This window comes from Pseudomonas sp. FSL R10-2964 (assembly GCF_009600035.1).
GTDB classification, from domain to species: domain Bacteria; phylum Pseudomonadota; class Gammaproteobacteria; order Pseudomonadales; family Pseudomonadaceae; genus Aquipseudomonas; species Aquipseudomonas bubulae.
On sequence record NZ_WIWH01000017.1, the window covers coordinates 56,587 to 108,908 of the forward strand.

General features: G+C 57.3%; 45 protein-coding genes and 1 pseudogene (1 of these 46 running past the window's edge). 15 read left to right on the top strand and 31 right to left on the bottom strand.

Features of this window, described 5'->3' with window-relative positions; all coding sequences use genetic code 11:
• The 10 genes from GHN92_RS11680 to GHN92_RS11725 all read right to left on the bottom strand — a co-directional run.
• On the bottom strand, positions 1-459 hold the start of the coding sequence (locus GHN92_RS11680; protein ID WP_153380198.1) for a hypothetical protein. 537 nt of this gene lie to the left of the window's left edge; 459 of the gene's 996 nt are visible here — the first part of the coding sequence; the start codon lies at positions 457-459; its stop codon lies off the left edge, out of view.
• Between the two features lie 4 nt (positions 460-463).
• Positions 464-2,038 carry an acyl-CoA ligase (AMP-forming), exosortase A system-associated gene (locus tag GHN92_RS11685; protein WP_153380200.1) on the bottom strand — a complete coding sequence of 525 codons (1,575 nt, stop codon included), beginning with the start codon at positions 2,036-2,038 and terminating at the stop codon, positions 464-466.
• Between the two features lie 10 nt (positions 2,039-2,048).
• Complete coding sequence (locus tag GHN92_RS11690; protein ID WP_153380202.1) at positions 2,049-3,224, bottom strand: PLP-dependent decarboxylase; 1,176 nt, start codon at positions 3,222-3,224, stop codon at positions 2,049-2,051.
• 1 nt (position 3,225) lies between these two features.
• Positions 3,226-4,203 (bottom strand): 3-oxoacyl-ACP synthase, encoded by a 978-nt coding sequence (locus tag GHN92_RS11695; RefSeq protein WP_165484547.1) that lies wholly within the window; start codon positions 4,201-4,203, stop codon positions 3,226-3,228.
• Positions 4,204-4,216: 13 nt separating this feature from the next.
• Positions 4,217-5,206: a ferritin-like domain-containing protein gene (locus GHN92_RS11700; RefSeq protein WP_094999484.1), complete on the bottom strand. Its 990-nt coding sequence runs from the start codon at positions 5,204-5,206 to the stop codon at positions 4,217-4,219.
• A gap of 2 nt (positions 5,207-5,208) precedes the next feature.
• Entirely contained in the window at positions 5,209-5,781 is a 573-nt protein-coding gene (locus GHN92_RS11705; RefSeq protein WP_094999483.1) for a hypothetical protein, read from the bottom strand.
• The gene (locus tag GHN92_RS24030; RefSeq protein WP_204936315.1) at positions 5,778-6,656 is read right to left on the bottom strand and encodes a hypothetical protein; all 879 of its coding nucleotides are present in this window, start codon (positions 6,654-6,656) and stop codon (positions 5,778-5,780) included. The genes GHN92_RS11705 and GHN92_RS24030 overlap by 4 nt, the downstream gene beginning before the upstream one ends.
• 31 nt (positions 6,657-6,687) lie before the next feature.
• Complete coding sequence (locus GHN92_RS11715; RefSeq protein WP_094999482.1) at positions 6,688-6,933, bottom strand: acyl carrier protein; 246 nt, start codon at positions 6,931-6,933, stop codon at positions 6,688-6,690.
• Positions 6,934-6,960: 27 nt separating this feature from the next.
• A complete protein-coding gene (locus GHN92_RS11720; RefSeq protein WP_153380204.1) occupies positions 6,961-7,890 on the bottom strand; it encodes a hypothetical protein in 930 nt (309 codons plus the stop codon).
• Between the two features lie 229 nt (positions 7,891-8,119).
• Positions 8,120-9,847, bottom strand: coding sequence for an AMP-binding protein (locus tag GHN92_RS11725; protein WP_153380206.1), 1,728 nt, complete (start codon positions 9,845-9,847; stop codon positions 8,120-8,122).
• Positions 9,848-10,518: 671 nt separating this feature from the next.
• On the opposite strand from GHN92_RS11725, the gene GHN92_RS11730 reads away from it, so the two are divergent.
• The 3 genes from GHN92_RS11730 (at position 10,519) to GHN92_RS11740 (ending at position 14,584) form a co-directional block, all read left to right on the top strand.
• Positions 10,519-12,633, top strand: a complete 2,115-nt coding sequence (locus GHN92_RS11730) for a mechanosensitive ion channel family protein (protein ID WP_094999479.1) — start codon at positions 10,519-10,521, stop codon at positions 12,631-12,633.
• A gap of 144 nt (positions 12,634-12,777) precedes the next feature.
• On the top strand, positions 12,778-13,662 hold the full coding sequence (locus GHN92_RS11735; protein WP_094999478.1) for a sugar nucleotide-binding protein: 885 nt from the start codon (positions 12,778-12,780) through the stop codon (positions 13,660-13,662).
• A complete protein-coding gene (locus GHN92_RS11740; protein ID WP_153380208.1) occupies positions 13,655-14,584 on the top strand; it encodes an NAD-dependent epimerase/dehydratase family protein in 930 nt (309 codons plus the stop codon). The genes GHN92_RS11735 and GHN92_RS11740 overlap by 8 nt, the downstream gene beginning before the upstream one ends.
• 59 nt (positions 14,585-14,643) lie before the next feature.
• Here GHN92_RS11740 and GHN92_RS11745 read toward each other — a convergent pair whose 3' ends face one another.
• The 5 genes from GHN92_RS11745 to GHN92_RS11765 all read right to left on the bottom strand — a co-directional run bounded on the left by GHN92_RS11745 (position 14,644) and on the right by GHN92_RS11765 (position 18,710).
• Positions 14,644-15,342, bottom strand: a complete 699-nt coding sequence (locus tag GHN92_RS11745) for an OmpW family protein (RefSeq protein ID WP_094999476.1) — start codon at positions 15,340-15,342, stop codon at positions 14,644-14,646.
• A 240-nt stretch (positions 15,343-15,582) separates the two neighbouring features.
• Positions 15,583-16,092, bottom strand: a complete 510-nt coding sequence (locus GHN92_RS11750; RefSeq protein ID WP_370688634.1) for a DUF3299 domain-containing protein — start codon at positions 16,090-16,092, stop codon at positions 15,583-15,585.
• Between the two features lie 25 nt (positions 16,093-16,117).
• Positions 16,118-17,383 carry an ABC transporter permease gene (locus GHN92_RS11755; RefSeq protein WP_095019069.1) on the bottom strand — a complete coding sequence of 422 codons (1,266 nt, stop codon included), beginning with the start codon at positions 17,381-17,383 and terminating at the stop codon, positions 16,118-16,120.
• A gap of 1 nt (position 17,384) precedes the next feature.
• The gene (locus GHN92_RS11760; protein WP_094999473.1) at positions 17,385-18,095 is read right to left on the bottom strand and encodes an ABC transporter ATP-binding protein; all 711 of its coding nucleotides are present in this window, start codon (positions 18,093-18,095) and stop codon (positions 17,385-17,387) included.
• 51 nt (positions 18,096-18,146) lie between these two features.
• A complete protein-coding gene (locus tag GHN92_RS11765) occupies positions 18,147-18,710 on the bottom strand; it encodes a DUF2796 domain-containing protein (protein ID WP_153380210.1) in 564 nt (187 codons plus the stop codon).
• Between the two features lie 133 nt (positions 18,711-18,843).
• On the opposite strand from GHN92_RS11765, the gene GHN92_RS11770 reads away from it, so the two are divergent.
• Complete coding sequence (locus GHN92_RS11770) at positions 18,844-19,191, top strand: hypothetical protein (RefSeq protein WP_094999471.1); 348 nt, start codon at positions 18,844-18,846, stop codon at positions 19,189-19,191.
• Positions 19,192-19,355: 164 nt separating this feature from the next.
• On the opposite strand, the gene trxA is transcribed toward GHN92_RS11770, so the two are convergent.
• From trxA to GHN92_RS11785, 3 genes are read right to left on the bottom strand one after another with little or no spacing between them, the layout of a single operon-like run.
• Entirely contained in the window at positions 19,356-20,231 is an 876-nt protein-coding gene (gene trxA, locus GHN92_RS11775; protein ID WP_094999470.1) for a thioredoxin, read from the bottom strand.
• 31 nt (positions 20,232-20,262) lie between these two features.
• The gene (locus GHN92_RS11780) at positions 20,263-20,952 is read right to left on the bottom strand and encodes a methyltransferase (protein WP_153380212.1); all 690 of its coding nucleotides are present in this window, start codon (positions 20,950-20,952) and stop codon (positions 20,263-20,265) included.
• The gene (locus tag GHN92_RS11785; RefSeq protein ID WP_094999468.1) at positions 20,949-21,398 is read right to left on the bottom strand and encodes a hypothetical protein; all 450 of its coding nucleotides are present in this window, start codon (positions 21,396-21,398) and stop codon (positions 20,949-20,951) included. Before GHN92_RS11785 ends, GHN92_RS11780 begins: the two co-directional genes overlap by 4 nt.
• A gap of 139 nt (positions 21,399-21,537) precedes the next feature.
• On the opposite strand from GHN92_RS11785, the gene nrdR reads away from it, so the two are divergent.
• From nrdR to GHN92_RS11835, 10 genes are all read left to right on the top strand, one after another.
• Positions 21,538-22,002, top strand: a complete 465-nt coding sequence (gene nrdR / locus GHN92_RS11790) for a transcriptional regulator NrdR (RefSeq protein ID WP_029611200.1) — start codon at positions 21,538-21,540, stop codon at positions 22,000-22,002.
• Positions 21,999-23,132: a bifunctional diaminohydroxyphosphoribosylaminopyrimidine deaminase/5-amino-6-(5-phosphoribosylamino)uracil reductase RibD gene (gene ribD, locus GHN92_RS11795; RefSeq protein WP_178102621.1), complete on the top strand. Its 1,134-nt coding sequence runs from the start codon at positions 21,999-22,001 to the stop codon at positions 23,130-23,132. The genes nrdR and ribD overlap by 4 nt, the downstream gene beginning before the upstream one ends.
• A gap of 46 nt (positions 23,133-23,178) precedes the next feature.
• Positions 23,179-23,841, top strand: a complete 663-nt coding sequence (locus GHN92_RS11800) for a riboflavin synthase (protein WP_086795767.1) — start codon at positions 23,179-23,181, stop codon at positions 23,839-23,841.
• Positions 23,842-23,857: 16 nt separating this feature from the next.
• Positions 23,858-24,949: a bifunctional 3,4-dihydroxy-2-butanone-4-phosphate synthase/GTP cyclohydrolase II gene (gene ribBA / locus GHN92_RS11805; RefSeq protein ID WP_094999467.1), complete on the top strand. Its 1,092-nt coding sequence runs from the start codon at positions 23,858-23,860 to the stop codon at positions 24,947-24,949.
• Between the two features lie 90 nt (positions 24,950-25,039).
• Entirely contained in the window at positions 25,040-25,516 is a 477-nt protein-coding gene (gene ribE / locus GHN92_RS11810) for a 6,7-dimethyl-8-ribityllumazine synthase (RefSeq protein ID WP_003444275.1), read from the top strand.
• The gene (gene nusB, locus GHN92_RS11815; protein WP_094999466.1) at positions 25,513-26,013 is read left to right on the top strand and encodes a transcription antitermination factor NusB; all 501 of its coding nucleotides are present in this window, start codon (positions 25,513-25,515) and stop codon (positions 26,011-26,013) included. The genes ribE and nusB overlap by 4 nt, the downstream gene beginning before the upstream one ends.
• Positions 26,014-26,028: 15 nt before the next feature.
• The gene (gene thiL / locus GHN92_RS11820; protein WP_153380214.1) at positions 26,029-26,988 is read left to right on the top strand and encodes a thiamine-phosphate kinase; all 960 of its coding nucleotides are present in this window, start codon (positions 26,029-26,031) and stop codon (positions 26,986-26,988) included.
• Positions 26,989-27,211: 223 nt separating this feature from the next.
• Positions 27,212-27,829 carry a GTP cyclohydrolase II gene (ribA, locus tag GHN92_RS11825; RefSeq protein WP_165446501.1) on the top strand — a complete coding sequence of 206 codons (618 nt, stop codon included), beginning with the start codon at positions 27,212-27,214 and terminating at the stop codon, positions 27,827-27,829.
• Positions 27,826-28,245, top strand: a complete 420-nt coding sequence (locus GHN92_RS11830; protein WP_094999463.1) for an MFS transporter — start codon at positions 27,826-27,828, stop codon at positions 28,243-28,245. Before ribA ends, GHN92_RS11830 begins: the two co-directional genes overlap by 4 nt.
• A complete protein-coding gene (locus GHN92_RS11835) occupies positions 28,245-29,036 on the top strand; it encodes a cobalamin-binding protein (RefSeq protein WP_153380216.1) in 792 nt (263 codons plus the stop codon). Before GHN92_RS11830 ends, GHN92_RS11835 begins: the two co-directional genes overlap by 1 nt.
• An 88-nt stretch (positions 29,037-29,124) precedes the next feature.
• Here the strand turns inward: GHN92_RS11835 and GHN92_RS11840 are convergent, their stop codons facing one another.
• The 4 genes from GHN92_RS11840 to GHN92_RS11855 all read right to left on the bottom strand — a co-directional run bounded on the left by GHN92_RS11840 (position 29,125) and on the right by GHN92_RS11855 (position 34,353).
• Entirely contained in the window at positions 29,125-31,008 is a 1,884-nt protein-coding gene (locus GHN92_RS11840) for a TonB-dependent receptor domain-containing protein (protein ID WP_153380218.1), read from the bottom strand.
• 187 nt (positions 31,009-31,195) lie between these two features.
• A complete protein-coding gene (gene dxs / locus GHN92_RS11845) occupies positions 31,196-33,094 on the bottom strand; it encodes a 1-deoxy-D-xylulose-5-phosphate synthase (protein WP_094999460.1) in 1,899 nt (632 codons plus the stop codon).
• A 132-nt stretch (positions 33,095-33,226) separates the two neighbouring features.
• Positions 33,227-34,114 (bottom strand): (2E,6E)-farnesyl diphosphate synthase, encoded by an 888-nt coding sequence (gene ispA, locus GHN92_RS11850; protein ID WP_153327130.1) that lies wholly within the window; start codon positions 34,112-34,114, stop codon positions 33,227-33,229.
• Positions 34,111-34,353 carry an exodeoxyribonuclease VII small subunit gene (locus GHN92_RS11855; RefSeq protein WP_019824297.1) on the bottom strand — a complete coding sequence of 81 codons (243 nt, stop codon included), beginning with the start codon at positions 34,351-34,353 and terminating at the stop codon, positions 34,111-34,113. The genes ispA and GHN92_RS11855 overlap by 4 nt, the downstream gene beginning before the upstream one ends.
• Positions 34,354-34,843: 490 nt before the next feature.
• Here GHN92_RS11855 and GHN92_RS11860 point away from each other — a divergent pair, with 490 nt between their 5' ends.
• The gene (locus GHN92_RS11860; RefSeq protein WP_094999458.1) at positions 34,844-35,926 is read left to right on the top strand and encodes a YhcG family protein; all 1,083 of its coding nucleotides are present in this window, start codon (positions 34,844-34,846) and stop codon (positions 35,924-35,926) included.
• A gap of 124 nt (positions 35,927-36,050) precedes the next feature.
• On the opposite strand, the gene GHN92_RS11865 is transcribed toward GHN92_RS11860, so the two are convergent.
• The 9 genes and pseudogenes from GHN92_RS11865 to GHN92_RS11905 all read right to left on the bottom strand — a co-directional run bounded on the left by GHN92_RS11865 (position 36,051) and on the right by GHN92_RS11905 (position 52,179).
• Entirely contained in the window at positions 36,051-37,811 is a 1,761-nt protein-coding gene (locus tag GHN92_RS11865; RefSeq protein WP_153380220.1) for an ATP-binding protein, read from the bottom strand.
• Positions 37,808-38,854 carry an SIR2 family protein gene (locus GHN92_RS11870; protein ID WP_153380222.1) on the bottom strand — a complete coding sequence of 349 codons (1,047 nt, stop codon included), beginning with the start codon at positions 38,852-38,854 and terminating at the stop codon, positions 37,808-37,810. Before GHN92_RS11870 ends, GHN92_RS11865 begins: the two co-directional genes overlap by 4 nt.
• 309 nt (positions 38,855-39,163) lie before the next feature.
• Positions 39,164-42,442: a DEAD/DEAH box helicase family protein gene (locus tag GHN92_RS11875; protein ID WP_153380224.1), complete on the bottom strand. Its 3,279-nt coding sequence runs from the start codon at positions 42,440-42,442 to the stop codon at positions 39,164-39,166.
• 1 nt (position 42,443) lies between these two features.
• Positions 42,444-45,788, bottom strand: coding sequence for a DNA methyltransferase (locus GHN92_RS11880; RefSeq protein ID WP_153380226.1), 3,345 nt, complete (start codon positions 45,786-45,788; stop codon positions 42,444-42,446).
• A 20-nt stretch (positions 45,789-45,808) separates the two neighbouring features.
• Positions 45,809-46,930, bottom strand: coding sequence for a protein adenylyltransferase Fic (gene fic, locus GHN92_RS11885; protein ID WP_153380228.1), 1,122 nt, complete (start codon positions 46,928-46,930; stop codon positions 45,809-45,811).
• Positions 46,931-47,107: 177 nt separating this feature from the next.
• Positions 47,108-50,008: an SNF2-related protein gene (locus tag GHN92_RS11890; RefSeq protein ID WP_153380230.1), complete on the bottom strand. Its 2,901-nt coding sequence runs from the start codon at positions 50,006-50,008 to the stop codon at positions 47,108-47,110.
• Positions 50,009-50,134: 126 nt separating this feature from the next.
• Positions 50,135-50,376: pseudogene (locus tag GHN92_RS11895) on the bottom strand (hypothetical protein).
• A 205-nt stretch (positions 50,377-50,581) separates the two neighbouring features.
• The gene (locus tag GHN92_RS11900; protein WP_153380232.1) at positions 50,582-51,079 is read right to left on the bottom strand and encodes a JAB domain-containing protein; all 498 of its coding nucleotides are present in this window, start codon (positions 51,077-51,079) and stop codon (positions 50,582-50,584) included.
• A 131-nt stretch (positions 51,080-51,210) separates the two neighbouring features.
• The gene (locus GHN92_RS11905; RefSeq protein ID WP_153380234.1) at positions 51,211-52,179 is read right to left on the bottom strand and encodes a DUF932 domain-containing protein; all 969 of its coding nucleotides are present in this window, start codon (positions 52,177-52,179) and stop codon (positions 51,211-51,213) included.
• Between the last annotated feature and the right edge of the window lie 143 nt (positions 52,180-52,322).

Sequence of the window (52,322 nt, forward strand, 5' to 3'; positions counted from 1 at the left end):
GAGACTGACCAGCGCTTCGATCATGGTCAGTGCGTTGAACACGCCGCAAGTACCCGATTGGCCGATGGCGAACGGCAACGCGTTGGGCAAGCCCAGTGCATGCTGGATACGGCCTGCGACCGACTCATTAATGCGTTGGTTAAGGGCGCTATTGGTCACCACAATATGGGTCACCTGTGCCAGCGTTTCTGCCGGAACCTGTTGACGCAATCGCGTGACCGCTTCCAGTGCCAGGTCGGCGCAGCTTTGCAAGGGTGGCGCTACCGGCAGGGCGATGCTCGCCGTGGGAAGCAGTCGACGCTCTTCTTCGGCGTCGATCCTGCCTTTGCCACGAGGCATGGAAAAGACCGCCGACTTGTACAACAGATGGCCATAGCCGATGTTTTTTTCCTGAGCTTGTACCGCCCGGAAAGGGGTCGTATCGGGGACGTGAGAAGCGATAGCGCGGATTCGAAGCATGAGGCTATTCCGTGACCGTAAGTGAGGTGGAGAAAAACTCGGAAAACTGCTGCTTCAGCTGCTTTCGGTCGATCTTGCCGTTCGGATTGCGCGGTAAAGGCGAGTCATGGAAGGACACATGCAACGGCACCATATAGGTCGGCAGTTTGTCCCGGCACAGCTTGATCAGTGCCTGGGCGCTGGTTTGTATCTGCGGATGGGCGAACAGGCTGATGATGATGGCTTCGCCCTGTTGCGGATGCGGTACACCAAACGCTGCCGCCTCGGTCACGTCATCCACGGCAAAGAGGATTTCTTCGACTTCGGTGGGGCTGACGCGATAACCGGAGGTCTTGATCATGTCGTCGCTGCGCGCAACGAAATACAGATAATCGTCGCTGTCGCGGTAGACGATATCGCCCGACCAGACCGCTGTTTCGGTACGCGAAATCTGCTGGTCCGGGTGTAACCAGGGACGAAAGCGTTGAGCGGTCAGTTCTGGATCATTCCAGTACCCGAGCGTGACGAACGCCCCGCGGTGCACCAATTCACCGTGCTCTCCAGCGGCACATTCGCTGCCGTCCTGGCGCATCACGCGAATATCAGCATTGGGGACCGCCTTGCCGATGGAGTCGGGCCGTGTGACGGCCGCTTCCGGCGCCAGGTAGGTGGAGCGGAAAGCCTCGGTCAAGCCGTACATCAGGTAGGGCAGCGCATTGGGAAATGCGGTTTTGAGTTTTTCCAGCAAAGGCGGTGGCATATGCCCGCCGGTATTGGCGAAGCAGCGAATGCGAGCGCCGGCAGGCTGCGGCCATTGCACTGACGCCAGTTGCATCCACAGTGGCGGCACGCCGGTAATCACGGTGACGCCATGGGCTTCACAGAACGTCGGGACTTCACCCGCTTGCAGGAAATCCAGCGGGGCGTAGCAAGCACCGCTGACCAGCGCCGTGGTCAGCTGACTGAACCCGGCATCGAAGCTCAGCGGCAATACGCCCAGGATGACGTCATCGGCCCGCAAGCGCAGATAGTGAGCGACGCTATAGGCGCCAGACACCAGGTTACGTTGCGACAGCACCACGCCTTTGGGCCGTCCCGTAGAGCCGGAGGTGTACAAAATGGCCGCAGGATCACTGTCTGTGACGGCGGCGTATGCGTTGACAAACGCCGCATCGGTCAGCGTGTTCAGGGTCTCGGACTGTAGTTTTTCCAGTTGCCAGGTATCGAGTTCGATGTCATTCAACGCCGCCTCGATGCGTCTTAGGCGTGCCCCCGTACTGATGAGCAAGCGAGCACCGCTGTCCAGCAGGATATGGCGAACCTGTTGCTCTTTGAGCTGAGGGTTGATGGGCACCAGGATCGCACCCCGGGCATTGATTGCCAGGAACATGACGACGGTTTCGTACTGCTTGCCCGTATAGACCGCAACGCGTTCGCCCGCTTGCACGCCGCTATCGGCCAGCCTCTTTGCCGCCAGGCGCACGTCCTCCAGCAATTGGGAATAAGTCGCCATCTTTGCGCCTTGCGCGAACGCACGGCGGTCGCCATGGTGTTGGGCGCTGTCTTTCAACAGGTCGTACAAACTGATGTGGGCGGTCATGGTGACGTCCCTAGGATTGGTGGATATAGGTGTGTGCCGGGCTCTGCGAGAGGAAAGCGCTGACGCTGTACGTCTGGTTGTAGGCGCCGCAGTTGTCGAAGATCACCAGATCGCCCACGCTCGGCGGGGCCGACAGTTCATGACTCCAGCCGATCACGTCGGCGCGGCTGCAGGTGCTGCCAACAAACTGGATCGGCAACGGGGGCGCGTCACCCGGTGCCTGTTGACGCCGCAGCAGGCGCGGCTGCGCGTAGTTCTTCAACATGGCCTCAGTTTTGGCCAGCAGGAAGTTGTGGCTCAGGCCACCGTCGCAGACGGCAACGTAGCGCTCACCCAAGGCTTTGACTGAACGTACGCGGGTCACGAAAGTGCCTGCGCCAGCGAAGACACCGCGCCCGGACTCGTGGACGACCTTGAAGTCTTTTTGCAGCGGCGCAATGCGCTGGCGATAAGCGTCAAACGTCTGCGCCTGGTTGTTGAAGTGCTCGGAGAAACCGCCGCCGACGTTAAGAAACTCAACCGGCATGCCGGTGAGGCGTGCTACTTGTGGCGCGAATGCAGCGAGCGCATGGGCAAGGGCGGCGGCATCGGCACCCTTGTCATCGATGTGAAAGCTATTGGAGCCCGCAAACGTATGGAGGCCGATGATTGGCACGTTGGCCTGGGCCAATGCAACCGTCGTCAGCAAGGCGTCTTGGCGACTCATGCCGAAGTGGTCCGCCGGGTGTTTGCCCGAGCTGACCAGTTGGCCCGCGTTCAAGCGCAAAACCGTTTGCGGCGCGGTCTGTTTGCCGATGACGCGAATCAGTCTCTGCGCCTGCTCCAGGCTGTCGATGATGAACGTGCAGCGTGAGGCCAGGGCCGCGCGCATGAAATCTTCATCCATTGACGGATTGTTCACGTATTTGGGGGTGTTGATGCGACCCGCCACAATATCGAGTTCGCCCAGGCTGGCCAGCTCCACACCGTCGACGAAGGCATGGCCGCAGCGGATCAACAAATCCAGGTTTGGATTGGCCTTGAGCGACACAATCAACGGTGTACTCAGACGCTCGCGTAAATCAGCGTAACGCGCCTGTACGACAGTGGGGTCCAGTACGTAGCAAGGCGTTTTCAGATTCAGCAGCCATTGGTCGGTCGTTGCGTCGTCGCTTCTGACAGGCGCGCAGGCGGTGGTCATGGTCATGTCAATTCACCGGATGAAGGGTCAATGCCGAAAATGAACCGTTGTCCGATTCCGTTATGTTCATCAGGTGCGCCCCGGCATCGACCTTGCTCAAGCCAATATCGGCCAGGTTGATCGCCAGGTCCGAGCCAAAGGAGTGGCCTTTGTTCAGAATGTTGTCGGAGTAGAGCGTGGAGGAGGGAATGGCCATTGCGCCACAGAAGGCTTTCCAGCCAGAGTGGTTGGAGTTGTAAGGCAAAATGCAGGAAAAATCGCTAAGCGCCATGCCACAGTCGGCCACGGCTTCCTTCATGACTTTGCGGGTGTAGTGCCACTCCAGATTGAACATTTCCTTTTTCACCGCGTTGTTGGTCACGGAGCCCAGATACCAGCTGCCGTAATTGCGTACGGCCGTTGCACCGACCCGGTTACGCCGGCTGTTACGGGTCACCAGCAAGCACCCTGCGCCATCACTTAAGATGCTTGCCTGCAACACCCGGAAACGCTCGATAAAGACGCGGTCGGACGACACGATCAGCACCGAGTGCAATTGGCTATGGACATTCATCAAGGCCTTGGCCATCTGAATGGCGACGCTGATCGACGAGCAATTGAGCTGTGCGATCGAGCCGGCCCAGACAGGCTTTATGCCGAATGCCGTGGCCACTTCCATGGGCAGGCTGCGTGGCGCCGGCGGTACGCTGAATAGCCCGGTATGAACATGGATGACCGCACCGATGTCGCTGCCCTTGAAGCCTTGCTCCTCTTGCAGGCGAGCGACAGCGCGCTTGGCCAGTTCGACCTCGTCGATGTCCGGTGACACATGGAAATAACGGCAACCCGCATTGCGGATCATGTCAAAGCGCTCGGCGGGCAACTTATGGTGCTGAGCCCAGTCATTGAGGTCCTGGCGTTCGCCGGGTAACTCGTAAGCGGCGGCTTCAATACCGATCGTGAAGGGGGCGGGGCTGTTTGTTGCCGCAGTAGTTGGGGGCGTCATGACTGTATTCCTGTTAAGCCGGCATTGGCATGGCGGCGTAGTCCAGCACTCTGAGCTTTTCAAAGGCATCGCTTACACGGGGCGTCAGCAAACCCATTTCGCGGATGGTCGGCACCAGCCGCCGGAAAATGGAACGGCGCATGGAGTTGGCCACTTCAGAACTCCTGACCAGGTGGCTGCACTCTTTTTTGGATAAGCCCATCGGCTCCCATATGTCGTCGGCGCACAGGTGTTCGTACAAGGTATAAGCACCTTCAACCACAAACTCTTCGCGCTCCTTGCGTTCAGTTCCGCTCATTTCCTTGTACACACTGCCCAGCGTGATGCGGCCAATGGCGAAATGGCGCGCCTCATCGCGCTGAATGCGCGTCATCAGGTCTTTGATAAAAGGGTCTTTGGTGTAGGCGACCATGCTTTGAAACAGTGACAGCGCAATGCCCTCCACCAGCACTTGCATGCCGAGGTTGGTCATGTCGAGTTTGCTGGTGGTAATGGTGTCTTCCAGCAGGCCTTTGAGCGCCTTGCTCATGGGGTAGCTGATGGGCAGCTTGTTATTCACCAGGCGCCCGAATGCTTCAATATGACGGGCTTCATCGATGATTTGCCCGGCAGCACAGAGGCGAGCCGAGAGGCTTTCTTCTGCCACCGCCAGTTTCGATGCGCAAATCAGGGCAGCCTGTTCACCGTGCAGTACCTGTGACAGGGTCCAGCCTTGCGAGTGATGGCGAATTTCGGCGCGGTTTTTTTCATTCATTTTGTTCCAGACATCGGTGCCGTAGATCAGCAGTGTGCCGTCCGGCATGCCCAGTGGATTGTCCGGGTTGAGCTCGTAGCTCCAATCGATGTCGGTATTGACATCCCACTGGTTGGCCTTGGTTTTCTGATACAGCGCATTCAAGCTGTCATTGCTGAAATCGTAGGTCTGAGACATGTAAGCCTCGACCGAGAAATTCCACTTGATCGGCTCGCCATCATCCAATGTCGGTTTGTGCTCTGTTTGCATGATCACACCTGTACGTGCGTGCATTTCGGTTGAGAGGTGGTGAACGGCTCATGCACAGGAGATGTGTGCACCTGTGCCGCGAAGTAGTCCAGGTCGGGTAAGAACCACTCGGTGATGGCTGGTGTTTGCGCGGTATTCCAGGCTGCGATGTGCAGGAGGTTATCGCCGCCGTCCCACAGGTCGCGGCGAATCTGTTCGGCGCTGATCCAGACCACCGGCGTCTGTAGCTGGCGCGCCCAGAACAAGGCTTCGTTCCATAAATGGGCGCCCATCGTCACGCGTGGATCGAGCAGATTTTTTGGCAACGCAAGGTCGATGGAAGGCATGCGTACCTGCGCCAGGAGAAGCGTCTGCTCACCGCAGCTGTCCCAAATGTACTGGGCCAGCGTGGACAGCAGGGTGTAGTACTGCTGGTTGTTGACCAGCACAGGCGCGGGATTGTCGTGTGCGTACACACTTCGGCGTGCATAGTCTTGCGTTTCGAGCAGTGGCAGGTTGCGAGCCGAACAAGGGATCGCCAGGTTGTAATCGGGGTTACGCTGCAACAGCAGGGAACAGGTTTGCGCGCTCTTCACATTTCACCTTCCAATGCATAGTGCAGATCAGGCGCGAGGGTTATCTGGGCAATCGAAAAATAGCCGTTCATTGCCAGCGAAGAAACGATGCAATCGCTACCCGTGTGCGCGGAACCCGCGCCCAGCTCCCCCAATAGCGAAAGCCAGGGGTCGCTGCCGAATGAATGGCCAAATCGTTGATAATGGTCGGCGTGCACAGAAGAAGTGTCGAAGCACTTGAACAGCGCGCGGCGCGACATCTCTGGAAAAAACGGTACTGCAATGCCTAGACCTGGCCGGCTTTCGGTGAAACTGCGCAGGTTGCGTCCTAATTGCAGCAGCGCATTAGCCTGGCTTGAAGTGCCGATGACCAGCATGTTTTTGGCCTCTGGAATCACGTCAATCACTAACGTACAGATGCCAAAACCGGAATTCCCCCAGCGGTTGTTGCCTAACCAGTAAGTAAAATTGTGGATATCGGTATCGACAATCTGCAGTAACAGCCTGCGACGACCGCTGAACTGAGCCTTCCCCTGGATATATCGCAGGATGAAACCCCAGCCCGTGCATTCATAGGCGTTGGTGACCCAGTCAGGACGGCGCCCATACTGGGTGGCTATCGCCTCCTGGAAATAGCCTGCATGTGGCGAACCGTCTGCCAAAAATTGTGACAGCACGGTAGAGCTCACCACGTAATCGTCGATAGGGCCTGCGTCGCTTGCATAGCGGCAAGCCTCATCGCCTACCCGCTGCCCCAATGCCAACGCTGCATCCTCCAGGCTGACCTGGTGCGATACAAAGGGCGTTTCTGTGCGTCGGTAAGCTAGCGTATGGACCCTGAAAGCCGGAACGGTGCCAAGCGACGGCGTTGATGCAAAGGGCTGCGAGTTCGACATGTTGAGCTTCTGGTATGAGGGTGGCTGGCGATCAGGCGACTTGTTGCTGCTGCAACTGCGAGTCGATTTGCTCCAGAGTGGTGTACTGCGTGATATTGAGTTGTTCAGGGTCAATCGATCCGTAGAGCTGTTCGCAATAGACGATCAGCTCAACCACGTTGAGTGAATCGATACCCAGTTCGCCCAAACCGACATGGGTATCGACGGATTCGATATTGAGAATCTTGGCGGCTTCTTTCTTCAGAAGTTCCAGCGTGTTGAGGGTTTCAGTCGTCATTGGTGCATCTCCTGGGGTTAAAGCGGATTAAAGTGAGTCGGATACGGGCTTGGTTACGCGCATGCTTGCGCGCAATTCGTGATAACAGCGGTAAGAGCTGCCTTCCATTTTGGTAAACGCCAACAGGTCACGCTGGTCGAGAAAACTCGGTACGGCAGAGCGGCTGACCAGATGCAAAAGCAGTTCATTGGAGGCGAATTTCAGTGCCAGCACGCGGTGCACGTCTTCGCTCTCATAGCGGTCGGACAGCGTCTTGGTACGGGCGGCGGCAGCGATGAAGTCGCGTGACGCGCGTTCGTCGGGTGTCAGTTCGAGGCGGCCCTGACTTGCCAGCCAGTCAACATGGGCCATCAGTGCGCGCACCAGGAAAGGCCGTACCGTCGTCAGGTATTTATTGAGTACCGCAGGGCCGCCCACTTTCAGACGATCTTCCTGGGAAACCTGCACCGTGCCCTTGACGTTCCCCAACTGCACGACATCGCCGAGAAAGGGCTCGCCGCAGAGGGTTCGCTTGAGGGTCTTGTATTGCTCGGGCCAGACCAGGAAGGCTGAAGGGAAAAACGAGCCCGGCGTGCGGGCGGCAACGATTGCCATGCCATCAAGGTTGGCGTACATGCCCCATACCTTGTCGATATGCAGCTTGAAACCATCCCCTTCAGGCTGGGCGACAGTGCGCCAGCTAGTGAGGGTAGGGCCGCCGGCATCACTCATCAGAAAACGCAGGGCGCTGCCCGCATCAATGCTGGCGCGCGCCCGTTCGTATTGATCCGGCGTCAGGAACAGCGAAAACAAATGGGCGAAGTTCTGCATGAACGATCGGTAGTGCAACGCCAGACCGTCTTGCTGAATGCGCTCCAGAATATGTTCCAAGTCATGGCTCGGCTGCGACAGGGCCACCGAGGGGCGGTTTAATTGCTCGGCAGGCTCATAGTCTTGCGGTGTCTGCGAAATCAACATATCTGAATCCATCAGTCGCACTGAAGCGCGCGAAATAATATGGATCAAGTGAGCAGGCAGTTCGCCGTATGTCGATAAGCGATGAAGAACCGGTTGTGCACACACATTCAATAATGAATGGCGTGACGAAGCCGTATCCCCACCTTGCGTCAAAGTGTGCATAGTGTGTGATCCGGTATTTGAAAGTTGCAGTGCTTCAGTGTGTCGATGTTATTGGCGTGGTTGTAGATTAACTAACAAGCTGTTCGCGATCGGCCTTGTCTTTGTTGTCCAGTACGGTTTGCAGATAAATAGTTCGGCATTCCAGGCGCTTGAGTTTGTTGCTGGTCGTACGTGGCAAACTTCCGGGTAGCACGAATGTAATGGCGTGGGCACCAAATCCGAACTTCTCACGCAATTGGTTTTGAAGTTGGGTGCGCAGTTCGATAGGGTTATGCTTCGTTTCAAGCTCGATCAGAATCGCCAGGCTCTCGGTTCTCTGTATCTCGTCGTAGATACCGAAGGCCGCTATTGCATTACCCCCGCTGGCCAATAAAGGGTGTGAGGCTATGACGTCTTCAATTTCATGGGGGAAATAATTACTGCCGCGGATAATGATGAGTTCTTTCTTGCGGCCGAGTACAAACAAGTGCTCATCCACTCGATAACCTATATCCCCGGTCGCAAACCAGTCGCCGCTCTGGTAGTGCTCGGTCTGGCCTTCGGCGGGTAAATAGCCGGACATGACCGAAGAACCACGTATGAAAATTTCGCCCACTTCGCGGTCCTTGGCATCGGAACTGTCCAAAGCCCTTACCGCCACTTGCATCCCGTCAATCGGCCGGCCCATCGACAGTACGGTTTCTACCCGCCGACTGTTATCGTCGGCGCGGCGTGCCTGCCAATGATCGATTACCGCGCCGGAGTCGATACGGTCAGGAATCACGTAGGAGAGCGCCTGCTTGTCGTAATCAAAGGTCGTGTTATGCATGGTCACTGCCAGCGTCGATTCCGCCATGCCGTAGCAGGGTTGCAGCGCAGAACGTGAAAGGCCGTGGGGCGAGAATGTCTGTGCAAATTCCCTCAGGCAGGCTTCATCGACCCTTTCGGCGCCGACAAAGATATTGCGCAACTTGCTCAGATCCACCTCTTTCATTGACGCTTCGCGGTAACGGCGAATGCAATACTGCAGGGCGAAAGTCGGCGCCGCCGTGGTGGTTGCGCCAAAGCTGGACATGCGCTTGAGCCAGCCAAGCGGGTTGCGAATAAAACTGGCCGGCTGCATCAATAGCAGCGGTGCCTGGTAATACAGGTTCGACAGTAGCGTCACCAGGCCCATGTCGTGATGCAGCGGCAGCCAGGACGCAGAGGCGTCGCCGCGTTCGACACTGTAGCCAACAACACCGCCGATACCGCGCACATTGGCGATGACATTGCGATGGCTCAGGATGGCGGCCTTGGGGCGACCGGTCGAGCCCGAGGTCAGTTGCACATGATGGCCGCTGTCAGCCTGGCAGCGTTCCACGCGCACTGGAAACCCTGCGCTGGCAGCGAGGCTCACCTCTGCGCTCGTGACCACGCGTACAGGCAGGTTGGAAAGCAAGCGCTGGAGTGCCGGTGTATTGCTTTCGGATGCGATCAGCAGGCGCGGTGCAAACAACTGACAGGCCACATATATCTGATTGCGCGGTGAGTCTGCCATCAATCTTCCAGGCAGCGCGACGGTGCAAGGCAAGGCGCCAATCAACACGCATCCAGTCAGCAGTAACAAGTGATCGATCGATGCCGGCAGGGCAAGAATAACCAGGTCATTACGAACAACCCCCAGTTCAGTCAGGGCTGAAGAGACCGCCAATGCTTGTTGTGCCAACGCTGCATAGGAAATGCTTTTTTCTTCCCCGTTCTCTTCTATAACAGTAATTTGCCGCAGTGCACTTTGCTGTGGATTATCCAAGGCAGACAAAATAGCATCGATCATTGTTTCCAATTTCCGATCTCCGGGAAGTCAATCAAACAAGTCTGTCAAATATTACAAATTCAATACAACGCTCTAGTGAGCATACAAACCTGTAGTGCCCGGTCTGGCGGACTTTATGGGATGGAACAGTGTTTGTAAATCGGTCGGGTGAAAGTTTCATAATCTTTCATGTTCGTTTGTAGTCGGCGCTATTGCCCGGTTCTAAAGCAAGTTTATAGTTGTTTAAGTGTCTAAACACTTGTTACTCGGCGTCGGATGTTTTGTATTTAAGTCGTGCGCGCAGTCGTTTACTTTTGTAGTACGTGTCGACTCTTTAGTTGTGGGAGTGTCTCGAATAAGTCGTTGGTAGTGCGGGGTAAACGTGGTCTTCAAGATCACGTATTTCGGCGCTTCCGGCGTATTCTTATAACGGGCGTACTCGTCGTCCAATGAGTACTTTCTCTCCCGGTTTGGTGTTTGCTGCAGTTACGATGCCTGATCTTCGGGTTACACATTTTGTCTAGTGGTGTATTGAATGGCGGCAGTTTCAGGCAAGCCTCAACCGATTATTTCCCGCGCCTGACGTGTCATTGACTACGCTGTACCTGATCGAAATTACAGACGCGCCCTGTCTCGAACCTAATCCCTTCGATACGGTTGGCCTATCAAGGATGTGCAGGAGGCCCCCGGGTTTGTACAAATTCAAAACAGCGTTTCTGCTTCTTGTCCTGTTGTGCTCGGGCAATGGCATGCTTTTGGCCGCCCCTACGCTGGCCTCTGTGATCAAGGCCGAGGAATCCGATGGCAAGCCTCCCGTGCTGGTGGATGGCGGGCTGCTGGGTGCCTTGGGTGCGGGGATGGACGAGGTTCAAGGTCAGCTCGGCCTGAGTATGCAGTTGCTGGACGCCTGGCGTTTACGCACCGAGCGGGCGGCAGGTGAAGTAGGACAACTGGTCGAGCAGGCATCCACACATCCTTCATGGAGTGGTGTAGGCGACTTTTTCTTGCTGACGGTTATCTGGTCCGGCGTTTTTTTCGGGTTGATGCTCGCAGGAAGATTGCTGGCGCGTTATTTGTGTACCACGCGTTCGATGGTTGACCGGCCACGCATCCAGACGCTGGTGGGTTATGTGGTGCCCTACATGTTGCCTGCGCTGGTCTCGTTGATGCTGGCCCTGTACGCCAGCCGCATGCTGCAAGACACCTTGGGTCGCTCGTTCGGCCTGACCCTGACCTATGCCGGCAGCGCCGGGGTGTTCTGTGTGGCGCTGGTGCTGTCACTGAGTACCTTGTTTGAAACGGGCCACAAGCGCCGCGCGGTGCAGATTATTCGTCAGTACTCGAAACGGGCGCTGTTCTTGATCGGCTTTTTTTCGGCACTGAGCGACGCAATGAGCAGCCCGCAAATTGCGCGGCAAATCGGCGGCAATATCGCCAGTTGTCTGTCGGTATTCGCCGGCCTGCTGGCGTGCGCCATTTTGGGCTGGCTGGTGGTACGGCTGCGGCGGCCCGTGGCTCACCTGATCCGCAATCGGGCCCTGGCACAACGGCTCGGGCAGCCAGCCTTGCAAGAGTCGTTGCGCATTTTTTCGGTACTCTGGTACTGGCCCGTGCTGCTGATGTTGCTGGTGAGCGCGCGCAATTTACTGGGCGTGGGTGAGGGCAGTGAACGTGCCTTGCGCAGTGCATTGCTGACATCAGGCCTGCTGATCGGCACGGTATTTCTGAGCACGATTCTGCACCATTCGTTTCGGGCGCGAACCCAGCATACAGGGGCCTATAAAGAGCGTTTTATCGGTGTGGTTTACGCATTGCTGCGCATTGCCCTGGCCGTGACCTTTATTGAGTTGCTGGCTAAGATCTGGGGTTTCTCGTTGTTGGCCTTTGCTTCCGACAGCAATACCGGCAAGGTCATCAGTGATTCCCTGGGCCATATCCTGTTGATCCTTCTGGTGACCTGGTTGACCTGGGTGGTCCTCGACACGGCCATTCAACAAGCGCTGGAACCGGCCACCAACCGGCGCGGGAGCCATGAGCCCAGTACGCGAATCAAGACCATCCTGCCGCTGGCGCGCAATGCTATCAAAGTGATTCTGGTGGTGATCTGTACCATCACCACCATGGCCAATCTGGGGGTGAACGTCGCGCCCTTCCTGGCTGGCGCCGGGGTGATAGGCCTGGCCATCGGCTTTGGCTCCCAGCAGTTGGTGCAGGACGTGATTACCGGGCTGTTTATCATTATTGAAGACACCATCTCGGTGGGTGACTGGGTGGTGATCGACTCCGCCCATGCCGGCACCGTCGAGGGGTTGACCATCCGAACCCTGCGCCTTCGCGATTCGAGAGGTTTTGTCCACTCGGTGCCTTTTGGTCAGATCAAGGCCGTCATCAACCATTCCCGGCAGTTTGCCTATGCCTTTTTTTCCGTGCAGTTCACCTATGACACCGATATGGACAAAGCGACGGCCCTGATTCGGGAAGCGGGGAGCCAGATCAGCAGCGATCCTCTGCTCAGCCTGAGCCTGCAGGGCTCGCTGACGATCTTTGGCGTCGACAGCATGAACCTCGATGGCGTGACCATAACCGCGCAGTTCCGAACCATGTCCGGGGCGCAGAACACCGTGAGCCGGGCATTCAATGACCGGCTTAAAAAGCTTGTGGATAAGTCGCCGGATGTTCACTTCGCACAGCATTATCCACAGGGGTTTCTGCTGCCCGTGCGGGAGCCGGAACAAACGCTGCCAGCGGACTCCTTGGCGCAACGGTCTACGGTATTACTGACTGATATTCCGCCCAGATCCCAATGAAGGCCTTTTAGCATGAGGCAGTTTGTCAGTGACGGGTGGGCAAGAAACCCGCAAAATGCGGCTATCTTGATTAGGGTCAGCAGCTTTCACGGCTGGTTTTCTGGTATACATCACCGTTCTAAATAGACTGAGCCTGCATACTTTATGCGAATGCGCCTTATGTTATTGGGCGGCGGAAATGCCCTCGGGCAGGCGCTGATTCGTCTGGGTGCCGAGGAAGACATCAATTTCCTAGCCCCGCGCCCGCCGCAAGACGGTTGGGACGCCGCGAGCCTCACGCAACTGCTCGATGACACCCGCCCGGATGCTGTCATCAACCTTGCGTACTACTTCGACTGGTTTCAGGCGCAGACAGTAAGCGAGTCGCGTCTTGCCGCCCAGGAGCGCGCTGTCGAGCGTCTGGCCGAACTGTGCCAGCACCACAGCATCACCTTGTTGCAACCTTCCAGCTATCGGGTTTTCGATGGCTCGCGTGCGACGGCCTACAGCGAAAAGGACGAACCCGTCCCGCTCGGGTTGCGCGGTCAGGCACTGTGGCGTATCGAACAAAGTGTGCGGGCCATTTGCCCGCAACATGTGCTGCTGCGTTTTGGCTGGTTGCTCGATGACAGCCCGGATGGCACCCTCGGGCGGTTTCTGGCCCAGGCCGAAAAACCGGGTGAGTTGTTGATGGCCGATGATCGACGGGGCAACCCGACGCCGGTGGATGATGCTGCGCGGGTGATTATCTCGGTACTCAAGCAGCTCGATTGCGCGGCGCCGCTGTGGGGCACTTACCACTACGCCGGGCACGAAGCGACAACGCCGCTGGCGCTGGGGCAGGCAATCCTGGCCGAGGCCCGTAACCTGCACGAACTGGCAATCGAAGCGCCGACACCCCAGGCGCACGCCGCGCGGCCCGACGCGGCAGAAGAACCCCAGCACGCGGTGCTGGCGTGCAAAAAAATTCTACACACCTTCGGGATCAAGCCTCGCGCCTGGCGTGCGGCGCTCCCCACTTTACTGGACAGGTTTTATCGTCATGGTTGATGCTCCCGTTTTAATCACCGGTGGTGCCGGTTTTATTGGCTCCAACCTGGTAGACGCCTTGTTGGCCAAGGGCTACTCCGTAAGAATTCTCGATGACATGTCCACAGGCAAACGCAGCAACTTGCCAATGGCCAACTCGCGGGTCGAGCTGATTGAAGGTGACGTGGCCGATGCCGCACTGGTTGCCAAAGTCATGGCCGGTTGCAGCGCAGTGGTTCACCTGGCGGCGGTTGCTTCGGTACAAGCCTCGGTAGACGACCCGGTGCGTACTCACCAAAGCAACTTCATCGGCACCCTGAATGTGTGCGAAGCCATGCGCGAAACAGGGATCAAGCGCGTTGTTTTCGCCTCCAGTGCTGCGGTCTACGGCAATAACGGCGAAGGCGAGTCGATTGTCGAAGACACGCCTAAAGCGCCATTGACACCTTATGCCGCCGACAAGTTGTCCAGCGAGTACTACCTGGATTTCTATCGTCGCCAGCACGGTCTGGAGCCGGTGATCTTTCGCTTCTTCAATATCTTTGGCCCGCGCCAGGACCCATCCTCGCCTTATTCGGGCGTGATCAGCATTTTCAGTGAGCGTGCTGAAAAGGGCCTGCCGATCACCATCTTTGGCGATGGCGAACAAACGCGCGACTTCGTGTATGTGGGTGATCTGGTCAAGATTCTGGTGCAAGCCGTCGAAACCGAGAACGCTGAAGCGGGTGCCGTGAACGTAGGCTTGAACAAGGCCACTACACTCAATCAAATGCTGGCAGCGTTGAGCGAAGTGATCGGCGAGTTGCCACCGATCAGCCACGGTCCGGCCCGCTCGGGTGATATCCGCCATTCCCGTGCTGACAATAGCCGTTTGTTGCAACGCTTCACCCTCGGTGAAACCACACCAATGAGTGTCGGGCTGGCACGCCTGCTAGGCCGCTAAGAATCTCCCGCCCACAAAAAAGGCGCCTTTCGAAGGCGCCTTTTTTATGATTGCCGGACTTAGAATTTGTAGCCCAGGCCAACCATGTATACCCATGGGTCCACGTCTACGTTGACCTTGGCACGAGTGCCTGGTGCCACGGCGTTGTTTTCCACAGTGGCGCGGGTGTCGATATCGATATAACGCGCCTGGGCGTTGATCATGATGTTGTCGGTCAGCATGTAGTCAGCACCCAGCTGCCAGGCCATGCCCCAGGAGTTTTTTGCCTTGAAGTTGTCGAACCCTTCGGCGCTGGCACGGCTGCCGACGTGTTCGTCGTAGATCCAGGTGTAGTTGATGCCGGCACCGACGTAAGGCTGGAATGCCGATTTGGTATCCAGTGGGTAGTACACAACGCTCAGGGTTGGCGGCAAGTGTTTGAGGCTACCCAGTTTGCCGTTGGCGGCTGCCAGGCCAGTACCCTTGAGTTTCACGTCATGCTCAAACGGTGTGGCTGCCAGCAGTTCGATACCCACATGGTCGGTGATCATGTAAGCGAAGTTCAGACCCAGTTGCGTGTCGCTGCTCATGGTCGCCTTGCCACCCAGATCAGCACCTGCCAACGGGCCTTGATCAACCTTGACGCTGGAGCTGTCGGCTTTCGGGTTTACCGTGATAGCACCGGCACGCACGATGATGTCGCCTTCCGTGTGCGCGTGGGCAAGAGGGGCGACGACGGCGAGCGCAAGGGCGGCTGCGCTGAGCAAAGACTTGTGCATGGGAGCTCCATTTGGATATTTAAAATTTATATAACCAATGGTAATGAGCGCCCAGGCCTGTTCAGTTGACCCAGCTCAATGAAAGCGTGAAGTTGTGAAAAATTCGTTAATTGCCTAGAGCCCCTTACCCCAACCCTCTCCCGGAGGGAGAGGGAGCTGATGGGTGGCGTTGCGCAAACCTGCTTTTGCTTTCAGTCCCTTCTCCCACTGGGAGAGGGCTAGGGTGAGGGGCCTTTGGGGTTACTCCGGCAATTCATACACCACGATCCGCTGCGCATCCATCTGATACCCCGCATCCGCCAGTTCGCTAGTGCTGGCCTTGACCTGCAGCGCGCCCACGATCCAGTACGGCTGGTACAACTCGTCGAGTTTGACCCCTTCCTTGCTGGTCACGTGCACGATCTGGTTCGACGGCGGTGGCGGTACATGGATGCAGGCACCGAAGTACGGCACCAGCAAAAAGTCCGTGGTGCGCCCGTCTTCGCTGACTTCAAGGGGCACGATATACCCCGGCAGGCGAATCAACTGGCCATCCAGCGCCGGGACCACCGGCGCATTGGGCAAGTCCTGCCTGGCTGCCGGGGCGGCTTCCATATTGCCCATCTGCGAGAGGTCATGCAGGGGCGTCATGTCCGGTGCTTCAGGCGGCGCATCCGCCGGGATCATTTCCGACCAGGTCAGCTCTTTCGGTTCGGCCGCCCACAGCGGCGTCGCAACCAGCAGTAACAGTGCCAGCAGCACGCGAGACATTGCAGACCTTTTCATAAATGTAAGCTCATAAACGAATGGACAGACCATCTGCCAGCGATTGCCGGTAGGCGCGCCAGGCAGGCACGCAGCCCATCAACAGGGCCGCTGCCAGAATACCGCCGAGCAGCGTCCATTCATATTCACTTGGCCACGCCAGTGGCAAATACAACCCGTAGTTCGATTGCACATAGCCTTGCGCGACGGCAATGCACACATACAACAGACCGACACCGGCGATCACTCCGGCGAGTGCCAGAGCCAGTGCTTCGAACACCAGTAACGTGGCGATATGCCAAGGGCGGGCGCCCACAGAGCGCAAGATCGCCATCTCGCGGCGCCGCTCATTGAGGCTGGTCAAGATTGCGGTGAGCATGCCGATCAGTCCGGTCAGTACCACAAACAGCGACACCACAAACAACGCTTTTTCAGCAGTACTCATCAAGCTCCAGAGTTCCTGCAGGGCTACGCCGGGCAAAATCGCCATCATCGGCTCACCGCGAAAATCGTTGATCTCCCGTTGCAGGGCAAAAGTCGAAATTTTGCTGTTCAGGCCCAGCATGAACGCAGTGATGGCCTGGGGGGTTAGGTCCATATTGCGGGCCTGGTCAGCGCTGATACGCCCGGCACCGTGGGCGGGCACGCCGTTATGCCAGTCGATATGGATTGCTTCCATACCGCCCAGGCTGATATGCAGCGTGCGGTCCACCGGGGTACCGGTGCGCGCGAGAATGCCAACCACGGTGAACGGTTTGTCGTCGTGCTTGACCAGGCTGATCGCGGCCACGCCATGAGCCAGCACCAGTTTGTCGCCCAGTTTGTAATGCAGGGCATCGGCGACTTCGGCACCCAGTACCACTTCGAACGGATCGCTGGCAAAAGGACGGCCGCTGGCCAGTTTCAGGTTTTGCTTGTGGCCGTACTGGTAGTGCTCGAAGTACGCCTCGCTGGTGCCCATCACCCGATAGCCGCGGTGCGAGTCGCCCAGGGACATGGGGATGGCCCATTTCACTTTCGGGTTGTTGGCGAAATGTTCAAAGCTGTCCCAACGAATATTGTTGGTGGCATTGCCGATGCGGAACACCGAATACAGCAGCAGATTGACCGAGCCCGAGCGGGCACCCACGATCAGGTCGGTGCCGCTGATGGTACTGGCGAAGCTGGCGCGGGCTTCGGTGCGGACCCGTTCCACGGCCAGCAGCAGGCACACCGACAGGGCAATGGCGAAGGCGGTCAGCAGTGCGGTAAAGCGGCGGTTGGCCAGGCTGGCCAACGCTAGACGAAACAGATACATCTCAGACCTCTACCGACAGGGCGGCGCGATTGAGTTCAGACAACGACAGGTTACGGTCGAACAGAGGGGCCAGGCTTTGATCGTGGCTGACAAACAACAGGCTGGCACCCGCTTCACGGCATTCGGCAAACAGCAGCTGGATAAAGGCTTCGCGAGCGTCCGCGTCCAGCGCTGATGTGGGCTCGTCGGCAATCACCAGTTCGGGCTGACCGATCAGTGCGCGGGCGGCGGCAACACGCTGCTGCTGGCCGATGGATAACGAGTCTGCACGTCGCTCCAGCAGGGCCGGGTCTTTAAGGCCCAGATGGGCCAGCAGGGTTTGCGCGGCGTTATCCACACTGCCGTGGCGTTGCACGGCGCGGCTGGCACGCAGTTTGGAAAAGTGGCAAGGCAGCTCGACGTTCTCGCGAACCGACAAAAATGGCAGCAAATTGAATTGCTGGAAGATATAGCCCGTGTGGTCAACCCGGAAACGGTCACGGGCCCCGGAACCCAGCTCTCCCAGCTCCTGGCCGAGCAAGCGGATGCTGCCGCTGTTGGCTTTTTGCACGCCGCCAAGCAACCCCAGCAAAGTGGTTTTGCCACTGCCACTGGGGCCTTTGAGGAACAGGGTTTCACCTGCTTGCAGGCGAAACGCCGGAATATCCAGTAGCACGGGGTGCCCCGGCCAGCTGAAACTCAGGTCGCTCAGTTCGATAAGTGCTTGGGTCATTGGGGGAGGAGATCGCCTGGGGGTTGGTGGAAGTCTTTCTGTGGGAGCTGTTTAAAACTTCAGCACAGGTGCCTTGGCTGTCACTTCCACGGCTTGCTGACCGCTCGGGCCGATCAGTTGTACCTTGAATTTATGGGTGCCGGGGAATGTCTTGAAAAACTGCGCCAGATCCAGCGCTTTCAAAGCGTCCGGCGTGCTGCAGGTAAACGCATAGTGGGCTTCGATATCGCTGTGGTGGTGCTCGCCCTTGGCGCTGCCTTCTTCCGGCGCCGGTTCGAACAGCGGGCTTTTCAGTTCCTGCGCTTCAGCTGTGCAACCGGCGGCCTTGGGGATGCTGAACAGCACCAGTGGGTCTTCCAGTTGTTTGCGTACCGAGCTGACTTTGGCCTTGTCAGCATCAGTGGTAGCAACGTGTTCAAAGCCCACCAGGTTCATCGACGGGCCATCCAGGTCCAGTTCCAGGGTCTGGCCGTCGAGCGCGACATTCAAGCTGCCTACGCCATGTTCATGGGGCGCCAGGCTGCTGTGTTCATGGTCGTGATCATGATCGTCGGCGGCGTGAACCATCGCCAGCGGCAACAAGGCAAACGGCAAAGCAAGAAGCAAACGGCGCATGGGAGCACTCCAGCAGAAATGTGAAAATATTGTTATGTGATCTTATAACAACTGTTGCGAGAGTTTGCCCGTGTGCTTGGCGTTACGCAAGGCGCGTGGGAGCATGGCTGCAAGAAAATTGAGGAGCACGACGATGGTGCGCATTCGCGGAACGATAGGCGACTGGCCGGTGGATTTGACGGTGGAGCTGGATGAGAGCGACTGGATAAAGCTGGGCGCGCAACTGCACGTCAGTGAAGCACCGATCAGCCAGCCGCCCGCAAAACCTGCGAATCAGGATGATGCCGTGTGGGAAGCCACCAAGGATTTGCTGCGCAAGGCTGGACAGATCAGCGGGCCGGAATTGCTGGGGCAGCTTGAAGCGCTGACCGGCAGCACGGGCGCAGGCAAACGCTTGTTGGTGCGCCTGCGCCATTGTGCCGAGGTGAAAGTGGTTAGCGGTGCTGATTCGCCGATTTACAGCTGGGTTGACGTGGCGTAACAAAAACTCCCGTAGCAACTGCCGAGGGACGAGGCTGCGTTCGGCAGCTACAGGAACACTGCAACTGTGGGAGCGAGCCTGCTCGCGAAGGTCGTTCGCGAGCAGGCTCGCTCCCACAATAGGGCTTGACCTGCAACAGAGTATCTACAGATATGTATCGGGGTTTAGTACAGCGCAGCAAACAGCTTGCGGCGGTAGGTGGTGACCAGCGGGTGATCATTGCCCAGCAGGTCGAACACCTGCAGCAGGGTCTTGTGGGTGATGCCTTCGTTGTAGCTGCGGTTGCGGGTAAACAGTTTCAGTAGCCCGTCCAGTGCGCCTTCATATTGCTGGCGTGCCAGTTGCTGGATTGCCAGTTGATACGCCGCTTCGTCGTCCTGCGGGTTTTGTGCCACGCGGGTCTTCAGGTCAGCCACATCCGGCAAGTCCGCCGCCTGGCGCAAGAACGTCAGTTGCGCCTTGGCGCCCGCCAGCTCGGCCTTGTGCTCGTCGCTCTTGACCGCATCCAGCACCGCTTGTGCTTCAGTCAGCTCGCCACGTTCAGCCAGGCAGCGGCCATACAGGATCAGCGCTTTGGCGTTGCTGTTGTCTTCAGTCAGGATGCTTTTGAGCAAGGCTTCAGCATCGGCAAAACGGCTTTCGGCAAACAGCGCCTGGGCTTGAACCAGCGGGTCTTCAACCGCAGCTTCAGGCATCACCACATGGGGCGCGAGCATGGCACGGATCGCTGATTCCGGCTGGGCTTCCTGGAAACCGTCGACCACTTTGCCGTCCTTGAACAGCACCACGGTGGGCAAGGTCTGAATGCCAATGCGGCCAACAATATCCTGCTCGACATCACAGTTGACCTTGGCCAGCAGCAGTTCGCCCTGATAGTCCTCGGCAATTTGCTCCAGGATCGGCAGCATCACCTTGCAGGGAGCGCACCACTCGGCCCAGAAATCCACCAGTACGGGTTGGTCGAATGAGGCCTGGACCACCAGCCTGTCGAAGTCAGTGGAGGTCACGTCGAAGCTGTAAGAAGGCGTAGGCTGATTCATTTCGTGTCTCGAAGCAGGTAAATAAGAGCAACTATAAAGGCTGGGCGCAGTGGCTGAAAGGCACAGGCTCGCGTTGTGCGTGATACAGGCTGACGTTGCGAAATTCGTGGGGCTCGGCCAGGTCGGGCAGGGTCAGGGCCTTGAGCATGGCCAGTTGCCGATAAAGCGGGTGCTTGAAGTCGCGTACGCGGGAATCGGCTATCAGGGTCTGCTGGCCGCGGCTAGGGAACTGATCCAGCAGCGGCAGGTTTTCTCGGTCGTAGAGCACATCAGCCACCAGGATCAGATCGAACCGGTCCGCCTCGGCAAAAAAATCGCTGGAGTAGCCCAGCGCGACATCGTTGAGCTGGGCATTGGCCCTGCAGGCCGCCAGTGCCAGCGGGTCAAGGTCACAGGCCACCACTTCCAGCGCCCCGGCCCTGGCTGCTGCAATCGCTGCAACGCCCGAACCGGCACCAAAATCCAGAACGCGCTTGCCCTTGACCCACTGCGGTTGCTCGGCCAGAAAGCGTGCGAGCGCCAGCCCGCTGGCCCAGCAAAAGGCCCAGTAGGGAGGTTCGTAGAGAATGCGCCGGGTTTCGTCGGGGGTGAAGGCGAGATCCATATTGTGGGCATCGATCAACCAGAGTTTGAGCGCGGTGCCGGGCAAGTCGGTCGCCACCAGCCGCGCATCACCCAGCAACTCGCTCAACGACTGCTGCAGGCCAAACGGTATATTCATGGTGCTTTGACGAAGGCCAGGGTACCCAGCGCCTGCGTGGTGGGCTGGTTGATGATCCGCGAAGGCAGATGCAGGATCAATTGCCCGGACTGGCTGGCGCGGCCGCGCAGCTCGACCCGCATGCCGGTCGGGAAGGCTTGCGGATTGAAGCGCAGCTTGAAAGGCAGCGCCTGGCTGTTGCCGAGGATCTTGCTGCTGGCCATCAAGCCTTGGGGGCGGCCACGATCGTCAACGATCAGCATGGCCAGCTCGACCTCGGCGCCTGCCGGCACACCGGTCAGCACTCCGCTCAACTCGCGCTGATATGACGGCAGCGGGCCAAGGTCAGCCGGGGCATCGGTTTTTGGCTGCGTCAGCACTTGGGGCTGTGCCGATTTTGGCGGCTCACTGCTACAAGCGACCAGCAAACTGGCAAGGCACAGCAAAACAAGCGTTCGTAGCGGCATACACGGCTCCAGCGGCAGGTCAGTCGGTGTATCAGATTGTGTAAAAGATAGTAGCCCGTCTGTATACCGTAAAGCCTATGGCTTGTCTTGCCAGTGGGATGCGCTAACATGGCGCTCCCCATTTTTGTTGGCTGCCACCATGCACTGTCCCTTCTGCGGTGCCAACGACACTAAAGTCATCGACTCGCGTCTGGTTGCCGAGGGCGACCAGGTGCGCCGCCGGCGTGAATGCCTGGCCTGTGGTGAACGTTTCACCACCTTTGAAACAGCTGAGTTGGTATTACCCCGCCTTATCAAGCAGGACGGCAGCCGCCAGCCGTTCGATGAAGAAAAGCTGCGCGCCGGCATGCAGCGTGCGCTGGAAAAGCGTCCGGTGAGTGTCGAGCGTCTTGAAGCCGCGCTGGCCCGGATCAAGCACAAGCTGCGCGCCACTGGCGAACGCGAAGTCAAATCGCTGGTTGTTGGTGAACTGGTCATGGGCGAGCTGCAAAAGCTCGACGAAGTGGCCTATATCCGCTTTGCCTCGGTCTATCGACGTTTCCAGGACTTGAACGAGTTCCGCGAAGAGATCGACCGTCTTGCCCGTGAGCCTTCCAAAGAATGATCCAGTCCACAGAACAATCGATTTTAGACACCCATTACATGGCGCGGGCCATCGAGCTGGCGCGCATCGGGCTGTACACCACCCACCCCAACCCCCGTGTCGGTTGCGTCATCGTACGTGACGGGCAGATCGTCGGCGAAGGCTGGCACGTGCGCACCGGCGAGCCCCATGCCGAAGTCCACGCCTTGCGCGCGGCCGGTGAGCTGGCGCGGGGCGCCACGGCCTATGTCACCCTTGAGCCGTGCAGCCATCATGGGCACACCCCACCGTGCGCCGAAGGGCTGATTAGCGCAGGTGTGGCGCGTGTGGTTGCAGCCATGCAGGACCCCAACCCGGAAGTTGCCGGGCGTGGCCTCAAGCGTTTGGCCGATGCCGGTATTGAAGTGCGCAGTGGTGTGCTGGAAGCCGATGCCCGGGCGTTGAACCCTGGTTTTCTCAAGCGCATGGAACACGGCCTGCCGTTTGTACGGGTCAAAATGGCCATGAGCCTTGATGGCCGCACCGCGATGGCCAACGGCGAAAGCCAGTGGATCACCGGGCCAGAAGCGCGCTCGGCGGTGCAGCGCTTGCGGGCCCAGGCCAGTGTGGTGCTGACGGGTGCGGATACCGTGCTGGCCGATGGCGCCCGCCTGACCGTGCGCGGCCCTGAACTGGGCCTGAGCCCCGAGCTGACCGCGCTGGCGCTCAGTCGTCCGCCGTTGCGGGTGTTGATCGACGGGCGTTTGCGGGTGCCGCTGGATGCACCGTTCTTCAAGGCCGGGCCAGCGCTGGTTGCCACCTGCGTGCCGCCTGCCGAGCAATACCGTACCGGGCCCGAGTGCCTGGTGATCCACGGCGCCAATGGCCAGGTCGACCTGCGCAAGTTGTTGCAGGCGCTGGCCGCCCGCGGCGTCAACGAAGTGCTGGTGGAGGCCGGGCCGCGTCTGGCGGGGGCTTTTGCCGAGCAGGGGTTGGTGGATGAATACCAGATATTTGTCGCGGCCAAGTTTTTGGGCTCTACGGCGCGGCCATTACTGGAGCTGCCGCTGACCCATATGAGCGAAGCGCCATTGCTCAAAATTACCGACATGCGCGCGGTAGGCGATGACTGGCGAGTCACTGCCATACCTGTGCCGTCAGCGAGCGTATAATTCTCAGCCTTCGTGTTACGCAGGCTTTGTTCTCAAGGGGAACGCCATGTTTACCGGCATCATTGAATCCATCGGCAGCATCCGTGCATTGACCCCCAAGGGCGGTGATGTGCGAGTTTCCATCGACACCGGCAAGCTCGACCTGAGCGACGTCAAACTCGGCGACAGCATCGCCATCAATGGCGTGTGCCTGACCGCCGTTGAGCTGTCGGGCAACGGCTTTGCCGCTGACGTCAGCCGCGAGACCCTCGATTGCACCGCGTTCAACGACTTGAAAAGCGGCAGCCGGGTCAACCTGGAAAAGGCCCTGACCCCGACCACGCGCCTGGGCGGTCATCTGGTCAGCGGCCACGTTGATGGCGTGGGCGAGGTGATCTCCCGTGAGGAGAACGCCCGTGCCATCGAGTTCCGCATCCGTGCACCCAAAGAACTGGCCAAGTACATTGCCCATAAAGGCTCGATCACGGTCGACGGCACCAGCCTGACAGTGAACGCGGTCAATGGCGCCGAGTTCTCGCTGACCATCATTCCGCACACCCTGAGCGAAACCATCATGGGTGACTACCGTCCGGGTCGCCGGGTCAACCTCGAGGTCGATTTGCTGGCGCGCTACCTTGAGCGTTTGCTGCTGGGTGACAAAGCTGCCGAGCCGACCTCGGGTGGCATCAGCGAAAGTTTTCTGGCCGCCAACGGCTTTCTCAAATCCTGACGTAAGGGGGTGCCGCGTGGCGCTCAACAGCATCGAAGAACTGGTTGAAGATATCCGCCAAGGCAAGATGGTCATCCTTATGGATGACGAAGACCGCGAGAACGAAGGCGACCTGATCATGGCCGCCGAGTGTTGTCAGGCCGAGCACATCAACTTTATGGCGCGCTTTGCCCGTGGCCTGATCTGCATGCCGATGAGCCGCGAGCGTTGCGAACTGCTCAAGCTGCCGTTGATGGCACCGCGCAACGGTTCCGGTTTTGGCACCAAGTTCACGGTCTCGATCGAAGCGGCCACCGGCGTCACTACCGGCATCTCTGCCGCTGACCGCGCGCGCACCGTGCAAGCGGCGGCCGCCAAGGACGCCAAAGCCGAAGACATCGTCAGCCCGGGCCATATCTTCCCGTTGATGGCTCAAGCCGGTGGCACCCTGGCCCGCGCCGGCCACACTGAAGCCGCCTGTGATCTGGCGCGCATGGCCGGGTTCGAGCCAAGCGGAGTGATCTGCGAAGTGATGAACGACGATGGCACCATGGCCCGTCGCCCTGAACTGGAAGCTTTCGCGGCCGAGCACGGCATCAAGATCGGCACCATTGCCGACCTGATCCACTACCGCATGATTCACGAACGTACCGTTCAGCGGATTGCCGAGCAGCCACTGGACAGCGAGCTGGGCCAATTCAATTTGGTGACCTATCGTGATTCAGTCGAAGGCGATGTGCATATGGCACTGACCCTGGGCAAGATCTGCGCCGAAGAACCGACCCTGGTGCGCGTGCATAACATGGACCCGCTGCGCGACCTGCTGATGGTCAAGCAGCCCGGCCGCTGGAGCCTGCGCGCCGCCATGAGCGCGGTGGCTGAGGCCGGCAGCGGTGTGGTGCTGTTGCTCGGTCACCCCCTGGATGGCGATGTATTGCTGGCCAATATCCGCGAAACGGCAGACCACGCGCCGGTGAAAAAACCGACCACCTACAGCATCGTCGGTGCCGGTTCGCAGATCCTGCGTGACCTCGGTGTACGCAAAATGCGCCTGATGAGTTCACCAATGAAGTTCAATGCCATATCCGGTTTCGATCTGGAAGTTGTAGAATACGTGCCCTCCGAATAAAGACCGGTCGTGTCCAGTCCGAATTCGTGGCCCAATATCCTAAAGAGCGCATGCAAATGCGCTCTGGCTCTTTAATACGAGACATACCGAATGACCCTGAAGACCATCGAAGGTACCTTCATCGCCCCCAAAGGTCGCTACGCACTCGTAGTTGGCCGTTTCAACAGCTTCGTCGTCGAAAGCCTGGTGAGTGGTGCCGTTGATGCCCTGGTTCGCCACGGTGTGAACGAAAGCGACATCACCATCATCCGCGCACCTGGCGCGTTTGAAATCCCGCTGGTCGCGCAAAAAGTTGCCCAGCGCAACGAATTCGCCGCCATCATCGCCCTGGGCGCCGTGATTCGTGGCGGTACTCCGCATTTCGAATACGTTGCTGGCGAGTGCACCAAGGGCTTGTCCCAAGTGTCCATGCAGTTCGGCGTACCGGTTGCCTTCGGCGTGCTGACCGTTGACTCGATTGAACAAGCCATCGAGCGCTCGGGCACCAAAGCTGGCAACAAAGGCGCAGAAGCTGCCTTGTCCGCCCTTGAAATGGTTAGCCTGTTGGCACAGTTGGAGGCCAAGTGATTTCCGACGAAAGCGATCGTTTCAACCCGCGCGAGCCGAAACCTGCGGACGCTGGCAAGCCTTCCAAGAGCGCCAAGCGCCGTGAAGCGCGTCAACTCGCAACTCAGGCCCTGTACCAATGGCACATGGCCAAGCAGTCGCTGAACGAAATCGAAGCGCAATTCCGCGTCGATAACGACTTCTCCGACGTTGATGCTGCCTACTTCCGTGAAATCCTGCACGGCGTGCCTGCGCACAAAGGCGAGATCGATGCTGCCCTGGTTCCGTGCCTGGACATCACCATCGAAGAACTCGATCCGGTTGAGCTGTCTGTTCTGCGCCTGTCCACCTGGGAGCTGATCAAGCGTGTTGACGTGCCTTACCGCGTTGTAATCAACGAAGGCATCGAGCTGGCGAAAGTGTTCGGCTCCACCGACGGCCACAAGTTCGTCAACGGTGTGCTCGACAAACTGGCGCCACGCCTGCGTGAAGCTGAAGTAAAGGCTTACAAGCGCTAAACCGCGCTGTCGGCCATGGGCGAGTTTGAGCTGATCCGCAACTTCTTCGCTGCCGCGCCCTGTGCGCAGGGCGGCGAGGGTGTTGCCCTGGGTATTGGCGACGACTGCGCCCTGCTGGATGTTCCCTTCGGGGAACAGCTGGCGATTTCCACCGACACCCTGGTAGCCGGGGTGCACTTCGCAGATCCCTGCGACCCTTTCCTGCTCGGTCAGCGTTCGCTGGCGGTGGCGGCCAGTGATTTGGCGGCCATGGGCGCAACTCCTGTCGCATTTACCCTTGCCCTGACCCTGCCGACGTTTGACGCCGAGTGGCTGCAAACCTATGCCCGTGGTTTGAACCTGATGGCCCAGACCTGTGGCCTGCGCCTTATCGGTGGCGACACCACGCGCGGGCCATTGTGTCTGACCCTTACAGTTTTCGGGCGAGTGCCCACGGGCCATGCCCTGACCCGCAGCGGCGCGCGCCCCGGTGACCTGCTGTGTGTGGGTGGCGAGCTGGGCAATGCGGCCGGGGCGTTGCCGTTGGTGCTGGGACAGCGCACCGCGGCATCGATGATCGGCGAACCGTTGCTGGCTCATTACTGGTCGCCACAACCGCAGTTGGCGCTGGGCCAGGCCCTGCGTGGTAGAGCCACCTCGGCGCTGGATATTTCCGATGGCCTGCTGGCCGATTGCGGGCATATCGCGTCGGCGTCGAAGGTGGGGCTGGCGATTGAACTCGACCGGGTGCCGGTCTCGCTGGCGCTGGAAGAGTTCCTGGGCGAGGCGGGAGCGCAACAGGCAGCGTTGAGCGGCGGTGATGACTATGTACTGGCGTTTACCTTGCCTGAGGTTGAGGTGCCGACCCTGCTGGCCGATGGCTGGCCTATCCATGTGATTGGTCGCGTGGTTGAAGGGCAGGGCGTCACGCTGCTGGATGACGAAGGCCTGGACATTACTCCGGCAGTGCACGGCTATCAGCATTTTCGTGCGTGACCCTGTGGGAGCGGGCTTGCTCGCGATGGCAGCGCCACGTTCAGCCTGATACACCGCATCGCCTGTTTCGCGAGCAAGCCCGCTCCCACGGGGCCTGTGTAGCGTAAGTCATCAAACTTTTAGATATTTATCCTCGGTAATTCAGCCTAAGCGTCTGTAGGAACCTCCTGTTACAATGTCGCCTCTGCGAATTTCCAGTACTCAAACTGATCAGGAGCACACGGTGCCTGTCGTTTTCGTTGCCGCTTGCAAATTACCCACCCCCTTTGCCGAGTTCACTATGCATGGCTTCCTTGAGAAGGCCACGGGTCGTGAACACGTTGTGCTCAGTTTGGGCGACGTTACAGACGGTGCGCCGGTTCTGGGGCGTGTGCATTCCGAATGCCTGACCGGTGACGCCCTGTTCAGCCAGCGCTGCGACTGCGGCTCGCAGCTTGAAGCCGCCTTGCAGGCCATTGCCCGCGAAGGTCGTGGCGTATTGCTGTACCTGCGTCAGGAAGGCCGTGGCATCGGCTTGCTCAACAAAATCCGTGCCTACGAGTTGCAAGATGGCGGCGCCGATACCGTTGAAGCCAACGAGCGCCTCGGCTTTGCCGCCGACCAGCGCGATTACGCCATTTGCCTGCCGATGCTGGAGCACGTAGGCGTGCATTCGCTGCGCCTGATGACCAACAATCCGCGCAAGGTCAAAGCCCTGACTGACATGGGCATCACCGTGGCCGAGCGTGTGCCGCTGCACACCGGGCACAACCCGCACAACAAGCTGTACCTGGCGACCAAAGCCAACAAGCTAGGGCACATGATGGGTAACCAGCATCAGAGCGAGGCTGACCCGGCATGACCCGTGGCCAGCGTCGTCGGCGCCTGAGTTTCAGTTGGTGGCAACAGCTGCTGCTGACCCTGCTGCCTCTGGTGCTGGTCTGCTGGTTTTTCGGCAGCGCCGAGCCGTTGCTGCCTGAGCTGGCAATGCCGTTATTTATTGCGGGCGTGGCTTCGATGTTCGTCACCCTGCGCACGTTCGGGCCTTACAAACATGGCCTGATCAATCTGCAGAAAGCCCTCGACACCCCACAGGAACCTGCAGCCTGGGATGAGTTGGCGCGTGCACGTCAGCGGTCCCTGCTAGCTGCGGGGCTGCCCACCTGGATTGCCACGCTGGCGGTGTTTGTCGGGCTTGAAGGCGTACCGCTATTGCTGCTGGTACTGTCAACGCTGGTGCTGTTTTACCTCTATCGCGTCCCCCGCCAGGTAGGCTGATGCGCGTCTGGCTGGCAGCTCTGTTGCTGACTGTCAACTTTTCTGCCCAGGCTGTCAGCCGCGTGGTGAGCCTGTCACCGTCCCTTTCTGAAATGGTTGTCGAACTCGGCGCCGCCGATTTGCTGGTAGGGCGTCTGGAAGCAGGGGAGCCGTTACCTGAGCTTGCCGGCGTGCCTTCTGTGGGCCGCTACGGGCAACTGGACATGGAGCGTCTGCTCAGCCTGCAACCCGACCTGCTTTTGCTTTGGCCAGGCAGTGTGGGTGTTGCCCAGCGCGAGCAATTGCGTAACCTGAATATCCCCACCTTCACCGCCGAACCGGCAAGCCTCGATCAACTGGCCGATCAGGTTGAAGCCCTGGCCATCGCCCTGGGTCGCCCGCAGCGTGGAAGGGAGCAGGCAACGCAACTGCGCCAACGTCTGGCACAACTGCGTGAACAGTACCGGACTGACGTGCCTGTGCGGGTGTTTTATCAGGTGTGGGATCAGCCGCTGTACACCATCGGCGGCGGGCAAATCATCAGTGATGCGCTGGCAGTGTGCGGGGCAAGCAATATGTTTGACGACCTCAAACTGCCGGCGCCGCAGGTTGGTATAGAGTCTGTGTTACAGCGTAATCCTGAGGTGATTATCGCCGGCACCCAGGCGCAGCTGGATGCCTGGAAAGCCTGGCCGCAGATCGATGCGGTCAAGCATGGGCGTTTGCTGCTATTGGCCGACAAGGGCCTGGAGCGTCCGAGCGGGCAGATGCTGGAAGCGACGGCCAGATTGTGTGAGCAATTACAGAGATAAAAATTATCTGTGGGAGCGGGCTTGCTCGCGATGCAGGTGATGCGCAGTGTCAGGTAAGTCGCGGTGATGCTATCACGCTCCCACAGGTTTAGAACGTCGGCGTCCAGGTAATTGCCAGCTGCAGCGAGCGCCGTTCTTCGCGGTAGCCATAGTAGTTGCCGTCATAGCTGTACAGCGCGCGGGTGAAGCTTTTGTCCAGCAGGTTATCGACCTTCAGGTCGAGCCGCACTTCTGAGCTGGCCTGCCAGTTGCCGCGTAATCCCAGCAAGCCATAACCGCCAACGGGCTGCTTGTTGTCTTCATCATTGAAGCTGCTGCTCACCGCTTGCCAGCTGGCGCCGACACCTACCTTGTCAAATTGCCGATCCAGATCCAGGCTCAAGGTACGGCGTGCGCGGCGGCTCAGGGTATGGCCGGTATCACGATCGCGCGGGTCAATAATCGCGATACCCAGGCTGCTCTGCCAGCCGAACCATTCTTGCTGCAACGCGCTTTCGAAACCGGTGATCCGTGCTGCGCCGATGTTCTGCTGAATAAAGTCGGCATCGGCCACAATCGCGTCGCGAATATCGGTGCGATACAGCGAGGTTTCCAGGCGACTGGTCTCACTTAGCTGACTGCGCCATTGCAACTCGTAGCTTTTTGAGTATTCCGGCTTGAGATCGGGATTGCCGAACTGCGGGTAGTACAAGTCATTGAACGTCGGTGCGCGAAACCCTTCACTGTAAGTCAGCATAACGTCGTTGTCGGCGTTCAGCGGCACCATCAGGCTGGCGCTCCAGGTATTGTGGCTGCCAAATTGCTGGTTCTGGTCGTGACGCAGGCCCAGCTCGGTCGAGAAGTATTCGCCGTGGAAGCGGTGCTGAACAAACGCGGCGCGGTTCCAGCGGCTGTCTTCCTCGAAAACGGTGCTGCTGCGTACCCGGTCTTGATAGGCGTCGGCGCCGAGGATCAGGCTGTTTTGATCGTCCAGCGTCAGGTTGTTCTGCCAGTTCAGCGAGTCGCGATAGGTGTTGAAGCTGTAGATCTCGGCGCTGAGTTTGTCCCGGGTTTTTTCACGGTTTTCGCTGTGACCCAGCTCCAGGCGCGAGTTCCAGCGTTCGTTCAGTTGCGCGTCGATAAAACTGCCGACGCTGCTGATATCAAAATCGCTGTAGAGCTGTTGGCCACTGACAGTCTGGGTCTGCGGGTCCCAGCGCCCGAACGAATTGTCGAGTTCGGTCTTGCCGACGTTTTTCATGGCCGTCAGGCCAATTTCAAGCTCCTGGTTCAGGTAGTGGCTCAGGTTCAGGCTCAGTGACTTGTTGCGATAGGCGTCGTGGTCGCTGTCGCTGGGGAAGGATTCGTGGGTGCGGTTGATCCCGGCGGTTTGTTCCAGGCTGCCACTGAGGTTGTAGCGCGTTTGCCCGTCGCCACCGGAGATGCCCAGGCTGTTTTGCGAGCTGCCATAACTGCCAACTGCACTATGCAGGCGAAGCTGCGGGGCTTGATCGGCACCGCGTCGGGTGAAAATCTGGATCACACCGCCAATCGCATCGCTGCCGTAGATCACCGAGCGCGAGCCGCGCAGCACTTCAACCCGCTCGATCTGATCGATATTGAGGTACTGCAGATTGCTGTCGGCCGAAGTGGCATTGGCCATGCGCTGGCCGTCGACCAGCACCAGGCTTTGCGCCGACTTGGTGCCGCGAATGTAAATCCCCGGCAAACCGCCGCGTCCACCGCTGCGGGCCACTTGTACACCGGGTACCCGGCCGAGCAAGTCGGTCAGGCTGGTGGGTTGCAGGCGGTCGATATCGTCACGGGTGAACACGCTGTTGGCGCTTGTGCTGTCCGAGCGAGCCTCGACCTGGCGATTGCCGGTGATCAGGATCTGCGGGAGTTTGAGCGCATCTTCGCGCTCCAGCGGCTCTGCAAGCAAAGGGCAGGCGGGGATAAAACCGAGGATCAGGGCAAGACGAAGGCGTTTCATGGTGTCTCAACAGGGTGTTGGGCGGATCGTAGCAGCTGCCGTAGGAACGAGGCTGCGTCCGGTGGCGTTGCCACCGTAAACCATGCCTCGCGGTGTATCAGTATCACCGAGGGGGGCGGATTTACGATCGCTTCGCAATCGAACGCAGCCTGCGGCAGCTGCTACGAAATCGCGCAGACCAAGTGGCTCAGAGCCCCAGGAGTTCCATGCGCTGACGCACCGAGGCTTCGATACCTGCCGCATCCAGGCCGCATTCGGCCAGCATCTGGCTCGGTTTGGCATGTTCGACGTAAATATCCGGCAAGCCCAGGTGCAGCACAGACTTGAGCACGTTTTCACGGGCCAGGAACTCGCTGACGCCGGCGCCTGCGCCGCCCATGACAGCGTTCTCTTCGATGGTCACCAGCAGCTCATGGCTGGCAGCCATTTCGCGAACCAGCTCTTCATCCATCGGCTTGACGAAGCGCATGTCGACCACGGTGGCGTCGATTTTTTCTGCCACTTGCAGGGCTTCTGCCAGTTGCACGCCGAATACCAGCATGGCGACTTTCGAACCCTGGCGACGAATCACGCCCTTGCCGATTTCCAGCGGCTCGAGGTTTTTTTCGATCACTGCGTTCGGGCCTGTGCCGCGAGGGTAACGCACTGCCGCCGGGCCGTTGTACAGGTGGCCGGTGGTGAGCATTTTGCGCAGTTCGTTCTCATCGCTCGGGGTCATGATAAGCATGCCCGGGATGCAGCGCAGGAACGACAGATCGAAGCTGCCAGCGTGGGTCGGGCCGTCTTCGCCCACCAGGCCGGCACGGTCGATGGCGAACAGCACGTCAAGATTCTGCACCGCGACGTCATGCACCAGCTGGTCGTAACCGCGCTGCAGGAACGTCGAGTAAATTGCCACTACCGGCTTGGAGCCTTCGCAGGCCATGCCGGCAGCAAAGGTCACGGCATGTTGCTCTGCAATCGCCACGTCGAAATAGCGCTTTGGATACCGCTCGCTGAACGCAATCAGATCCGAGCCTTCTTTCATGGCCGGGGTGATGCCCACCAGGCGCTCATCGGCAGCGGCCATGTCGCACAGCCACTCGCCAAACACGGCGGAGTATTTGGGCCCGCTGGGTGCCTTCGGTGCAGCTTTCGGAGCATTGAGCGGTTCGAGCTTGGTGATGGCGTGATAGCCGATAGGGTCCGCTTCTGCCGGAGCGAAGCCCTTGCCTTTTTTGGTGACGATATGCAGAAACTGCGGCCCTTTGAGGTCGCGCATATTGCGCAGCGTCGCGATCAAGGTCGGCAGGTCGTGGCCATCGATCGGGCCGATATAGTTCCAGCCCAACTCTTCGAACAGGGTGCCGGGTACCAGCATGCCCTTGGCGTATTCTTCTGTGCGCCGCGCAATTTCCCACGCACCAGGCAGACGCGAGAGCACCTTTTTGCTGCCTTCGCGCATGCTTGCATAGGTGCGGCTCGACAGGATCTTGGCCAGGTAGTTGGACAAACCACCAACATTGCGCGAGATCGACATGTCGTTGTCGTTGAGGATCACCAGCATGTTGGCGTCGACTTCGGGCGCGTGGTTCAACGCCTCAAACGCCATGCCCGCAGTCAATGCGCCGTCACCGATCACGGCAATCGCCTTGCGCTCGCTTTTTTGCAGGCGGGCGGCAATGGCCATGCCCAGCGCTGCGCTGATCGAGGTGCTGGAGTGGCCGACACCAAAGGTGTCGTACTCGCTCTCGGCACGACGCGGGAAAGCGGCAATGCCGTCTTTCTGACGCAACGTTGCCATCTGCTCGCGACGGCCCGTGAGGATTTTATGCGGATACGCCTGATGGCCCACGTCCCACACCAGCCGGTCGTCCGGGGTGTCGAACACGTAGTGCAACGCGATGGTCAGCTCAATGACACCCAGGCCGGCACCGAAATGCCCGCCCGTCTGGCCGACGGTATAGAGCAATTCCAGGCGCAACTCATCGGCCAGGGTTTCCAGCTCGGCTTCTGCCAGGCGGCGCAGGCCCGCAGGCGTGCCTGCCCGGTCAAGCAGGGGCGTAGTCGGACGGTTGCGGGGAATCTCTTGAAACGTCGTTGGCATCAGGCGAATCGTTATAGGTATAAGAAGAGGCGGCAGTTTACCTTATGGAACGTAAGCTGCCCACGCAGTCTGGCATTCGTTCGTAAGACCTTGGCATTAGAGCTGTCAGAAAACGTTACCGAGGAGCGCCCTTTAGTGGCGTCGCTCAACGATATAACGTGCCAGTTCACGCAGCGGTTCGGCGGCTGCATCAAAATGTCGCAGGGCGTTGAGCGCCTGGTCGCGCAGCTCAAGCGCATAGCCTTTGGCCTGCTCCAGCCCCATCAGGGCGGGGTAGGTCGGTTTGTCCCGTGCTATGTCGGCCCCCTGGCGTTTACCCAGAGTTGCGGTATCGCTTTCAACATCCAGAATGTCGTCCTGAACCTGAAACGCCAGGCCAATGGCCCGTGCATAAACGCTCAGTGCGTGCAGGTTGTCTTCGTTTGCATGACCGCTGGCCAGGGCGCCCAGTTGCACGCTGGCTTCGATCAGGGCGCCGGTCTTGTGCCGGTGCATGTATTCCAGCGCGGCCTGGTCGAGCTTGAGCCCCACCGAACCGAGGTCGATCGCTTGCCCGCCGACCATGCCCGCCGGGCCTGCAGCAAAAGCCAGGGCCGTGACCATGCGCAAACGGGTGTCGGCGTCCAGGTTGCTCAGGCGCGGGTCGAGCAAAGCGCTGAACGCCAGGCTTTGCAGGCCGTCGCCCGCCAGAATGGCGCAGGCTTCGTCGAACGCTTTGTGGGTGGTTGGCTGGCCGCGACGCAGATCGTCATCGTCCATTGCGGGCAAGTCGTCGTGCACCAGCGAATAGGCGTGGATCAATTCCACGGCACAGGCCGCGCCATTGGCTTGCTCAGGTGTACTGCCGAGGGCTTCGCAGGCGGCATAGGCCAGCAGCGGGCGAACCCGTTTGCCGCCATTCATGACGCTGTAGCGCATGGCCTCATAAAGACGGGCCAGCTCGGGAGCCGGAGCGACAAACAGGCTTTCAAGCGCCGCATTGACACGGGCCTGGCTGCTGATCTGGTAAGCATCAATCATTCGGACTGTTCCGCATCAAAAGGCTCTTGTGCCAGCTCACCGTCACGCTCAAGCAGGATCTGTACTTTCTGCTCGGCCTGGGCCAGTGCGCCCTGGCAATCACGGGTCAGGCGGATGCCTTGTTCGAAGGCGGTCAGGGAATCTTCCAGCGACAGCTCGCCATTTTCCAGACGCTCGACCAGTGTTTGCAGGTCAGCGAGTGACTGTTCGAAATCCGGGGAAGCTTTTTTGCGGGCCATGGCGGCATTCTCGGTAGGCGTTAAAACCGGCTGACACTAGCAGACGGCGGGTTTTGGGGCAAATCGACAGGGCGCCCATGTATCCAGGTGAGGGGGTTTTCACTTGTCGCTACTAAACGAGTGGGTGGCAGCCGTACGCAGGTTAGTCGACCGGTGCATCCGGAACCCGGCGCGCCACAAGGGCGCCCTGCGCACGGCCACCATAAAACACAGGCCGTAAAAAGCACCTTGCGGAGGTGTTGCCTTGCGCCGGATTACAGATCGGGCGACTAAACCCGACCGCTGATTTTGCAGCGATGGCCCGAGACTATTTCCCGAGTTTGGCAGGCGTAAGCGAACGGGATTTTTCTCGGAAGTTTCACGAGAATGAAAGCGAAGTGTCGTACGAAAAGACCGAATTTAAAGGCTTATGTTGTGTGCCCTGCCAGCGATTGGATCTGTGCACTGCAGATGTTTCGAGCACGCTGGCGTGGTCACGAGAGAAAAAGCCATGAGTGAAACTCCTGTTGGTTTGAGTGCGCAGCCCGAGGGCTACAGTGACTGGTTGAGCGATCTTAAAGGCCGCATTCATGGCGCCCAGCAGCGCGCCACGTTGGCGGTGAACCGCGAGCTGGTGCTGCTGTACTGGCAAATCGGTCACGACATTTTGACCCGCCAGACACAGCAAGGTTGGGGCACGAAAGTGATTGAGCGTCTGGCGCTGGATCTGCGCGCAGCCTTCCCGCACATGAAAGGTTTCTCGCCACGCAACCTCAAATATATGCGTGCCTTTGCCCAGGCATGGCCTGACACAGCAATTGTGCAAGAGGTGCTTGCACAATTGCCCTGGTATCACCAATTGGCGTTGCTGGACAAACTCCCCGGCCCCGAAACCCGCCGCTGGTATGCGGCCAAGGCCATCGAACACAACTGGTCGCGAAATACGCTGGTCATGCAGATCGAGGGTCGTTTACTGGAGCGCAGTGGCAAGGCCGTGAGCAATTTTGAAAACTTCTTGCCCAAACCCCAGTCCGATTTGGCCCGTGAATCGTTGAAAGATCCTTACCGTTTCGACTTTCTTGGCCTTGGCGCTGATGCGCATGAACGAGAGATAGAAACTGCTTTGGTCAGGCATGTCACCGACTTTTTGCTGGAGCTGGGCGCAGGTTTTGCCTTCGTCGGCAAACAAGTGCTTTTGAATGTGGGAGGTGACGAGTTTTTTATCGATCTGCTGTTCTACCACCTCAAGCTGCGCTGCTATGTAGTGGTTGAACTCAAGGCCGGTAAATTCAAACCGGAGCACCTTGGGCAGTTGGGTTTTTATCTGGCCGCCGTGGATGGGCAGGTCAAGGATCCCCAGGACAGCCCCACCATCGGCCTGTTGCTGTGCTCCAGCAAGAACAAGGTGGTGGCCGAGTACGCCTTGCGCGATAACACCCGGCCCATCGGCGTGGCCGAGTACCAGTTGGTAGAGTCACTGCCAGCAGAGTTGCAGACCAGTTTGCCCAGCATCGAACAGATCGAACGCGAACTGGCGGGTGATGGCGTCGCTATCGAGGAGTGTCGAGTGAACGAGGATTATTTCAGGCATTAAAAAGCCGGCTTGTGGGCGGCGTTATTTGTTGGTTATTGCCTTATTTTACTAGGTTTTATGGGGGGCTCTATTTTTGTCCCCCCATTTATCCCCCCACTCTTGCTATGCGAGATGCACTGCTAGGTTAACCATCCACGTTTTTAGTCTGACTTCTCAACGATTCAACGGCATTTGCCAGCGCTTCGATATCAGGTGCTTGAGAACCCCAGTCTTTCCAGAAATCACGGGTTGCGCTGTCAGGTGTGATGCTGGGGAGGTCCAATTTGATGCGTGATGGTAGGAGTACTGCGTCCCCTAGCATTAAAGCTTCGCCTGTATCTAGTAACGGAAGGACGCTAGTCAAGCCTGCTAACGAGTCTGGCATTAGGCGCTTGATAACGTTTTGGTCTACATCGTTGGTAAGCCGCAGCGCTAAGAAATTGTTGCATTGGCTCAAAATCGTTCTACTGACGTCTGAAGGGCGCTGACTGACAACAAGGAGTGAGAAGCCATACTTTCGCCCTTCCTTCGCTATCCGCTCGAAGGCTCCAAGCGCTTGTCGTTGAACCGCATCCGCATCGTCTCGGACAGGCAAGTACAAGTGCGCTTCGTCGCAAAGTAACGTAACGGGTGTGCGTTTTTCAGCGGTCATCCAAAACTGCACGTCGTAGAGCAGTCGAGCAAGTGTCCCTGTCACCACAGGCAAGACATCAGATGGGACTTCCGAAAAATCGATAATTTTAATGCCCTTGCCATTGTTTGAACCTAAGAGCCGGGTAATCTGCGCAGCCAGCCATCCGTAAGTATTTGCTACTGCTGGGGGTGAGAACATAAAGCCATAACGACGGTCTTCGAGCTTGGCTTCCATTCGCGATATAAAACGTGTCAGCTTGTCTTCCCACTCACCTTTGACTGGGCCGGTCTTGCCTACACCTTTTGCCGTGTTGTCTGTATTCAGAACGGCAAGTAGATCTGCGATTGCGTAGGGGATCGGCGAGTCAACGGTGAATGTCTTTGCGACATCGTTCTTACCTTCCAATTCAAGCGTTTTCTGCTTCAGTGCTCGGACGTGAGAGGTAAACCTTGATGCCTGGTTTGGAGCGTTTTGGTCGCTACGGTCAAGAATCATCGACAGCATTTCGTCGCGATTGAGTAACCAATACGGCAGAAAAAGTGCGTCGTCTTTTGGGGCGGCCAAGTCACCAGGTCCGGCGATGCGAATGCGCGTCGCACAGCCCCCCTTGGCGGCGTCGGCCAACGGGGCATACTCCCCGTGCATATCAAATACAATTATATTCGGGTATTTGAGCTGTGCTGCCCGCTCCAGAATCAGGGCGACTGCGTAACTCTTACCCGAACCAGTGCTCCCCAAAATTGCCGCATGCCGTTGAAAGAACTTGTCGCCACTAGCAATGGCTTCAGCAGTGCGGTCAGCGACAAAGACCCCTAATTTCAATCTCTCGTTTTCGGGGTAGTCTGCTCCGAGAATACCCATGAACCGCTGAAGATTTGCGCCCTCAATGACAAAACACTCGCGGTCAATTTGCGGGAAACTGTCAGCGCCCCGTTTGAACGTATTTTTCTTATCACCGTCGACCGTCCTGAAGGTACCAATCAGTGCCCCCCGAACTGTATCCGTCGGTACGGCCATAAGGGGTAGCTCTTCACCTTCAATTGGCAGCTCATCAGGGAGATCATCGCTTAAGGTACGTGTAACCCGCTCGGTAATGGCAATCAAAAACTCTCTTTCGGTGCTGCCTTTGATCGCGATGAGGTTACCGATGCCGATCCGTGTTAACAGAACTGAGTTCGAAACATCTACAGCTACTCGGCTCGTATCCACAGAGGAGACGCGACCGAGCACGTCAGGCTCAGCAAATTGCAGTGCTGCAGGCGTATCAGTCATGGCTCAAGAACCTCCGTTACGAATGAATCTACGTCCCAAATTCCGATGTCTGGAAAAAAGAACTCCTTTTGTTCAGCAATGACGGCGGTACCTGCAACCCCGCCTATGATTGAATGCTCAATGGCGATCACGTTGGCGTGCATGAGCGCCATTTGTCGTGCCACGGCGGAAAGGGAACGGGTAAGCATGAGAGTAGGCTTACCACTTTTAATACCTGGGGTCAGGTGTGTTTCTAGGTGATCGTCATTGAAGCCGTAACCAAGAATCAGGTAGCGGCCGGCCCGATCAATAGCTTCATTTGCACGAGCACGGTGCAGATCGAACGGGCTTTCATACCCATTTCTGAATTTGTTCTGTCCTGGCGTGATAATCAACCGAACAGCATCTGGCAAATCTCCCCCATAGCAGACAGGGCGTCCAGCTCGCACATACCAATCCAGGCTTCCATGCGGTTTGCAAATGAGAGCCCGTGGTCGATATTGCAATGACACTGCCGCCCGTCGAGGCTTGACCGTGGCCGCGCGGCAAAAGCTCATTTGACTCTCGCGTTCATTTAGTTGCCCCGCAAATCGTCCGATAAACATCGTGTCGGCACCAATGTCGGCCTCCTCGGCTGCGATCTCAACTAGGCGGTCATAGTTTGTCGTTACTATGGTCATGCCCGCCACTGGTTTGACCAAATGCATAAGCAATCGCGTCAGTCGGAGCTTCCGCTTGCCTGTGAACACCTCAGACACGACGGTACGTTCCCGCTCTGAAATGAGCCGGCCAGTTGCCGCAGAAATTGACGCTTCAAGCTGAGGCGTAGGTGGTGCGGCTAGTAGCGCTGCTTCCAAACCTTTGGTCGAGATAAGTTGCGATGCTGCTGACCACGAAGCAGCGTCTGCATCACTGAGTCCATGCCCCACATTGGCCAAGAGGTAATCCGCCAGCTCTCCCATACCAGGCAAGCCTTCAGCACAAGAAACGCCAGACCCCACAATCGTGACAAGCCCATCACCCAGATGAGCTTGTAATCGAGACTTTAAAATATGTAGGTCCATTTCCCGTGTCCTTGGAATCGCTATGTCGTTCCTAAGCCTTGTCTGTCTGAGTGGCCAGCCAGGTAGAGCATGCAATCGCTATGGTCTAATGCGATATCGTTCAACAGCATGGAGCCTGAACGTATACCTTTTTCAGCCCTTGAGTGTCGAGCAGGATCAGCCATTCAGCCACCATCACGGAGCCAAGGTGGTGCGACGCCATTTTTCCTCCGTAGATTGTTCGCGATGACCATTTCATTCTGGTGTTAGAGCTTTTTGATCATTGAAGTGAAGGGCGAGGGGCTTCACTTCAATGACTGCAATAAAGTCTTAAGGCAGCACCAATGCCATTACTTTACTGATGTAGTCCGGCTCTCCAATGAAGAAGACATGCAGAGCGTTCAAATCAGGTACCGGCAGACCTTGTTGGCTCCACAGATGTTCGATCCGCATGCGGTTTGTGCTCGGCGACAGGATGATCGACTCCAGCTTCACGCCTGGATCACTCAAGCGCGCTTCCAGATCCTTAATGTTCTGCGAGAGCTGAATTTTGTCGCTGCCGGGACCTTCGTGTTCTAGCCCATGAGGATCAATGAAACAGATGCGTTGGCTGCCATCCGCCTTCAGGCACCAGAGTATGAAGTCAGGATAAAAATTACCGGCCTCAAAGAAGCCAACGCCCTGCTTGACCAAGTTACGCAGCAGGAAAATACGCTCCCCGCGTTCGGCAAGGGTTGCTTCGTTGGCTTCCAGCCATAGGCGCAAATCGTCGACGAATCGGAACTCGGACTTATTGAGGGCGACGGGTTGGATCTTCACTTTCTCACTGGATAGCAGTGGCTCGTAGAGGTGAGCGGCAAGCTTTAAGCCTTGTACGTGCCCATGATCACGCCAGCCAACTTGAGTGAGCTCTTCCTTCAGCGCCTTGATGTCGTCGATTAGGTATTGCTCGGTGGCCTCGACGATCAGGTGGTAGTTAATGTCGTCAGCCGGCAGATTATCGTTGTCGCGGGTCAGCAGAACCAGCTCCATGCGGGGATCGAGGTATTTCCGCTTTTGGTGATTGAAGCAGCGCTCCAGCGCGCCGCTGAGTAGCTCGAATGCGATCGACTGCCAGTGGCGCAGGTTTGCCATCGAAGGTGTCCACCAATGCGCTGGCACCAGGATGCGATACCAGTCTGGGGTATCCAGCAGCGGGCGTAACGTGTCAGCTTTTACGATGACGTTGTCCAGGTGTCGCTGGCGGCGGAAGCGCTCCAGATCGAACCATAGCTTGTCCCAGTCGAGCATCGACAGGCGCAGGGCATCGAAGTGGCGCGGTGGGTTATCGACCGCCTCAGGGGCCTGGCCCATGACCTCTTTGGCCTGGATCATCTGCAGGCGTGGGAAGCGATCAACCACCAATGGCGCTCCTCCCTTGGTCAAGCCAGGCGGGAGGGCTCCGATACTCAGATCCACGATGGGGCCATGTTTACGGAAGTCGTACTGCTCTTGGGTGTCCTTGCGGAACTTGGAACGGAGGATCTTCAGCTTCTGGCCAAAGTCGTGGGTGACGTTGAGGGTGATTTCCTCAACATGAGGTGCATCGTTCGGCGGTAGGCCTTCGCTTTCTAGGAAGTCGCGGAAGGTTGCCATGAAGTCGGCTTGCACACCGAATACGTTCAGCGTTTCCAGGAAATGAATATCCTTTGGTGGATTCACCGGTTGATAGCGGCTGGTACGCATCAGGCTCATTTCTTTGCCTTTTAGGCGCACTCCACGTCCGAACAGCTGAATGATCTGTGCGCCTTCGCTCTGGCCCATGCGCATAAGGCCCAGGCTGGACACCCGCCAGCAGTCCCAGCCTTCGATGAACTTCTTCGAGCCGACCAGCATGTGAATGGGAGAGGTTGGTTTATGTACGTCTCCAAATACGGGCTCTCCAAACTCGCTGGGGCGCACCTCGGCTAGGGACTGCTTGTTTTCCAGTTCTTCCTGAACGTGTTTGGCCAGCGCAGCAGCATCGCCGACGTTGATTACGCCAAAGGGTTGGTCGGCTTCGCCAACCTTCAACAGCAACTCGCCGCTGTCGCCTTTCACGCGTTCTACCACCAAGTGACCGCCGCCAGGGGCATGGAACAGGCGCTGGCAGATGTCGGAATAGAACTGTGCTGCGCTTTGCTTCAAGCCTTTCAGGTAAGGGAACGACTGCACGAAGATATCGCGCCCTTGGGCATCGAGCAGGCCCGTCTGCTGGCTATTGCCGTTGAGCACGGTATGGATGAGGGTGGTAAAGGCTTCACGGTGGGCAAGAAAGCGTGCAAGGAAGTCGAGGATCTGCGCCACATCGGATGGCGATACGCTTTCCTCATCGACCTTGCGCCCGGTGACGCTGGCACCGACAAAGACCCACAACGGCTTTTCCAGGTTGTAGCCGGTGTAGCGATTGCCTGCCTCGGTGAACATGCGCAGTTGCTGATAAAATCCCAGCAGGGCTGCGGTCAGGTAGGTGTCCTTGTGGGCCAGCTCGTCCCTAGGCAGGTTGAAAATGCGGTAGTCCTTGCCATAACCGTCCGCATAGAAGTAGCGGTAGCTGTAATCGAACAGCACTGCTTTGGCGTAGCTCTCGGCCAGCACTCGGTCGTTGGCAGCCTTGACTGCCTGCTTGAAAGTGGCGGAGTACTCGAAGGTGAAACCCTTGGCCGCCAGCTTGTCGCGCTTACTTTTCCAGTCGCTGCCGCTCATGCCACGGTGGCCTTCGTCCACCAGCAGTAGGTTGGCATCGCCAAAGCTGTCAACGGCCATCTGTTTGACCTTCTGCTGGTCCGCCAGTTTGGTGATTTCGGTCAGCAACGGCACATCAAGGGCATTTTGCCCGCGTGAAATAAGGTCGCTTTCCTGGCGCAGCGGCTCCGGATAGAAGCCGTTCTCGCGCAGCTCACGCTCGTGCTGTTCGGACAGGCGTTCGTTCGGCGACAGCACAATGACCCGGCTGAAAACATCGGCCTGCCCGGTTGCACGCGCATGATGGGCAAACTGCAGTAAATTCACGTGCATGAGCAACGTTTTACCGCTGCCAGTGGCGTTTTGAAGGCAGAGCTTGTTGAGGTCTTCAACAGCGTAAGCGCCGATGCCCGTTTCGCGCCCTAGGCCTTGGTGGTGCTGGTTGAAACTCTCGATAAACTCATTAAGCGCCGCACACAGACCCTGACGGTCATTGAAGTAGCGGTCGAGGTAGATTTCAACAAACAGCAGAGTCAGCCACTGGAAGTATTTCCAGGCGATTTCTCCCTTGTGTTTGCGCCGGGCATTGATGGTCCGCGTATGCGCCACCAGGTTGGCGTCGTAACGCTCCAGCTCAACCGGGGTTAGTGTCGCATTGGTGGGCAAGTGCGTGATCAGCTTTGCCAGAAAGCGATGTTTGCCGTCAGGGCCGATGCCCGGCTCGGTGCTACGCAGCGATTTGGCGATTAACTCCAGTGGCCGCACCGGGCGGCCTTCATCCTTGTGAGTCACCAACGGATCGATGCCAAACAAGCTGATGAGATACTGATTCAGTACCAAAGCATCCTGAAAGTGGCTGGCTACCAGCGGCGGTTGAACTTTGCTTTTACGTGGGGCGCGAGCCATCTCAAGCGTCCTCCCACATGCGCTGGGCGAAGGTCTCTTCGATCAGACGCACGCGTGTAGCGGCATTGCCATCGCTGGGCAGGGCATGGTTACCGTTGACGTAGATATAGGCGAACTCGCTTTCACGCGGGTTGATGTCGCGCTTGTTCAGCCAGGCTTCCAAGGCGGCTTGATCGCGACCTGAGTCGCCGGTCAGCTTGCGCCAGATCACCAGCACACGCTCACGCGACAAGTCGTCGCCAGGCACGCTGAAGATGTGGCCCTCCACGGCACGGAACCAGAATTCACCGTCGTTACGTTCCTTGATGGCTGTTGAGCGCCAGCGCGTACTCTGGTCTTTGGGTAGCTCCGGGTCGGTCTCATGCACCAGTTCAATGGCATAGTGGCGCGGCTGATCGAGGTGGGCGACATGCAGGCCGATCAACCAGTTGAAGGTTTCCACCAAATCGATGGTTTTCTCCACTTGGGCGTCGCTGCCAGGCTGCTTGACCTTGAGTTTGTAGGACGTGGGGTCAGTAAACTCACGCACATTGAGCAAGCTCGGGCTACCGGCGGTTTCGAACTCCAGCCAGTACTTGAGCAGGTAGTCGCGAGCCATCTCGTTGGATTCGGGCGAGCCGACATTTAGACGCGGAGTGTCTGGCAATTGCAGATTGTTTAACGTGTCTTCAAACGATTCAAGTCGAATATATTTTAGACAGTGACTTACACTGTCTCGAGTGACCGGCTTGCCTTCTTGCCAAGTTTGAGAGTAGATATTTTTTTTAACTCTTGGGAGCAGCACCGTATCGAAATGAGTTCCCTGTTCGATAAGTATGTACTTTCTCTCTATATTGTCTTCGCGAAATAGTTTAATTGCTGCGTGAGCTGTGGTTCCTGATCCTCCAAAGAAGTCGAGTATTACTTTGCTGTCCTTGACCATGGATGCTAGGTATTTGACAAGGTCTACTGGTTTTGGAAAGAAGGGGTAGTCTAGCCCTGCATCCTCTAAGAAGGCGCTTGTGGATTGCGTGGTACCAACCGAATGAATTATCGATGTGACGTAACCACCGTCGGCAGCTCGCTCTTTTATTGACTCAATTGCCCCGGTGCTTGTAAGACTGAATCGGGTTTTTTGACCTTTTTGGTCTAGAATTGGCTGCATGTCATTTTTGATAAACTCTTCGCATTGAGCTTTAGAACTCCACCCACTTCGAGCAGAAACAGGATCACGAGTCTTAGAGCTCTCTACGATTACGTCACGGTCAAAAATTGGCCAGCCGGACCTTCCTGATCTCGTTGCACTTATTACTCCAGACTCAAACGAGCATGGAAAACCTGCCGGTATGTCTATTGTACTAGCAGGGTTTTTAGGGCCGTTCTTTACGATAGTATTTACTATTGCTGCATTAAAAACTTTACTGTCTGTGCTCAGGCCTGGCTCTATAATAGGTGGCGATGTAAACTTTCGCTCGCATTTTGCGTAGAGCAGAATATGCTCATGGGCAATCTTAACTTTTGCCTGGTTATCAAAATTCCCATCTGTTTTCCAGATGAAATTTGCGAGGGAATTATCAGCTCCGAATATGTTGTCCAGGGTAAGTGAGAGCCTTGTATGCTCATTTTCATCGCAGCTGATAAAAAAACCTGCTGTTTGTTTTAGCGTTTTGATGGACTCTAATACACGGTCATTGATCATCGATAACCATGAGGATGTACGATACCCGTCCTTGTAAGGGAATCCATCTTTGCCTGTGTTGTATGGTGGATCTATATAGATGCAGTCAACTTGAGATTCTAAGCGGTTGCTTAGTAAAGTGAGGCCTTGGTAGTTGTCGGAGTGAACCAATAGTCCTGTGCATTCGTTATCAATGTCGTTTATGCCTGAAGTTAAACGATACTTAAATGAAGGGGCGAACCACTGCGTGTCTAAAATAAGATTTTTGTTGTTCTTTAAGAAGTTGGCAGTGAGCGGAATGCTATAGCCTGGCTGCTCGTTGTCGGAATGTATCTCATCAATGGCGAAAAGCTTTACCCACTCTTCACGCTGCTGCTCATTGGTTGCGATTTCTTGATAGAAACTTTCCGGGATACGATCCAGAGTGATGCAGTACTGGGTTTCAACAACAAATTTTTTCTTAAGCCAGAGCTTTTTCTGAAAGTCTTCGAGTTGGGCGAGAAAGTCGACAATACGACGTGCAATCTTGCGCAGTACGCGCAATTTTTTCAGGTATTCATCCACGCGTGGAGCATCGGCGGCCTCGATGTCGTCGAGGCGGATGATCTCGTTCTTGATGTAAAAATCTAGCTCGCGGCGCAGGAAACCACCCAAGTTCTTATGGATGAAGTAGTCCATGGTATTACGGGCAGTGAACTGGCCCAGGTATTTACCCAGTAGCGTGCGAGTGGGCTGTTTATCGGTGGGGGCTGGCGCAAATAGTGGCTGCTCAAAGGCGCGATGCTCAGGGTATTTGAATACCAGGTTGGCGAGCTGTTCGCCTACTACCTGTTCAGCCTCCGCTAGACGTTTCTGTTGCCAGGTGCCGGCTTGGCCGGACTTCGTGCTGTCGGGGCGGTAGTCGAATTGTACGGTGAGCTCCGGTAGCCCTTTATCGTTGGTTTCCAGCTTCAGCGGTTCTGCCGCGTGGATGATAAAGAAGCGCTCTTGGCCTTCCTTGACATTGTTGTGTTCACTCTCTGCCGCCGCAGCCAGGCGGAAATTTACCTTTAATGGGGTTGTGGTTGCTGGCTGGAACTCGAAGCCGCTTTGTGGGCCCTGTTCTTTGGCCAGGGCTGCGGTGAGGTCGAAAGTGAAGTTGCTGAGTGCCTCGCTCGACTTTATGTAGTACTGGTCTTTGTTGGCCCAGTGCAACATAACCTCACGGCCATCGTAGGGCACAGCATAGGGAGCTGCACGGCTGTCGTTTTCGGCGACGAAGTAGCGCTTCGACATGAAGTCGCCCTTGTCGTAATAGCGGCTGAAGAAGCGGTACAGGTGTTCGTACACCTGGGCATCGTCAGCCAGTACGCCGCCACCATCGCGTGCGTGCTGCTGGGCAAGCTCGTATTCCTTACCGACCTTGGTGCCGCGATATTCAGGCTTTAGCTCTCCTGTGGGCAGGAAGGAGTCTTCCCCCAGTGTCTCGCTGACTTTCACTCGGGCGGCTTCTAGAGCGTCGTGGGCATTACTTTGCGATTGGCCAGCAAAGTGGGCATCGATTTCGCTACCTAACTCGGTATCGATAAAGGCTTTGATCTGCGCGCTACGGGCGTGAAGAATGCGGTACAGGCCGAAATCGAGCTCAGGCTGGTTGAGCTGGAAGAGGTCACCCAGCAGCGCTATAAATTGATTTTTTTGCTTGCTCATTTGTGTTTCTCAAAAGTTGATCAGGCGTAGGGCTTGAATTCGTTGCTGTCGTGGATAAGTAACTGCATTAGCTTGGGATGGATAAAGAGTTTTTCCTTGCCAACCTGCACCTCTTGCAGAATGCCAATGGCGACCAGCTCTTTGAGGTAGCGAGAGGCGGCTTGACGCTGAGCAATCTGCTTGTCGACGACGTTGCTGATGCGGCAGTAGGGCTGCTCAAAAATCACGTCCACCAGCTCGCGGGAATAGATTTTCGGCAGATGCTCGCGAACAAACTGGGTGGTGTGCTCGGACAGGCTGCGGATGGCGGCAATTTTGGTGCCGGTCCACCGGGCGGTTTCTTCCACGGCGCTGAGCATGTACAGCAGCCAGGGCTCCCAGGCTTGATCGCGGGTAACATCGAGCAGCAGTCGGTAGTAATCGGCTCTATGCGCAAGGAAGTAACGGCTAAGGTAGAGAATCGGTAGATTCAGCAGACCTTCCTGGATCAGGTACAGGGTATTGAGCACCCGCCCGGTACGGCCATTGCCGTCGGTGAACGGGTGAATGGCTTCGAACTGATAATGGCCAACGGCCATGCGCACCAGTGGGTCCAGGTCAGTCTCGTTTTGCAGGAAACGCTCCCAGTTAGCGAGCATGTCACGCAAGCGATCTTCTCCCTCCGGTGGGGTGTAGATGATCTCGCCAGTGCGGTCATTGGCCAGCTGGGTACCAGGCACCCAGCGTATATCCATGTTCATGCCCTTAAGCGTGCGACAAATTTCGACTGCTGTGCCAGCGGAGAGTGGGCGCTCGGCCAGCGACCGGTAGCCATGATCCAGAGCCTTGCGGTAGCGCAGGGCTTCGTTAGTCGCAGGGTCTGCATGGTTGTCGCCATCCTGGGCATGCTGGAAGAGCAAATCCGTGGTGGTGACGATACTTTCGATCTCCGAGCTGTCCTTGGCTTCCAGCAATGGGATGGTATTGATCAGCATCTTCTGGTTAGGGATCAGCTCCGCCGCCTGTTTTAATTCGGCCAAGGCTGTGCGCGCCTTAATACAGAGTTTGAGCACTGCGCGGGTTTCAAGCTCGGCTGCCGGTGGCAAGAGCGGAAGCTGGTTATAGGGCTTGTCGGCCAACCATGGGAGGTGGGATGCAGTCATGGTTAGGAGCCTGGTACTTGGGTATCCCTAAAGGCAAGGGCGCTAATCAGAGCGCCCTTTTCATGGTGTGAGTGTAAACATGTGCGCTTTACGTGTCGCTATTTTTTGATTTCTGCGACATGTTTTGTTGTTGTGTCGCTGGTTGCGACATTTTTGCGAAAAGTTCTTCGCGACATATCAGGCGACTACCCACCGAACGGTAAAGAGCGCATGAGTACGGCTGGAACGGTGCAGGCGTTTCTCAAGTGCCTCTATGAGTGCATCGCGACGCGCTTCGATCTCGTCCTCCACGGAGAAGATATCTTGGCGCTGGCGGCGTTGTTCCCCTTCCACCTTGCGAACATCGTCCTGGAGACGGCGTGCTTCGTCCATGCTCTGAGCGCTACGGGCTTGCCGCTTTAGGTCTTTCAGCTTGAGCTTGGTGTCCTGTAGTACCCGTTCGGCAGCGAGGATGCGGTCTTCCGCCCAGGCATCCAGTTTTTCACGCTCCTGCTGGAAGAATTTGTCGTTTTGCTCCAGCGCCTGGCTCAATGCTGCGTCGAGCTGGCGACGGGCGTTGCCATGCAGATCATCTGGGGGGGTGGCATGGGCTGGCTCGGTTGTGGCAGAAAGCTGGAAGAGCTTTTCGCAGGTTTCCTGGTCAAGCAACTCGCCGCTGTCTGCCATTGCGGTGAATACCAGGTGTTCCTCATGCTGGAAGCTGTCGAGCTCCAGCAAGTTGAGTTGCAGCCAGCCCTGCTGACCGACCAGTTGCTCGATGACGCTGATACGCGGGTTACGGCTTTCCAGCCATTGCGCATAATTGAAGCGCAGAGTAGCTTTGGGGGCAGGAGCATTGCGTCCTTGATCTAATACGTATTCGCCCAATGGGTGCGTCAGACGGTAGATTCGAGTGTTTTCAATCTGAGCTTGTTTTGCCAGCTCGCCCTTGCGAATGAGCTGGTAGTGCCCGGTTGCGATCTGGGGGAGGGGCGGTAGGCTAAGGTCAAAAGTAAGTAACTTGCTGTCGAACCTTGCCTGTTCTGCCAGGATGTACTGGGTCAGCTGCCAAAAAAGACGTGTGATTCTATCTAGTTGGCTTTCAGCGCGTTCTTTGTGGGTTTTGAGCAGGCTGTGGATGTCTGCGTCGAAATTTTCCAACAGAAGCTTTTCAGTTTCCAGCATGCGTGCCTGGATATCCGCATCCAGTTCTGCGCGGAGGCTGGCGAAAGCGGAGTCGATCTCTTGAGGCGTGCGGCAGCGGTCGTAGATTTCGGCAATGCGTTTCTCGAAGTCGATGCCGACTTCGATCCTGCCGAGTACTTGGTCAGACGCACCGAAGACACCATCGAACAGCTGAAACTTGTCCTGCAGTAGCTCCAATACGCGCTGGTCTGCGGCATTGCGTTGGTTTAGAAAATTGATCACAACCACGTCAAAGCGCTGCCCGTAACGATGGCAGCGACCGATGCGTTGCTCTACGCGCTGGGGATTCCAAGGTAGGTCGTAGTTCACCACTAGGGAACAGAACTGCAGGTTCACACCTTCGGCGGCAGCCTCGGTGGCAATCAGGATCTCGGCACTATCTCGGAAGTGATCGATCAGTGCGGTGCGGCGGTCGATGGCGGGGGAGCCGGTGACTCGATCGCTGCCATGGTAGCGAGCCAGCCAGCGCTGATAGATGCCGGTAGCGGCTTCACCCTGATTGCCACCGCTGAAAGTGACAATCTTGCCAGCGTGACCATGAGCTTCGAGAAAACGGGCCAAGTATTCCTGGGTGCGGCGAGATTCAGTGAAGATCACGGCCTTACGCGGCGCGCCCATGCCAGACATACGTGCGAAGCCTTGCTCCAACGCGTTCAGCAGGGCGAAGGATTTTTGGTCTTCACGAATGTTGTGAGCGATCTCGATATAAACATCGAGCTCTGCGATTTCTTTACTCAGCAGATCGAAGTCGACTTTGTTGGATGACTCGTGGGCCTCATAGTTGGCAGACTCTTCCGCTGCTTCGAGAAGGTCTTCCTCTAGGTCGTCTTCTTCTATCAGGTGCTCGAACCATTCCTCATCGATGCTCTGGCGGTCCAGCAATTTCTGCAGGCGTGCTTTGATGGCTTGTAGTGTGGCGACGACAGCTTCCGTGGACGAGGCCAACAGCTTGCGCAGAATAAGGGCCACGAGATGCTTCTGGCGCTGTGGGAAACCGTGGCTGAAGTCGCGGTGCAGATACGCGGAGATGAGGTCGTAAAGCCTCTGCTCGTCATCGCTCGGGGTAAATGGTGTGGTCAGCGCATGGCGCTGGGTATAGGGCACGTACTCAAGTACATCCCTACGCAGGGTGCGCTTGATAAAGTGTTGCAAACGACGGCGTAAAGCTGCCAGGTCACCATCAGTGTTGTTGTACTGAGCACGAAAGCTGCGCTCATCGCCGAAGATGTCCTCGTCAATCAGCGAGCTGAGACCATACAGCTCCATGAGTGAGTTCTGCAGCGGTGTGGCAGTTAGTAAGAGCTTGCGTCGCCCGGCCAGTGAGCGCTTGAGGGACTGCCCCGTTTCGTTGCTTTTCCGGTGGGCATTACGCAGCTTGTGGGCTTCATCGATGACGACTAAATCCCAGGGAATATTGCTTAGCTGCTCCTCCATACGCGCAGCGAAGTGGAGTGACATGATGCTGATAACGTCGCGGTCCAACGGATCGTAAATACCGTCTTGGCGAAGCTGCTTCCAGGTGCGGGCATCCAGCACTTGGGCGGGCAAATTGAATTTGTCGGAAAGCTCTTGCGCCCATTGCTTGCGCAGTGCCGCAGGGCAGATAACCAAGAGGCGGCGACGGCGTTCGGCCCATAGCTGTCCTAAGACCAGGGCGGCTTCAATCGTTTTACCCAGACCGACTTCATCAGCCAGCATCACGCCTTTGCTCAGTGGGTTTTGCAGGGCAAAAAGGGCGGCATCAATCTGATGAGGGTTGAGGTCGACACTGGCATCGAAAAGCGACTGGGAAAGCCGGTCCTCCTCGCTGGCTGCACGGCGACGTGTTAGCTCCCAAGCAAAATACTTGGCGTGGTGAGGGGTGAGCGTACCTTTCGATTCAATAGTCGGCATTGATTGCTCTCTGTTGTTCCTATTAGCCCGTTTTGCTTTTAGGTGTCTGGATATGCAGACTTTTAGATAAAGCGACTATAGCCAGTGGGCCGGGAGTTCGAGGGCATAGTTTTTGGCTACCCTCTCTTAGGCAGTCAGTATTTCTTGGTATCAGCAGACTGCCACGTTGAGCGGCGATCCAACAGGCATTTCAGCTCACTTAGATTGTGCATCCCCAAACGATGGAGGTTGCCCCAGCTCGGGATACCAAAAGGGTTGTAAATCACTACGGTAGCGTCACGCTCACTGGTTAGGCGCTTGTTGCCTGTCAGCTTTTCGGCGGCTTCCTCGGCGTCATCTCGGTCGTCGTAAGTACTGAGTAACTTCATGGGGGCCTTGAGTTGAGGTTTTGAGAAATTGTACTAGCTGCTATTGCTTCCATGCCTATCCCTTAAAGGCCATTTGTTCCGTATCACCTCATTTCAGCGCGGATAACACAAAAAAAAGAAGCTTTTATTTCAGGCCCTATGTGCCGATGATCACCCCAGGATTGGCCCAGGGTGGTCTGTCGGGCAGGATGATTAAGCTCTTGGGTTAATAGCTGCCTTGGTCGGCCAGTGATATGCAGCCTTCACGGCCCACCACTACATGATCCAATGTCTGAGCGCCAATCATGTTGAGAGCATTCTTGAGGGTAATGGTCAGTGCACAATTGGCCTGGCGGGGCTCGGGATCGCTAGACGGACGGTTGTGCACTAGGATCACGGCTGCTGCGTTATGTTCCAGGGAGATCTTGACCGCCTCTCGAGGTGAAACGCAGGCAACTTCCAATTCACCCCTGAATAGTTCCTTAAAGCCTATAACCCGGTACTCGGTATCGAGCAGTAACAAAGCAAAGACTTCGTAATCATGGAATTGCAGCAGGGTTTGTAGGTGACTGAAGACGAGTTTACGCTCGGTCAACGCCCGTCCTTTAGACAGACGATACATCGCGAGTTGTTGAGCCATCTGCAGGATGTCGGCCTCGGTAACCTGTGACTCCATGACATAGGTATCGGACATTTCACCGGCTTTGAGCTTGGGATATTTCATGCTGGTATTCCTATCCGAGCGCGTGAAAGCACTGGAGGCTGGGTGGCGCAGTTACTAGAGGCTGGGGCGGGATTAAATGATTCCGAGCCCCCTGAAGGCGAGAGCGCTTGGCAGTGGAGTGGCTAGATGGTTCACGCAACGAGTTGTAAGGCTGCATTGAGTGCCTTCTGTTTTATTACTGCACCTTGCCCAAACCATGCTGAATCCATTCGATACTCAGAGCTCCTGGCACGCTTTTCATGATCCACATATTCAGTCACGGCGTTTAGCAAGCCCCATGCTGTTCCGCGAGCGGATGCCATATCAGATCCTCTGCCTTTACCTTCGTAGAGGTTTTGTACCTTCTCCATAGCTCGTTTGTTGGGCAGTACATTGGGAATGGGGTCATGCGCGCTGGTGTCGCAAAGTACGTTCATAAAGAAGCCCATGGCCTCAGGCCACTTAACCTTACGTTCAGCGAGCGCGCGCATCCGGTACATGAATTCGTCCCATTGCGAGACGGCGATGCCCAGTTGTTTTTTGACCGTGCACGGATCAAAGCGGGTGCTGTGCGGCACCTTGATGGAGTGAGTGGCGCCGTTCAGGGAAATGCTCAAGGTGTTGTTGCAAACCACACGCACGGTGGTAGGCGTCGCGGTAGTGGCCAGTGTGCCGTCGCAGGAGGTAGCCAACAGCAGATAGCCGTTGACGTGATCATTGCCCTTCAGGGCAGTTGCCTGACCGGTTCTGGCGAGTGCCCAGAACTTGCGACCACCCTTGAGCACGCCAGCGGTTTCCAACTCGTAACCCGAGAACTCCGTTAGGTCTCGATAGAACTCCAACACTTCACGAGGCTGCACGACCTGATAGCGATGCGAGACCACCGATAACGGCGCTTTGGTATCGGAGCGATACAGCACCTTTTGTTCCGGGAACGAGTGAATACTGCCCAGATGGCCAGCAGCCTCGGCCTTGAAATGAACCGGGCTGTCCTGAATCTGCCAATGCATGCCCGCTTCACGCTGCCAGATTTCCAGCGGTTGGTGCGGCGACAAAGCAGAACCCACGCCATGCCAAGGCGTAGCGCCAACGTAAGCCATTTGTTCAATAAGATGAGCCATGGGAAAGATTCCTTTAGACGCAGGTCGGCATAAGCGCTGCGCAAAACGCAGCACGGGCCGGGATTAATTGTAACTGATCCATAAACCTCACCTATCCAAACAGGCGGCGTCTGAGGTGGGGAGGAATCAAATCATGCTGGCGC

Coding starts and splice junctions, on each gene's coding strand:
- GHN92_RS11685 (WP_153380200.1), bottom strand. CDS start 2,038: ATGACCGCCCACATCAGTTTGTACGACCTGTTGAAAGACAGCGCCCAA.
- GHN92_RS11690 (WP_153380202.1), bottom strand. CDS start 3,224: ATGACCATGACCACCGCCTGCGCGCCTGTCAGAAGCGACGACGCAACG.
- GHN92_RS11695 (WP_165484547.1), bottom strand. CDS start 4,203: ATGACGCCCCCAACTACTGCGGCAACAAACAGCCCCGCCCCCTTCACG.
- GHN92_RS11700 (WP_094999484.1), bottom strand. CDS start 5,206: ATGCAAACAGAGCACAAACCGACATTGGATGATGGCGAGCCGATCAAG.
- GHN92_RS24030 (WP_204936315.1), bottom strand. CDS start 6,656: ATGTCGAACTCGCAGCCCTTTGCATCAACGCCGTCGCTTGGCACCGTT.
- GHN92_RS11715 (WP_094999482.1), bottom strand. CDS start 6,933: ATGACGACTGAAACCCTCAACACGCTGGAACTTCTGAAGAAAGAAGCC.
- GHN92_RS11720 (WP_153380204.1), bottom strand. CDS start 7,890: ATGTTGATTTCGCAGACACCGCAAGACTATGAGCCTGCCGAGCAATTA.
- GHN92_RS11725 (WP_153380206.1), bottom strand. CDS start 9,847: ATGATCGATGCTATTTTGTCTGCCTTGGATAATCCACAGCAAAGTGCA.
- GHN92_RS11735 (WP_094999478.1), top strand. CDS start 12,778: ATGCGAATGCGCCTTATGTTATTGGGCGGCGGAAATGCCCTCGGGCAG.
- GHN92_RS11740 (WP_153380208.1), top strand. CDS start 13,655: ATGGTTGATGCTCCCGTTTTAATCACCGGTGGTGCCGGTTTTATTGGC.
- GHN92_RS11745 (WP_094999476.1), bottom strand. CDS start 15,342: ATGCACAAGTCTTTGCTCAGCGCAGCCGCCCTTGCGCTCGCCGTCGTC.
- GHN92_RS11750 (WP_370688634.1), bottom strand. CDS start 16,092: ATGTCTCGCGTGCTGCTGGCACTGTTACTGCTGGTTGCGACGCCGCTG.
- GHN92_RS11755 (WP_095019069.1), bottom strand. CDS start 17,383: ATGTATCTGTTTCGTCTAGCGTTGGCCAGCCTGGCCAACCGCCGCTTT.
- GHN92_RS11760 (WP_094999473.1), bottom strand. CDS start 18,095: ATGACCCAAGCACTTATCGAACTGAGCGACCTGAGTTTCAGCTGGCCG.
- GHN92_RS11765 (WP_153380210.1), bottom strand. CDS start 18,710: ATGCGCCGTTTGCTTCTTGCTTTGCCGTTTGCCTTGTTGCCGCTGGCG.
- GHN92_RS11770 (WP_094999471.1), top strand. CDS start 18,844: ATGGTGCGCATTCGCGGAACGATAGGCGACTGGCCGGTGGATTTGACG.
- trxA (WP_094999470.1), bottom strand. CDS start 20,231: ATGAATCAGCCTACGCCTTCTTACAGCTTCGACGTGACCTCCACTGAC.
- GHN92_RS11780 (WP_153380212.1), bottom strand. CDS start 20,952: ATGAATATACCGTTTGGCCTGCAGCAGTCGTTGAGCGAGTTGCTGGGT.
- GHN92_RS11785 (WP_094999468.1), bottom strand. CDS start 21,398: ATGCCGCTACGAACGCTTGTTTTGCTGTGCCTTGCCAGTTTGCTGGTC.
- nrdR (WP_029611200.1), top strand. CDS start 21,538: ATGCACTGTCCCTTCTGCGGTGCCAACGACACTAAAGTCATCGACTCG.
- ribD (WP_178102621.1), top strand. CDS start 21,999: ATGATCCAGTCCACAGAACAATCGATTTTAGACACCCATTACATGGCG.
- GHN92_RS11800 (WP_086795767.1), top strand. CDS start 23,179: ATGTTTACCGGCATCATTGAATCCATCGGCAGCATCCGTGCATTGACC.
- ribE (WP_003444275.1), top strand. CDS start 25,040: ATGACCCTGAAGACCATCGAAGGTACCTTCATCGCCCCCAAAGGTCGC.
- thiL (WP_153380214.1), top strand. CDS start 26,029: ATGGGCGAGTTTGAGCTGATCCGCAACTTCTTCGCTGCCGCGCCCTGT.
- GHN92_RS11830 (WP_094999463.1), top strand. CDS start 27,826: ATGACCCGTGGCCAGCGTCGTCGGCGCCTGAGTTTCAGTTGGTGGCAA.
- GHN92_RS11835 (WP_153380216.1), top strand. CDS start 28,245: ATGCGCGTCTGGCTGGCAGCTCTGTTGCTGACTGTCAACTTTTCTGCC.
- GHN92_RS11840 (WP_153380218.1), bottom strand. CDS start 31,008: ATGAAACGCCTTCGTCTTGCCCTGATCCTCGGTTTTATCCCCGCCTGC.
- dxs (WP_094999460.1), bottom strand. CDS start 33,094: ATGCCAACGACGTTTCAAGAGATTCCCCGCAACCGTCCGACTACGCCC.
- ispA (WP_153327130.1), bottom strand. CDS start 34,114: ATGATTGATGCTTACCAGATCAGCAGCCAGGCCCGTGTCAATGCGGCG.
- GHN92_RS11855 (WP_019824297.1), bottom strand. CDS start 34,353: ATGGCCCGCAAAAAAGCTTCCCCGGATTTCGAACAGTCACTCGCTGAC.
- GHN92_RS11860 (WP_094999458.1), top strand. CDS start 34,844: ATGAGTGAAACTCCTGTTGGTTTGAGTGCGCAGCCCGAGGGCTACAGT.
- GHN92_RS11865 (WP_153380220.1), bottom strand. CDS start 37,811: ATGACTGATACGCCTGCAGCACTGCAATTTGCTGAGCCTGACGTGCTC.
- GHN92_RS11870 (WP_153380222.1), bottom strand. CDS start 38,854: ATGGACCTACATATTTTAAAGTCTCGATTACAAGCTCATCTGGGTGAT.
- GHN92_RS11875 (WP_153380224.1), bottom strand. CDS start 42,442: ATGGCTCGCGCCCCACGTAAAAGCAAAGTTCAACCGCCGCTGGTAGCC.
- GHN92_RS11880 (WP_153380226.1), bottom strand. CDS start 45,788: ATGAGCAAGCAAAAAAATCAATTTATAGCGCTGCTGGGTGACCTCTTC.
- fic (WP_153380228.1), bottom strand. CDS start 46,930: ATGACTGCATCCCACCTCCCATGGTTGGCCGACAAGCCCTATAACCAG.
- GHN92_RS11890 (WP_153380230.1), bottom strand. CDS start 50,008: ATGCCGACTATTGAATCGAAAGGTACGCTCACCCCTCACCACGCCAAG.
- GHN92_RS11900 (WP_153380232.1), bottom strand. CDS start 51,079: ATGAAATATCCCAAGCTCAAAGCCGGTGAAATGTCCGATACCTATGTC.
- GHN92_RS11905 (WP_153380234.1), bottom strand. CDS start 52,179: ATGGCTCATCTTATTGAACAAATGGCTTACGTTGGCGCTACGCCTTGG.